This is a genomic window from Variovorax sp. GW823-FHT04B03 (assembly GCF_058796495.1).
In genome coordinates, this window is record NZ_JBXAIT010000003.1 from 56118 (window position 1) to 112085 (window position 55968).

Sequence of the window (55968 nt, forward strand, 5' to 3'; positions counted from 1 at the left end):
CTTGCTGGTGCTCGCTGTAGCCGCCGAGCCATTCATAGACTTCGTAGGTCGCGTGGTCGTGGCCCTTGGGGTCCTGCTGCACGCTCTGCAGCGAGGCGCGCGACTTCCTGAAGTCGAAGTCGTCGAGCATCACGCGGCCCGAGGTGATCTGCTCGGCCACGCGCCAGCGGTCGATGCAGGGCTCCAGCGCATTCACCACGCGGTCGCGCGGGCGGTAGGGAATGCGGGCGTGGCCCGGCAGCTTGGCGTAGCCGCCCGCATCGTCGGCCAGCACCAGCAGGTGCGAGCCGTTGCTGTGCTCGAAGTGGTACGCGATGCCTTCGTGCTCCATGAGGCGGCTCACGAAGGCGAAGTCGCTCTCCTGGTACTGCACGCAGTACTCCCAGGGGCGGTAGCTGCCGGTGAGGCGCTTCTCGAACTGGAAGCCGTACTTGCCCAGCACCGCGTCGAGCACCTCGGGCACGCTCTGGTTCTGGAAGATGCGGCAGTCGGTGGTGCGCGTGAGGTACCACAGCCAGGGCTGCACGAGCGCTCGGTAGATGTAGTGGCGGCCGGTTTCGTTGGCGCGCCCCACCAGCTCGAAGCGCACCACGGTGCCGTTGAGGTAGCGCGGCGTGCCGTCGTCGGCAATGGCCAGCGTGAGCGAGGTGCCGAGCAGGCGCTTCAGGTCGAGGTTGAAGCTGGTGCTGACCATGTCGACCTCGAACTCGAAGAGTTGCGAGAGTCCTTCGTGCCCCCGCATCGCGCGGAACTTGAGCTGCTCGGCGCTCAGGACGGTATGGACTTGGACGGTACGCGGCATTCGACACTTCCCTGACCCCTCGGGCTTTCACGGATGCGAAGCCTCTGCAGATGGGGCCAGGCCAGTATGAAAACGCCGCGTGTCACATCCATGACGCGCCCATGCAAAAGGCCGTCGAAACGGCCTTTTGTGAAAGCGAATGCACGCCTGCGCAGCAGGAGTGACGCAAAGGTTTTACATCGACGCTTCGAGCATCGCCTTGTAGTCGTCGCGCGTGGCCAGCCGCGGGTTGGTCTTGTGGCAGTGGTCGGCCATGGCGCCGTCGATGATCTGTTCGAACATCGCGGGCGTCACGCCCACTTCGGCCAGGCCCTTGGGCAGGCCCAGGCGCGCGTTCATGTCGCGGATCGCGTGGCCGAGGTCGCCGGCCGAGTCCAGGTGCATGGCTTGCGCCATGCGCTGCAGGCGCTGTTCCTTCTGCACCGACTCGGCGCCCGAGTTGAAGTGGATCACCGCCGGCAGGAAGAGGGCGTTGAGCGTGCCGTGGTGCAGGCGCGGATCGACGCCGCCCAGGCTGTGGCTCAGCGAGTGCACGCAGCCCAGGCCCTTCTGGAAGGCCATGGCGCCCTGCATCGACGCGCTCATGAGGTTCAGGCGCGCCTCGCGGTCGCTGCCGTCTTTCGTCGCGCGCTCGATGTGACCCCAGGCGCGCTCCAGGCCGTCGAGGCCGATGCCGTCGGCCGGCGGGTTGAAGGCGGCCGACATGAAGGTTTCCATGCAGTGCGCGATGGCGTCCATGCCGGTGGCGGCCGTGAGCCGGGGCGGCAGGCCGAGCGTGAGCTCGGGGTCGCAGATGGCGGCCTTGGGCATCAGGAACCAGCTGTGGAAGCCCAGCTTGCGGTGGTCGTCGACGATGACAATGGCCCCGCGCGCCACCTCGCTGCCGGTGCCGCTGGTGGTGGGCACGGCAATGAGCGGCACCGCGCGCTCGGTGATCTTGGGCGAGCCGCCTTCGATGGTGGCGTAGGTCTTGAGCGGGCCGTCGTGCGTGGCCGCGATGGCCACGCCCTTGGCGCAGTCGATGGCCGAGCCGCCGCCCACGGCGATGAGGCCGTCGCAGCGGCCGCTGCGGTAGAGCTCGACGGCGGCGCGCACCGCGGCCTCGGTCGGGTTGGAGGGCGTCTGGTCGAACACCGAGACCTCGAGATCGGCGATGGCATCGAGTGCCTTCTGCAGCACGCCGGCCGCGCGCACACCGGCGTCGGTGACGATCAGGGGGCGATTGATGCCGATGCGCGCGCACTCGCTCGACAGGAGCTTGATGGCGCCGAATTCGAACTGGATCTGGGTGAGGTATTGGATGAGGGCCATGAGGGGGAACGCCCGAGGGCAGTACGATTGCTGACCGTTCGAATCTAACAAGAGGGGACATTCTTGCCCATCAACAAAACCCTTGCGTCTGTCGCACTGGGCTCAGCGCTGCTGGCCGCCTCGGTCCAGGCCGCCTGCCTCAGCGACACCCAGGTGGCCGACTTCGCCGCCGCGCAGGCGGCACGCACGCCCGCCGCCGACATCGAGAACCTCAGCGAGGCCGACGCCGCCTGCACGCGCGCCAAGCTCAACGTGCTGCATGCGCGCAACCTCGGTGACGTGATCGGCTACAAGGCGGGCCTGACCAACCCCGCGGTGCAGAAGCGCTTCAACTACGACCAGCCGGTGTGGGGCGTACTCTACCAGCGCATGCTGCTCGACACCGGCGCGGTGGTCGATGCGGCCTTCGGCGCGCGGCCGCTGTTCGAGGCCGACATGCTGGTGCGCGTGAAGAGCGCCGACATCCACAAGGCCAAGACACCGGCCGAGGTGCTGGCCAACATCGACCAGCTCATTCCCTTCATCGAGCTGCCCGACCTCGCGGTGCAGACGCCCTCGAAGCTCAACGGCCCGGGCGTGGCGGCCATCAACGTCGGTGCGCGGCTCGGCGTGCGCGGGCTGCCGGTCGATGTGCCGGCGACGGCCGACGGCCAGTCCTGGATGCTCGAGAGCCTGCGCGACATGCGCGTGGTCATGAAGGACGGGCAGGGCAAGGAGCTGGCGACCGGCAAGGGCTCCGACATCCTCGAACACCCGCTCAATGCGGTGGTGTGGCTGGCCGGCGCGCTGGCCAAGGAAGGCATCACGCTGAAGCCGGGCGATCTGATCAGCCTGGGCTCGTTCTCGCCGCTGCTGCCGCCCAAGGCCGGGCAGACGGTGGTGGTGAGCTACGAGGGGCTGTCGCGCATGCAACCGGTGGTGGTGTCTTTCAAGTGAGCACGACCACGACAGCGAACCGCCTCGCGCAACCCGCACTCACCCCGAAGATGGCCGGCGTGGTCGAGCGCATGGCGCGCGCGGGCCATCCGCCGCTCGACCAGCTCACGCCCGACGAAGCCAAGGCCTCGTACGAAAAAGGCGCGGGCGTGCTCGAGGTGCCCAAGCCCGAACTGGCGCGCATCGAAGACTTCCACATCGCCGCGCGCGACGGCCACGCCATTCCCGCGCGGCTGTACGCGCCGTCGGCCGAGGTGCTGCCGGTGCTCGTGTACTTTCACGGCGGCGGCTTCACGGTCGGCAACATCCGCACGCACGACACGCTGTGCCGCGTGCTCAGCCTCAAGAGCGGCTGCGCAGTGGTGTCGGTCGACTACCGGCTCGCGCCCGCGCACAAGTTTCCGACCGCATCGAACGATGCGTGGGACGCGTTCCAGTTCATCGCCACGCAGGGCGCGAGCCTGGGCCTCGACGGCACGCGCCTGGCGGTGGGCGGCGACAGCGCGGGCGGCACGCTGGCGGCCGTGTGCGCGATCCTGGCGCGCGATGCCGGCCTGCCGGTGGCGCTGCAGCTGCTCATCTACCCCGGCATGGCCGCGCACCAGGACACCGAGTCGCACCGGCGCCATGTGGACGGCCCGCTGCTGACCAAGGCCATGATCGACTTCTTCTTCGCCCAGTACGTGAACACGCCCGCCGACCGCGATGACTGGCGTTTCGCGCCCTTGCTGGCCGACGACGTCGACGATGTGGCGCCGGCCTGGATCGGCCTGGCCGAGGCCGACCCGGTGGTGGACGAAGGCATCGCCTACGCCGACAAGCTGCGCGCCGCGGGCGTGGCGGTCGACCTGGAAATCTACCGTGGCGTGATCCACGAATTCATCAAGATGGGCCGCGCGATTCCCGAAGCGCTGCAGGCGCAGAACGACGCGGCCCGCGCACTGAAAGAGGCATTGAACCCATGAGCGACAACAACAACACCCCGGTCCGCCGCGAGGACTTCCACTACTTCCACCGCCTGCGCGTGCGCTGGGCCGAAGTGGACATGCAGAAGATCGTCTTCAACGCGCACTACCTGATGTACTTCGACACCGCCATCGCCGACTACTGGCGCGCGATGGCACTGCCGTACGAAGAGGCGATGCACTCGCTGGGCGGCGACCTGTACGTGCGCAAGGCGACCATCGACTTCCGCGCCTCGGCCCGCATGGACGACGTGATCGACGTGGGCATGAAGTGCGCGCGCATCGGCAACTCGTCGATCATTTTCCAGGGCGGCCTGTTCCGCCAGGACGAGTTCCTGGTGGGCTGCGAGCTCGTCTACGTGTTCGCCGACCCGGCCACGCAGACCTCGAAGCCGGTGCCCGCGGCCCTGCGCGAGACGCTGACGGCCTTCGAGGCCGGCGAGCCGATGCGCACCGTCGAGACCGGCGACTGGGCCACGCTCGGCGAAGGCGCGAGCGCGCTGCGCCGCGCCGTGTTCATCGAGGAACAGAACATTCCCAAGGAGCTGGAGTGGGATGCGCACGACGCCGTCGTGCTGCACGCGGTGGCGCGCAACCGGCTTGGCCAGGTCATCGGCACCGGCCGGCTGCTGCCCGCCGAGGACGGCGTCTCGCACATCGGCCGCATGGCGGTGCACCGCACCTTGCGCAGCGGCGGCCACGGCGCGGCCGTGGTGCAGGCGCTCGAAGACGCGGCCCGCGCGCGCGGCGACCGCGAGGTGGCGCTCAACGCGCAGCGCAGCGCCGAGCGCTTTTATGCGCGGCTGGGCTACGCCGTGCACGGCCAGCCTTTCGAGGAAGCCGGCATTGCGCACATCGAGATGCGGCGCGCGCTGCGCTGAGCTCAGCAGCGCCTGCGGTCAGTAGCGGGCCGGCGGGTCCGGCACGTAGCCGGGGTCCGAACCCGGGAACGGCGAGGGGCCCGACGGGCGCGGCCAGCGCTGCGGCACCGGAATGACGCCCGCGGCGACCAGGTTCTCGCGGCTGTCGTAGCGGATGCGGATCACCTCGTCGGGCTGCGAGCTGGCGCGCTCGAAGGTCGTCTTGCCGACGTAGGAGGTCTCGCGCCGTCCGTGGGCCGTGCCCAGGCTCGGGCTGGGCGCCGACTGGCGGGCCATGGCGCTGGCGGACGACTCGGCGGCCATGTCGGCATTGCCGGCGCTGCCGGCGGGCGGAGCCGCCTTGGTCCGCGCATCGCCCATCGACGACGGTGCCGGCGGCGCCTCGCTGCGCCGTTCGCGGCTGCTGTTGCTGTACTCGTCGCGCGATGGATAGGGCGTCACGACCGGCGGCGGCGGTTCCGGCCGGCGTTCGCGGAACATCGCGACGCCGATCACGCCCACGTCGTCGGGGCGGCCCGTGCGGCTCGCGTAGGAGTTGCCGGCGGCGGCGAACTCGAAGGCCGCGATCTGCGAATCGCTCTTGCGCCAGCCCGCGATGTCGCTGCGCTCGCGCGGGCCGAACACGTAGCCGTTCTGGCCGACGCCGGCGGTTTCGCCGGTGACGACGTTGACGCCGTCCACCGACATCACGGCCATGATGCGTTCGCCCATCGCGTTGCGCGCCCGGATCGCATAGCGCGCGCCGGGGCGGCCGGCCACCCAGTACTCGCCGCGGTGGCGGTAGATCGGCAGCTCGGCGCCGCTCGTGCGGTCGACGATGCTGATGTTCATCAGCCCGCCGATGCGGCTGGCACCGGAGGGGTACGGCCGCATCGGGCTTTCCGCCCCCGCCGACAGCGCGGTCAGGGCCAGGACGGTGGTGAGGAGAAGTCTGCGCTGCATCATGGTGGCTTCCTTGCCAGGAGTGGATCGATGCAGGCTTCTACGGCGGGGCCTCGCGAACGGGGTTAAGCGTCGCGCAAAAAAAATGGCGCTGTCGGTGAGACAGCGCCAAGCGCCCCCGGAAAGAAGGCAGGGACGCAGGGGAAATCAGATGTCTTCGAGCAGCGGATAGGGCAGCGGCTCGACCGACAGCGCCGGCCCGCCGGGCGCCCCCGCGTGCAGGCCGCCGGCCTCGAGCGCGGCAATCTGGATCGAGATGAGCGCCGACCAGCCGCCATCGGGCGCGGGCGCGGCCTGCGCCACGGTGCCCACGGGCTGTTCGGCGTCGTTGGCCGCAAACACCTCCTGGCCCGCGGCCAGCGGGGCGTCGGTCTGCGCGAGGTAGGTGCGGCGCTTGAGCGTGCCGCGGAACTGGCTGCGGGCCACGATTTCCTGGCCGGGGTAGCAGCCCTTCTTGAAGTTCACGCCGCCCACCGACTCGTAGTTGATCATCTGCGGCACGAAGGCCTCGATCACCGGCGTGGTCAGCGTGACGATGCCGCTGCGCACCTCGCTCCAGGGCCACAGCGCGGCGTCGAGCGTCGGGCCCACGGGCGCCTTCTGGTCGGCCGGCGCGATCCACAGCGCGCGCGGCACGCCGTCGGCCGGGTACAGCGACACCACGCTGATGTCTTCGCCGATGGCCGTGCGGCGACCGGGCGGCAGGGCCGCGTCGAGGCCGTTGGCGGTCAGGGCGGTGCCGGCCACGCCGTGCAGCGCGAACTGCTCGGTGGCGTCGGTCAGCTTGACCTTGGCGCGCAGCACGTACATCGACAGGCGCTTGAGCGTGGCTGCCAGGATGTCGCGGCTGCACACCAGCAGGATGAGTTCGGGTTGTGGCCGGATGCCGATGAAGCTGGCGATCACGCGGCCCTTGGCCGTGCAGAGCGCCGCCAGGCGGGCTTCGGTGGCGCCGAGCAGCGAGAAATCCTGCGTGAGCTGGCCGTGCAGAAAGCTGGCGGCATCGGGGCCTTCGGCGCGGATCACGCCGAGGTGGGGCAGGGTGCTCACCCCGTTGAGAACGACTGTGGTCATCGCTGAATTATCATGGCCGTGCCTGTTCCTTCGGGGCGGCAGGGATTCCCCGTCGCAGCGACGGGGCCGGCCGTTCCCGCGGGTCGGTGTCCATCTGCTTGCCAGCCCTTTTTCTTCCTCCGTCTTTTCCTCGGATTCGTGCGCAGCTTCTTCCTCACGCTCTTCCTGCTCGTGGCCCTGGCCGTCCTGGCGCTCGGCGGCGCCGGTCTCTGGTGGGTGCACCAGCCGCTCAAGTTGCCGACGCCCAGCGTCGACCTGTCGGTGGAGCCCGGCACCACGCCGCGCGGCATCGCGCAGGCCGTGGCCGACACCGGCGTCGACGTGCAGCCGCAGCTGCTGTACCTGTGGTTCCGCGTGTCGGGGCAAGACCGCCAGATGCGCGCCGGCAGTTACGAACTGGAACGCGGTGTCACGCCCAAGCTGCTGCTCAACGTCCTGGTGCGCGGCGAGGAAGCCACGCGCAGCGTGGTGCTGGTCGAAGGCTGGAACATCCGCCAGGTGCGCGCCGCGCTCGCCAAAGCCGAGCAGCTCAAGCCCGAAAGCGTGGGCATGAGCGAAGACGCGCTGATGGCCGCGCTGGGCAAGCCGGGCCTGCACCCCGAAGGCCGCTTCTTCCCGGACACCTACACCTACTCGAAGGGCTCGACCGACATCGCGCTGCTGCAGCGCGCCATGCGGGCCATGGACAAGAAGCTCGAGGCCGCCTGGGCGGCGCGCGCGGCCGATTTGCCGCTCAAGTCGGCCGATGAGGCGCTTATTTTGGCCAGCATTGTCGAAAAGGAGACAGGCAAGGCCAACGACCGCGCGGAGATTGCCGCCGTCTTCACCAACCGGCTGCGCATCGGCATGCCGCTGCAGACCGACCCGACCGTGATCTACGGCATGGGCACCGCCTTCGACGGCAACCTGCGCAAGCGCGACCTGCAGACCGACACGCCCTGGAACACCTACACCCGCGGCGGCCTGCCGCCCACGCCGATCGCCATGCCCGGCAAGGCCGCGCTGCTGGCGGCCGTGCAGCCGGCGCAGAGCAAGTCGCTGTACTTCGTCTCGCGCGGCGACGGCACGAGCCAGTTCAGCAGCTCGCTCGACGACCACAACCGCGCGGTCAACCGCTACCAGCGAGGCGGCGGCAGCAGCTCCCAACCCAAGGCGACCCAATGAGTTCGATCAGCAATGGCGGTCTGTTTCTGACGCTGGAAGGCATCGACGGCGCGGGCAAGTCGAGCCACCTCGACGCGCTGGAAGCCCGCTTCAAGGCACAGGGCCGCACCGTGGTGCGCACGCGCGAACCCGGCGGCACGCCGCTGGCCGAGACGCTGCGCGGGCTGGTGCTCGAACAGCCGATGAACCCGTTGACCGAATCGCTGCTGGTGTTCGCGGCGCGCTGCGACCACATCGCCCAGGTCATCGAACCGGCGCTGGCGCGTGGCGAGGTCGTGCTGTGCGATCGCTTCACCGACGCCACCTTCGCCTACCAAGGCGCGGGGCGCGGCTTCGACACCGCCGTGCTGGCGACCCTCGAACAGTGGGTGCAGGCGGGCCGGGCAGGTTTGCCTGCGTCGCAACTGCTGCAGCCCCAAGTGACTGTGTGGTTCGACCTCGCCCCCGAGATCGCCGCCCAGCGCCTGGCCGGCGCGCGCGTGCCCGACAAGTTCGAGGCCCAGCCCGTCGAGTTCTTCCGCCGCGTGGCGCAAGGCTACGCCGCCCGCGCCGCTGCTGATGCGTCGCGCTTCGTGCGCATCGACGCGAGCCAAACGCGTGACCAAGTCTGGCAACAGATCGACACCGCGCTGGTGGCGCGTGGCGTGCTGTCGCCGGTGCAGGGGGCCGCGCGATGAGCGAGCCGGTGAACACGCTGACCCCGTGGCTGCGCCAGCCCTTGGCCGAACTGCTGCGCCAGCGCGGCCATGCCTGGCTGCTGCAAGGCCCGTCGGGCATCGGCCAGTACGAACTGGCGCTGGCGCTCGCCGCCGCCTGGCTGTGCGAACAGCCGGTGGAGGAGGGCGGAGCCGCCTGCGGCCACTGCGCGAGCTGCCACGCCATCGAGGTCCGCACCCACGCCGACTTGTGCGTGCTGATGCCCGAGGTCGCGATGCAGGAACTGGGTTGGCCGCTCGACGAAAAGGCCCAGTCCGACATCGACGACAAGAAGCGCAAGGCCAGCCGCGAGATCCGGGTCGAAGCCATGCGCGACGCCGTCGGCTTTGCGCAGCGCACCAGCGCGCGCGGCCGCGGCAAGGTCGTGCTCGTGTATCCGGCCGAGCGCATGAACACCATCACGGCCAATGCGCTGCTCAAGACGCTCGAGGAACCCGTCGGCGACGTGCGCTTCGTGCTCGCCAGCGAGGCCGCGTGGCAGCTGCTGCCGACCATCCGCAGCCGCTGCCTGGGCTTCACGCTGCCGTGGCCCGAAACCGCCGAGGCCGAAGCCTGGCTGGTGGCGCAAGACGTGCCGGCCGCCGATGCCGCGCAACTGCTGCGTGCCGCAGGCGGACGGCCCAGCGATGCGTTGCGGCTGGCGCGCTCGGGCCAGTCGCCCAAGGCGTGGTCGTTGCTGCCCAAGGCCGTGTCGCGCGGCGACGTGGGCGCGCTGGCCGACCAGGCGCCGGCCCAGGCCGTCGTCTCGCTGCAAAAGCTCTGCCACGACCTCATGGCCGTGGGCCACGGCGCCGAACCCCGTTTCTTCGACGCGGCCGACCTGCCGCCGGCCCCGCACAAGCTGGCGCTGGCGCGCTGGTCGAAGTCGCTCGCCGCCGCCGCGCGGACCGCCGAGCACCCGTTCAACGCCGGCCTCATGCTCGAAGCGCTTGTGAGCGAGGCGCGAAGCACCCTAAACTCTGCCGCTCGCCGCCCATGAACCAACCTGTCGCTCCCGCCGCCGCTTCGTCTGCCACGCCCGCCCGGCCGAGCGTCATCCAGCTCGCCATCAAGGAAAAGGGCGCGCTCTACGCGGCCTACATCCCGCTGTTTGCCGAGGGCGGCATCTTCATTCCGACCACGCGCGAATACCGGCTGGGCGACGACGTCTACGTGCTGCTCACGCTGCCCGAAGACCCGCAGCGTTACCCGGTCGCCGGCAAGGTTGCCTGGATCACGCCGGCCCGCGCCGCCGGCAACCGGGCGCCGGGCGTCGGCGTGCGCTTTCCCTCGGACGAGAAGTCGCGCCAGCTGAAGGCGCGCATCGAAGCCGCGCTCGGTGGCTCGATGGCCTCCGACCGCCCGACCCAGACCATCTGAGTTCTTTCTCCGCCGCCGTCCCCGTGACGCGGAACTCCGGACACGGCGCGATCTCCCACAGGCGCGCCGCACTTCATCCTTTCCGATGTTCACCGACTCCCACTGCCACCTGACCTTCCCCGAATTCGCGGACCAGATGCCCCAGATCCGCGCCGCCATGGCCGCAGCCAAGGTCGACCGGGCGCTGTGCATCTGCACCAAGCTCGAGGAATTCGACGACGTGCAGGCCCTGGCCGCCAGCTACGACAACTTCTGGGCCAGCGTGGGCGTGCACCCCGACAACGAGGACATCGCCGAGCCCACCGTGGAAGACCTGGTGCGCCTGTCGGCGCGCCCGCGTGTCGTGGCCATCGGCGAAACCGGCCTCGACTACTACCAGATGGAAGAGCGCAAGGGCGGCCGCAGCATCGCCGACATGGAGTGGCAACGCGACCGCTTCCGCGTGCACATCCGCGCCGCACAGCAGACCCGCAAGCCGCTCATCATCCACACCCGCGACGCCTCGGCTGACACGCTGGCCATCCTCAAGGAGGAGGGCGAAGACGGCACGGGCAGGGCGGCCGGCGGCGTGTTCCATTGCTTCACCGAAACCGCCGAGGTGGCGCGCGCCGCACTCGACCTGGGTTTCTACATTTCCTTTTCGGGCATCCTGACTTTCAAGAAGGCTCAGGACCTGCGCGACGTGGCGGCCTTCGTGCCGCTGGACCGCATGCTGATCGAGACCGACAGCCCCTACCTGGCGCCCGTGCCGTACCGAGGCAAGACCAACAACCCGTCGTACGTGCCCTTCGTGGCACAACAGATCGCCGAACTGCGACAAATGCCCGTAGAGGACATCGCCAAGGCGACAAGCGACAACTTCGAAGCTTTGTTCAGGGAAGTCAAATCATGAAAAATTACTTTAAGAAGTCGATATATCTTGTTGTCATGGCTGCATCTTTTGCAGCACATGCCGGTTCGTTCGAAGACTTTTTCCGCGCCGTGCGCGGCGACAACGCCAGCGGTGTGCGCACCCTGCTGAACCGCGGTTTCGACCCGAACACGCGCGACGAACACGGCCAGACCGGCTTGATGCTCGCGCTGCGCGAACCGTCGCCAAAGGTCATCCAGGTGCTGATGGAGTCGCCGCAACTCAACGTCGACCTGGCCAACGCCAAGGACGAAACGCCGCTCATGCTGGCATCGATCAAGGGCCAGCAGGACCTGGTGGTGCAACTGCTCAAGCGCGACGCCGCCGTCAACAAGACCGGCTGGGCACCGCTGCATTACGCCGCCAGCAGCGGGCAGCTGTCGATCATGAAGCTGCTGCTCGAGAACCACGCCTTCATCGACGCCCAGTCGCCCAACGGCACGACGCCGCTGATGATGGCCGCGATGTACGGATCGAACGACGCCGTGAAGCTGCTGCTGGCCGAAGGCGCGGATACGGCGATGAAGAACCAGCTTGGCATGACCGCGGTCGACTTTGCAGTGAAGGCCAATCGGGCTGAGTCTGCGGAGCTGATCAAGGCGGCTGGGGATGCGAAGGCGAATGGGGTGAAGGCGGTGCCGAAGGATGGGAAGTGGTGAGCGGCTGGATGGGTTGAATGCGGCTGGGATGGTCCATCTGAAATCAACACAATGTGCATTATGTAAAATGACTTGTGTGCGTACGGAACGCTTGCCGCGGTGAACCTGAGAACCTGGGCAGTCCTCGACCCGAGCCCAATGCCCTTCCGGCCTTCGCACTTCGCCCAGCCCCTCATTTCAGGCCAGAGCGAAGTAGCCCAGAGTCGGATCAGCTCAGCATGCTCCCATCCGGCAGCTTCGCAATCACCTTGATCTCGAACTGGAAGCCATAGAGCCACGTCACGCCGATCCCGGTCAGCGTCGGGTGCGGCGCTTCGCCCCAGTACTCGGGCACCAGCTTCCAGATCGTTTCGAAGTTCGATTCTGGATCGACGATGAAGACCGTCACGTCGACCACGTCGTCGAAGGTGCAGCCCGCGGCTTTCAGGATGGCGTTCAGGTTGTCGAAGGCGCGCCGGACCTGCGCCTCCAGTTCAGGTTCCGGCGAGCCGTCTTCGCGGCTGCCGACCTGCCCGGACACGAACAGGAAGCCGTTGGATCGGACGGCCGGCGAATAGCGGTTGCGCTCATAGAGCGCCTGGCGCCCAGGTGGAAAAACGACGTCGCGTGAGGCCATAAGGTGCTTTCTTTCTGCGGTGAATGAGGACGATGCAGGGACTTTAGGAAGCCATGCGCCATCGATAAACGGGCAAAGCCAACAATCACTGTTTGCAGATCCCAAACAATCGCCGGCAGGAGCCCTCCCATGGACCGTTTCGATGCAATGCAAGCCTTCACCCGCGTGGTGGAAGCCGGCAGCTTCACCAAGGCCGCCGACACGCTGCACATGAGCAAGACCAGCGTGACGCAGTTGGTGCAGCAGCTGGAGGCGCGGCTGCGTGTGAAGCTGCTCCATCGCACGACGCGCAAGGTGAACGTCACGGCCGATGGCGCGGCGTACTACGAGCGTGCGGTGCGGCTGCTGGCCGACCTGGACGATGCCGAGACCAGCCTGTCGAGCGCCGCCGCCCTGCCCCGCGGCCGCCTGCGGGTCGACGTGCCCAGCCCGCTGGCCCGCATGATCCTGGTGCCCGCGCTGCCGGCCTTCCATGCGCGCTACCCCGACATCCAGCTCGACATGGGCGTGAGCGACCGCATGGTCGATGTGATCGGCGAGAACGTCGATTGCGTCGTGCGCGGCGGCGAGCTCACCGACCCCTCGCTCATGGCCCGCCGCGTGGGCGACCTGCAGCTTGGGGTCTACGCGGCGCCGAGTTACCTGGAACTGGCCGGCACGCCGACGCATCCGCGCGAGCTGGAAGACACACACCACCGCATCGTCGGCTTCCTGTGGTCGCGCCACGGCAAGACCTTTCCGTACGCCATGCGCCGGGGCGGCGAGCGCGTCGACGTGCAGGGCCGCTACGTGCTCTCGGTCGACGATGGCAACGCCTACCTCGCGGCCGGGCTGGCGGGCCTGGGCATCCTCTGGCTGCCGGACTACATGGCCGCGCCGCACCGGGCGCGCGGCGAACTGGTGCCGTTGTTCGAAGACTGGCAGCTCGATCCGATGCCGCTGTACGTGGCGTTCGCGCCGAACCGGCATGTGAGCGCCAAGCTGCGCGCGTTCATCGAGTGGGTCGCGGGGCTCATGGCGCAGCATGCGCCGGTCATCGTTCGCCCTGGGCCGTCGGATTCACGTTGACGTAGCCTCTGCTTCCTGCAGCGCGCGCCACATCACCTTGCCGCTGCCGCTCTTGGGCAGCGCGTCGACGAACTGCACCACGCGCGGCGCCTTGTACGCCGCCATGTTTGCGGCGCACCAGTCGATGATGTCCAGCGCGCTCACCGGCGGCTGCCCGGGCTTCAGCACCACCAGCGCCTTGACCGATTCGCCGCGGTAGGCGTCCCGGGTCGCGATCACGCAGGCCTCCTGGATGGCCGGGTGGCGGAACATCAGCGCCTCCACCTCGGCCGGCCAGACCTTGAAGCCGCTCGCGTTGATCATCCGCTTGAGCCGGTCGGTGACGAAGAAGTAGCCCTCCCCGTCCACATGCCCCATGTCGCCGGAGCGAAAGAACTGCTTGCCGTCGATCTCGACGAAGGCGGCCTCGGTGTCCGCGGGGCGCTTCCAGTAGCCTGCGAAGACCTGCGGCCCGTGGATCACGATCTCGCCCTGCGCACCTGGCGTGACCTCGCGGCCCGTGTCGGGGTCGATCACGCGCGCGTCGGTGCTCATGAACGGGATGCCCAGGCACTGCAGCTTGGGCGCGTCGGGCGGGTTGTAGTGCGAGGGCGCGGCAGTTTCGGTAAGGCCGTAGGCCTCGACATAGCGCAGGCCGTACTGCTCGAACAGCCGCTGCGCCACCGCCTGCGGCATTGCCGCCCCGCCGCCGCCGATGGTGACCAGGCTCGACAGGTCGAAGCGCGCCGCGTTCGGACTGGCCAAGAGGTCGATGACCATGGTCGGGATGTTGGCCCAGTGCGTGACCTGGTGCGTGGCGATCAGCCGGCCGGCCAGTTCGCGGTCCCAGCGCGGCATCAGCACGGCCGTGGCGCCCACCTGCATCGCCGCGTGCATGACACCGACCATGCCCGTGATGTGGAACATCGGTACGGCCACGAGGTGGATGCTCTGCGGCGTCACGTTGCCCCAGGCGTTGATGGCCATCGCGTTGTGCATCGCGTTCGCGTGGCTGAGCAGGCAGCCCTTGGGCAGGCCAGTCGTGCCGCTGGTGTAGGGCAACAGGGCCAGTGCGTCCGCATCGGCGCGGGCCACGGGCGGTGCGGCTTCGCAGGCCAGGCAGTCGGTCCACGCATGCACCGCGCCACCGGCCAGCGTCGGCAGTTGGCGCCGCGGTAGCAGCCACGGCGCCCAGGCTGCCGGCATGTCCTGTTCCGACAGCGCGGCCGGGTCGAAGGCATCGGTGAACTGGGTCACGACGAGGTGGCGCAGCTGCTGCGCCTGCGGCAAGGCATCGCTGGCTTTCGCAAGCTCGACCGCGAGGTCGGCCGTCGCGATCGCCACCTGCGCATCGGGATCGACGATGAAATGCTTCAGCTCCTCGGCGCGGTTCATCGGGTTGACCGGCACCACCACGGCATCGGCGCGCAGGATCGCGAAATGCGCGATCACCAGCTGCGGACAGTTCTGCATCGCCAGCAGCACGCGGTCGCCGGGGCGCACGCCCAGCGCATGCAGGCCGGCCGACAGGCGTTCGACGGCGGCCCACAGCTGTGCATAGCTCATCGTGCGGCCCATGAAGATGAGCGCCGCCTTGTCGGGAAAGCGGCGGGCATTGACCGCGAGGTTGTCCCACAGCGGCGTGCGCGCCGCGTGCAAGGCGCGAGGCAGGCGCCGGGGCCAGAACGTGTGATGCGGGCGGGTTTGCATGGCGTGCTCCTGGAAGGTGGTAACCGTCAGTCGATCGGGCGCGGCAGCGCCCTGCCCGCTTCCAACAAGCCGGAAGCGGGTGCGATGCTTCAAGAACGAGACGGCTACGGCTGGCCGGGCGCGATGCCCGCGCGCGCAAAGGCGGCCTGCGACTGGGCGCCGTTCATGTAGACGTCCTTGCGTGTCACCTCGCCGGCGTCGTTGACGTCGACCACGTCGAGCATCTCGACGCGCGCGGTAAACGGCTGCCCTGCCGTGTCCTTCAGCGGCAGCACCATCACCCACTCCAGCACCCAGTGCCGCGCGCCGAACAGGCTGCGCCGCAGCTCGAAACTGAAGGGATAGCGGGCGAACACGCCGACGCAGTACTGGCGCAGCGCCTCGCGCCCGCGCACCGGCGCGGAGCCGTCGTGCAGCCAGTAGGTCGTGTCTTCGGAATGCAGTGACGCGATGCGGTCGGGGTCGCGCGTTTCCCATCCGACGTGGTACCGCGCGAACAACGCTTCGGTGTCCAGGGCGGGGTCGGCGGGATCGGTCTTGCCAGGAAACGCCATGTCTGTCTCCATCGGATGCGATGGAGAAAATTTACCGACCCAAAGTCGGTTTGTCAATCCGGGGACGAACCCAACCCGTGTTGCTGCAGCCCGCACAGCATGGTTTCGAGCAACCGGCAGTGCAGCTGCACGGCGGCCATCGGGTCTTGCGCCGCCCCGCAGGCCAGCGCCGCTTCGGCCACCGCGCCGGCGATGAGCCGCGTGGCGGCCTCGATCTCTTCGGGCGACGTGCCCGCCGGCATGATCGCCACCAGCCCGGTGCGGATCGAGTCCATGAAGTGGCGGTCGTCGATGCCGCGCCAGCGCTCCCAGCCGAGCACCACGGGCCCGTCGACCAGGATCAGCTGGCGCAGGCCTTCCTGCGTGGCCGCTTCGAGGTAGATGCGCAGGTTGGTCGCGATGGTGTGGGGCGAGCGGTGCCCTTCGATGCGCTGGATGCGTGTGCCAAGTTCTGCGGCGAGCTCGGCTTGCACCGCATCGAGCACGGCTTCGAAGACGTCGTGCTTGGCGCGGAAGTGGTGATACAGGCCGCCCTTGGCGATCCCCGCGCCGGCCGCGATGTCGTCGATGCTGACCGCCGCGAACCCCCGCTCGATGAACAGCTGTCGCGCCGAGGCGAGGATGGCCCCGACGGTGGTTGCGCTGCGCTTGGCCTGCTGGACCATGTGCGTCTTTCTCCTCGATGGCTGCTGCGCCACGTGAACACGCGGGCAGTATGGCACGCAGTGTCAGTCGGTCGGCGCCGCCGACAGCTCCCGCAGGAGCTCCTCCGTGTGCTCGCCGAGCCGGGGCGCCGCCCTGCCCGCCACTGGCTGCGCATGCAGCCAGCGTGCTGCCGGCTCCAGGCCGACGTAGGTGTGGCCGCGCGCGTCGGCGTAGTCCCGCACCGGGCCGCTTTCGCTGTCGCGCAGTTCGCGGATGAGGGCCTCGACACTGGGAATGCGTGCCACCGGAATGTCGGCCGCGAGCAGAACCTCCAGCCAGTGCGCCGTCGGATGCTGCGCGATGTGCTGCTCCACGAAGGCATACACCGCATCGATGTGCTGCGTGCGGCTGGCCATGGTGCGAAAGCATGGGTCGCCGTTCCACAGCGCCTCCTGCCCCACCAGCCGCAGGAAGTTTTCCCAGTGCTTGTCGGTGTACAGCAGTGTGCTCAGCCATCCGTCCTGCGTGCGGTAAGGCTTGCGGTAGCGCGACAGCAGCCTCGGGTTGCCGGGCTGGCCCAGCGCTGGCTCGAAGCTCGCGCCGGCCATGTGATCGAGCAGCACGAAGTTCGCCATGGTCTCGAACATCGGCACTTCGATGAACTGTCCCTGCGCGTGCGCTTCGTCCCGGCTGCGCTGCAGCAGCGCGGCCAGCACGGTCTGCGCGGCGAAGAGGCCCATGGTCTTGTCGGCGATGTTCAGCGGCAGGTACTGCGGCTCGCCGTCGCCGGTGGCGGCCACGAGCGCGGGCAGGCCCACCATGCCCTGGATCAGGTCGTCGTACGCGGGGCGGCCCGCGTACGGGCCGTCCTGCGCGAAGCCCGACAGGAAGACGTAGATCAGCTTCGGGTGGTGCCGCTTCAGATCCTCCCAGCCCAGCCCGAGACGTGCGAGCGCGCCCTGGCGCATGTTGGTGATGAACACGTCGGCCGTGGCCACCGCGCGCAGCAGCGTGTCGGCCGCTTCGGGCGCCTTCAGGTCGAGGCACAGGCTGCGCTTGCCGCGATTCAGATTGAGAAAGACCGGCCCCATGCCCTCTTCGCGCACCGGCCCCATGCCACGCATGATGTCGCCCTCGGGCGGCTCGACCTTGATGACGTCGGCGCCGTACTCCGCGAGCATCTGCGTGGCGTACGGCCCCATGATGACGCTCGTCAGATCGAGGATGCGGACACCCGAGAGAGGCAGTGCCATCGTCGTCACGCCGCCCTCCTTCATTGCGGCTCGATGCGCGCGTCGCGCACGATGGCCTGCCACTTGGCGATCTCGCGCTTCACGTAGGCCGCGAAGGCCACGGCATCCATCGTGCTTGGCGCCGTGCCCTGACTTGCCAGCGTTTCCTTGAATGCCGGCTCGCTCATCGCGCCGATGGCGATGCGGTTGAGCTGCTGCACGATCGCGGGTGGCGTGCCGCGCGGCGCATACAGGCCGATCCAGATCTCGGTCTCGTAGCCGGGCACGCCCTGCTCGGCGATGGTGGGCACGTCGGGCAGCGAGGGGTTGCGCTGCGCGGTCGACACGGCGATCGCGCGCAGTTTCTGGCTCTCGACGTACTTCACCGCCGTGAGCGCATCGACGAAGGCCGCGTGGATCTGTCCGCCCAGCACGTCGTTCACCGCCAGCGCCGTGCCCTTGTACGGAACATGCAGGAACGGAGCGCCCGTGCGGGCCGCCAGGAGTTCGCCCGACAGGTGTGTCGTGCCGCCGGTGCCCGACGAGCCGTAGGACACGCCCCCGCTCTTCTTCGCGAACGCGATCAGCTCCTGCAGGTTCTTCGCGGGCACCGAGGGATGGACCACGAGCACGTTCGGCGTGCGCGCCAGCAGGGCCACGGGCACGAAGTCCTTCTCGGTGTCATACGGCAACTGCTTGGTGATGGCCGGGTTGACGACATGCGCCGTCGTCGTGATGAGCAGCGTGTGGCCGTCGGGGCGCGACTTGGCGACGCGCTCGGCGCCGATGATGCCGCCCGCGCCCACGCGGTTCTCGACCACCGCGGGCTGCTTGAGCTCGTCCTGCATCCTGCGCGACAACTGGCGGGCCAGCACGTCGGTCATGCCGCCGGCCGTGAATGGTACGACCAGCGTCACGGGGCGGTCGGGGTATGTGGACGCGACGGCCGGGGACAGCCCCGAGGCCAGCGCCAGCCCGAGGGAGGCGGCGCGCACGAATTTCGAGATCGTTGTCATGTGTCTGTGTCTCCTTGGAGAGGCTGCTTCAGCCGCGCTTTCTCGCGCGCAGGAAGGCCTCGATGTAGTCCTTGGGTTCGCTCGTGTCGTAGGCGCGCACCAGCGCTTCGACGCCGACGGCGATGGCGTCCTGCGTGGGCATGCGTTCCCAGCTGCGGATCAGCGCCTTCTGGTTGCGCAGGGCCTGCGGCGCACCCGACAGCAGCTCGTGACGCCAGGTGGACACTTCGTCCTCGAGCGATTCGGCGGGCGCCGTCGCGGTGATGAGGCCCCAGCTGCAGGCCGTGTCGGCGTCGATCATGCGGCCCGACAGCAGCAGGTCGCGCGTGCGGCCCCAACCGATCAGGCCGGGCAGCAGCGCGCCATGAATGACCGAGGGCACGCCGAGCTTGACCTCGGGCATGCCGAAGCGCGCGTCCTTCGCGGCGATCTTCAGGTCGCACACGGTCGCGACCTCCATGCCGGCACCCAGGCAGTAGCCCGACACGACCGACATGGTGGGAAACGGCAAGGCGCGCAGCTGCTCGCACAGCGCGAACACGCCCTTGATGTAGGCATCGATGTCGCGGTGCTTCGCGTCCTTGAGGAACTTGATGTCGGCCCCGCCCACGAAGGCCGTGGGACGCCCGCGCAGGATCAAGAGGCGGATGTCGTCGCGCCACTGCAGCTCGTGCAGCGTCTCGGTATAGATGGCGGCGGCCTCGGCGGTCAGCAGGTTGAGGCGGCCGTTGTCGAACTGCACGCTGGCGACGCCTTCGGCATCGACATCGACATGGCAGCAAGGGCGGGATTCGGTGGAGGTTTCCATGGTGCAGGCGGATCGGTGATGGGATTGCGCCTGATCGTAGGCAGCCCTCATTGATGCAACAATGGAATTATTTGAATAAACCAAGTCCTATTTGGAATGAATATCACCATCCGGCAGCTCGAGGTTTTCCTGGCGCTGTTCGACACGCGCAGCTTCACCGCGGCCGCCGCCCAGCGCCACATGACGCAGTCGGCCGTGAGCAAGGTGGTCGCCGAACTCGAGACGCAGCTGGGGTTCGCGCTGTTCGACCGCACCACGCGGCGCGTACAGCCCAATGCGCAGGCCGTGGAGTTCCATCCCTTCGCGGTGGAGATCATCGCGACCATGCGATCGGCGGCGCGCAGCGTGGCCGAACTCGCTGACCTGCAGCGCGGGCGCGTCGGCATCGCCGCCTCGCCCATGATGGTCTACGGCCTGCTGGCTCCGCTGATCGCCGACTACCGCAGGCGTTACCCCGGCGTGCAGTTCGACCTGCACGAACTCTCGACCGACGAGACCGTCGCGAGCGTGCTGGCCGGCCGGGTCGACTTCGGCCTCGGCGCGATCGACCACGAGATTGCCGGCGCCGACACGCAGGTCGCCTTCGAGGATTCGATGTTCGCCGTGGTTCGCGCGGACCACCCGATGGCCGGCAAGAAGAAGGTGCCGTGGAAGGAGCTCGCCCGCTGGGAGCACATCAGCCTGCGCAACGTGTACACGGTGCGGCGCACCATAGACGACATCGTGGCGCGCCAGGGCATCGCGCTGCCCAGCGCGATCGAGGTCGGCACGCTCACCGCCGCGCTCGGGCTGGTGCGTGCGGGTGCGGGAGTGGTCGTGCTGCCCGGCTACGCGGCCCGCATCGCGCAGGAATGGGGGCTCAAGGCCTGCGCCATCGCCGACATCGGCGCCACGGTGCACCGCATCCACGTGATCCGGCGGCAGAAGTCGACGCTGTCGATTGCCGCGCGGCGCTTCCTCGACGAGCTGCGGATGTCGGCCGGGAAGCTCCCCGCCCGCCCCTAGCGTCGGGGGCGGTGCGGGGCTTTCTTGTGGCTCAACCCGCCGGCTGCGCCACCTTGCTCCACGCCTCGTACAGGTCCTCGTCGCTTTCGTCGCGCACCGGCAGCGAATGCAGCTTCATCTCGCGCTGCTCCAGCGGCCGGGCGATCTCCACATAACCGCGCGCGGCCGACAGGTCAAAGGGCTCGCCGTCTTCGTTCGAGTAGGCGTAGAACACCTCCTTCACGCCCGACAGGTACATCGCCGTCAGGCACATCGAGCACGGGTAGCCGCTGGCGTACACGGTGCAGCCCGACAGGTCGGTGCTCTTCAGGGCCTTGGCCGCAGCGCGCACGGCCTGCATCTCGGCGTGGGCCGAAGGGTCGCACAGGGCATCCACTTCATTGACGGCGGTGGCGATGACCTTGCCGTCGCGCGCGATCACGGCGCCGAAGGGCCAGGTCTTGCGTTCGCGGATGTTGCCCATGGCGAGGCGGATGGAGTCGAGCAGGTACGCGCCTGCGTGGGGGTCATGGGATGTGGTCATTCAGCAAAAGCTCCCGCGGTCAGCTGCCGCGATAGGTGGAAAAAAACCAGGGGGCGCACAGCATCGGCACGTGGTAGTGCTGCCCGGCGTCGGCGATGGCGAAGCGCACGGGCACCACGTCGGACAGCGCATCGGCCGCCTTGAAGTGGTCCCCGACGTGGAACTGCAGCTCGAACTGTCCGGTGCGCGCCGAGGCAGCAGCCAGCATGGGCGCGTCGGTGCGGCCGTCGGCGTTGGTGCGCGTGCTGTTCAGGCGTGTGGGCGGCGTGGTCGCCACGTCGTAGAGGTCGACCTTCAGCCCGACGAGCGGGCGGCCGGTGGTGATGTCGAGCACGTGGGTGGTGATGCCGGTCATGTGAAGAAAACTCCTTGCGGACGATGGGAACGAACGGGGCCTGCTTGGTCAGCTGCCGCGCGAGTAGGTGTAGCTCCACGGGCCGAACTGGATCGGCAGGTGGATGCGCTCGGCCACGTTGGCCACGCGGATGCGCACCGGCAGCTTCGACAGGAACGGCGGCGTCGGCAGGCGCGACTGCTTGCGTGCGAAGTACTCGTCCACGTGCAGCAGCAGCTCGTAGTCGCCGGCGCGGTAGCTGTCGCCGATCAAGAGCGGCTCGTCGGCGCGGCCGTTGCCGTTCATGGTTACGGTGCGCAGCAGCTTGAAGCCGTCGCCCTCGCGCACCGAGAGATCGATGCGCAGCCCGGTTGCCGCGGCGCCGTGGAAGGTGTCGAGCGCGTGCACGGTCAGGCGCGGGCTCACGCCGTGCAGCACGATCGGGCCGCTGGCCTGGGCCGGCCCGGCGGGTGCGGCCGTTGTCTGCGCAACAGCACCGTGGGGCGCCAGGGCTGCAGCGCCGAGCGCGAGGCCCGACAGCGCGAAGCGACGGCGTGCGGGCAGGGAAATTTCTTTCTCAGGCATGGACCGCTCCTTGGGAGATGGACGCACCCAGCAGCGTGTCGATGCGACCGCGGGTGATGAGGCCGATCTGCGTCAGCGCCGCGCGGCGCTCGGCTTCGGTGGACTCGGCGGCGCGGCTGCGCAGCGCCTCGAAGATCTGGCCCTTGGTGCTGCGGCGCACCGCGATGATGAAAGGAAAGCCGTGCCGCTCGCGGTACACGCGGTTCAGCCGCTGGATCTCGGCCATCTCTTCGCGGCTCAGCGCATTCAGGCCCGCACTGCCCTGCTCGCCGACCGATTCGGCGGTCATCGTGCCGGCCTGGGCTTCGCGGCCCGCCAGCTCGGGGTGGCCGCAGAGGAACGCCAGCTGCTGGGCGTCGGGTGCGCGGCGCACCACGTCGAGCATGGCTTCGTGCAACGCGTCGATGGTGGCGAAGGGCCGCAGCGACCAGGCCGAGCGTGCGACCCAGGGCGAATTCTCGAAAGTCGGCCCGAGTGCGGCGACGAACGCGTCGCAGTCCATGGCGTTGAGCGCCTGGAGATCGAAACGATGGGCGTGGGAAGGCATGGAGAGCATCTCCTTTGTATTCAGACAGACGGACGAAGGGGTGAAAGGAATCAGCGCGCGGGCGTCTTGTGCAGGCGCGGCACGAACAGCAGGATCAGCACGGTGGCGCAGATCTCGACCGCCGCGACCACATACAGGCCCGGCGCCAGGCTGCCGGTGGCGGTCTTGATGAGGCCCAGCATCCACGGCGCGCCGAAGCCCGCGAGGTTGGCGATCGAGTTGATCAGCGCCACGCCGCCGGCGGCCGCGGTGCCGGCCAGGAAGCGGTTGGGCATCTGCCAGAACACGGGAATCGCGCTCATGGTGCCGACGATGGCCAGCGTGAGGCCGGCCAGCACCAGGGCCGGGCTCTGGCGCAGGAACAGCGCCACCACCAGCAACGCACCCGACCCCAGCGCCGCGGCCAGCGCGCAGTGGTAGCGCGACTCCTGGTGGCGGTCGGAGTGGAAGCCGTTCCAGATCATGCCGGCCGCGCCGCACAGGTAGGCGCCGGCCATGATCCAGCCCACGGTCAGCGGGTTGGTGAAGCCGATCTCTTTCACCAGCGTCGGGCCGTAGAAGGTGAGCGACGAGTTGGCCGCGATGATGCAGAAGAAGATCAGGATCAGCAGCCAGAACTTGCCGTTCTTCAGCGAGGCCAGCATGCTGTGTTCGCGGTGGCCCAGCGTCTTGCGGTCGCGTTCCAGGTCGTCGTGCACCAGCTGGCGTTCACGCGCCGTGAGCCAGTGGGCCTGCTCGGGGCGGTCGGTCAGGTAGAAGTAGGTGGCGATGCCGGCCAGCACCGAGGGAATGCCCTCGAGCAGCAGCACCCACTGCCAGCCGGCCCAGCCGTTCACGCCATGCATGTTGTTCATGATGGTGCCGGCCAGCGGCCCGCCGATCACGCCCGCGAAGGCCGAGGCCGACATGAACATGCCGAAGGCCTTGGCGCGCCGGCTGTCGGGGAACCAGTAGGTCAGGTACAGGATGATGCCGGGGTAGAAGCCCGCCTCGAACACGCCCAGCAGGAAGCGCAGCAGGTAGAACATCTCGGTGCTCTTCACGAACATCGTGGCGATCGAGGTCAGGCCCCAGCCGATCGTGATGCGCATGATGGTCTTCTTGGCGCCGATCTTCTGCAGCAGCAGGTTGCTGGGCACCTCGAAGAAGAAGTAGCCCAGGAAGAAGATGCCCGCGCCCAGCCCGTAGGCCGCTTCGCTCCACTTCAGGTCGTCCAGCATCGTCAGCTTGATGAAGCCGATGTTGACCCGGTCGATCCAGGCCAGCACCCACAGCAGCATCAGGAAGGGAATCAGGCGGAAGATGATCTTGCGGTAGATGCCGTCCAGTTCCGCCGTGGCGGTGTGTTCCCGGACTGGCGCCATCGTGGCGTCCATGCTCATGGTTGTCTCCATTTCTAGGTGTGGACGGGACGCGCCGCCTGGGACCTTCTGTGGGTCCGCTTGCGGCTGCCGTTCCCGCTGGTGGCGAACTGTAGGCAGATATCGCGGCCCCGGATCACGCTCTCTAGAATGTGCGGCATAACGGTTTGCCATGATGGTGCTGCCGCCGGCAACGCCTCTTTTCTCCGCCCTGCCGCCATGTCACGCTCCCACGCTCCCGTCGACACCTACCTGCTGCGCGTGCTGGTCGCCCTGGTGGCCGAACGCAGCGTCTCCCGGGTGGCGGTGCGCATGAACCAGACCCAGCCCGCCATCAGCACCGCGCTGCGCCGGCTGCGCGAGGTGTTCGCCGACCCCATCCTGGTGCGCGAGCGCAGCGGCATGGTGCCCACCGAGCGGGCGCTGCAGCTGCGCGACCGCGCGCGCGGCGCGCTGCTCGAAATCGACCGCATGCTCTCGGGCCCCGAGCAGTTCGAGCCCGCCTCCAGCGCGATGACCTTCCACCTCGCGCTGCCCGACTACCTGGCGATGAGCTTCCTGGCCGACGTGACGACGAGGTTCCGTGCCGAGGCGCCGCATGCGCGGCTGGTGGTGCACCCGCTGAGCGTCACCTACGACTACGAGCGCGCGCTGGCCCAGGGCGAGCTCGACATCGTGATCGGCAACTGGCCGCAGCCGCCCGACCGGCTGCACCTGTCGCTGCTGCTCGAGGACGACCTGATGTGCCTCATGGGCAAGAACAACCCGCTGGCCGCCAAGGGCGCCATGACGATGGAGCGCTACATCGCCGCGCGCCACGTGGTGCCCACGCCGTATGCGGCGTCGCAGCGCGGCGTGGTCGAGACGCACCTGGCCACCTTGCGCCAGACGCGCGAGGCCTGCATTGCCGTGCCCTACTTCACCGTGGCGCCGCACCTGCTGGTGGGCACCGACCTGGTCTTCACCACCGCGCGCCATTTCGCGATGCAGTTCGTGCACACGCTGCCGCTGGTGGCGGTGCCCGCGCCGCAGGGCTTTCCGCGCATGCGCTTCTACCAGCTGTGGCACGACCGCTCGCAGCACGAGCCGGCGCACCGCTGGCTGCGCGGCATCCTGGCGGCGGTGGCGTCGGGGCTGGCGCGGCCCGATGCGGCGGAAGCTGCCGCACCAGCAAGCGCCTAGGCTGATTGCCTTTCGCTCAGGCGGCCGAACCCGGCGCAGCGGCTGCGCTCCCCCACGCGCGTTCCCCTGCCCTTCGGACGGGTTCCCGCTGCCGGCGCCTGTTCTCTTCCGGCGCGCTGGCCGCGGTGCTCAACCGGTAGCCCTGCCCCGGGACGGCCTGCAGTTCCAACCCATGGCGTCCGGCGCCCAGGCCGAGCTTGCGCCGCAGGCCGCACACGTTCGTGGAAAGCACCCCGGAGCCGCAGCGATGGCCACTGTCCCACACCAGCGCGCGCAGCGCGTGGTGGGTCAGGACCTGATCGACGTTCCTGAACAGCACGATGGCCAGGTCGAACTCATTGGGCGTCAATTCGACCCGGATGCCGGCCACCTGCGCGCTGTCCGCGGACAGGTCGAAGCGGAACGCACCCCATTCGACGAACTGGCCCGCCACCCGTGCCCGGTGCCACTGCAGGAAGCACCGCATCAGGAGGTACGCCTCTTCGAACGAAGACGGTGTCACCTCCACGTGGTCGGATTCGCGCGCATGCAGGACCGCCAGCTCGCGCAGACCGCGTTTGCCGCCGCTCAGGACCAGGGGGCACTCCGGGCCCACCTGCTCCCGCACCTGGGCGATCAGTGCGCCCGCCGCGCCGGCGTCCACCGGACAGGCCACGACCACGGCGTCGAAGCGAAGGTGGAGGTAACGGCACGCCTGCATCAGTTCCAGTGCGCTGGTGAAGACCAGCGGCCAATGGCCGAGCCTGCGGATGGCCCGCCCCATCTGCTGTCGGGGCCGGAGTTCCGGGTCGATCACCGCAATGGTGGCGCACACGGGCTCATCCCACAGGATGGGCAGCCGCAGCGTGGAGGGAATGGCGGTGTGGACTGTGCAATGGCTCTGCTTCAAGGGTCGCTCCAGAGGTAGATGGATCGGATGTCGAATCGCCTTGTGGGCGAACCGAAGGGGTGGCCTGTGCGCCGGATGACGGGCTAACGGCTCAGAACTTCGAAACGCCCCGCGCCTTCCCAGGTGCTTTCGGCCGCGACGCGCGTCGCGGCGGTTCCCACGAAGGGCTCGATCTCGAGCTGGACCGTCAGGCGTTGGCCCTGGGCCAGGCCTCCGCCGTCCATGGGCGACATCCGGTCGCCGGGCCGAAGGAACGACGAAGGGGCCGCGCCCGTGGCATCCGCCTGCGATGCGGCCAGGCGAACCGGCTTGCCGTCGAGCTGCGCCTGCACGATCCGCAGGGTGAAGCGGCCGGTCCCGGCAAACCGGAACCCCGTGTCGTCCGCCGCCGCGCCCTGGAACGACAGCGCCATCGCCGTGCGTTCGGCGCACACCGCCGTGAGCGTCACGAGGCGCTTGCCCAGCGAGGCGCGGGCGGGGTCGGGCTGGCGCTCCAGCAGCTGTGCGCGGGTCATCCGTCCGTAGTCGACGAGCGGCTCGCTCAGTTGCGCATCGCAGCGTGCCGAGGCTTGTGCATGCGCCGGCATTGCTGCCAGCGCGACAAGTGCCATGCCGAACGTCGCGCCCATTCGGCGCAGGTTTTTCATCGTGATCATGGGTGTGCTTCCATGGCCGTGCAGGTGGCATTGGCCGATTCAAAGTAGGCAGATGCGTCGGGTGTCTGCGGCAGCGAAAACGCGAGCCTGCAGGTGCCGCCGTTCGACAGCGTGACCCGCAGGTCCGCGCCGTCCCGCACGTCGGGCAGAAAGACCTGCCCGCCGTCGACCACCGAGGTGACGTACTGGTTGTCGCCATCGACCACCGCCCCGCCCTTCTCGAGCGCCTGCCCTGCGGGACCGACCGCTTTCAGCAGCACCCGGCGGGCATTGACCACGCCGAAGCGGATGTGGTTCACCGATCCGCGGCCCGCATCGAGCTCCTGGTAGCCGTTCACCAGGTCGACGTTGCGAGGCAGCGACCGGGTCGCGATCTCCAGCCGGCTCGTGTGGTACGGGAACAGCTGCGGGGCCACCGCGCGCCCCCAGGCGTCGGTCCACACCGGGCCTTGCGGCGTGCCGATTCGGACGCCGGACACGCCCCCCACCGAGACGATGCCGAAGGTGTCCTGCACGGGGTACGGCGAGAACGTGATGCCGTCCTTGTGGGCGACGATGCCACCTTGCAGTTGCCCGCTGTAGGTGGTGCTCGCGCCGTTGCGCGAGAAGCCCAGGTTGGCCTGCGTGTAGCGCGGCAGCAGGCTCAGGCGCCCGGCGAAGTCGTTGCGCCCGTCGCGGCTGTCTCGCTCGGCCGAGACCTGGTAGCTCGTGGTGTCGTTGATGCGCTCGTTGAGCGTGACGCCGGCGCGGGTCCGGTCGTCGTAGCGGTTGACGTACGTCTTCACCGTCTTCGAGCCCAGCGGAATGCTCACCGTGACATAGGCCGCATGCCGGTTGTCGAAGCGCCCGAGGTCGCCCGTGCTGCGTTCCACGTTGAGCGACACCGTGGCGTGCGGGAACGACTTCACCCACGAGCCGATCACGCGCTGGATGTGGCGTCCGTCGAAGCTCGAGGAGGCCGAATACGCCAGCCGAAAACCGCCAAGGCTCGCGTGGGTCCAGCCGACAGAGCCCGTGTACTGGCCCTTGTAGCGCTGGCGCGTCCAGGCGGCGTCGAACAGGTTCGGGTTGATCGTGTCCGCCAGGGCGCGGTAACCCCGGGTCTGTTGCGTGGCGCTCACCGACGCCGACAACGCGGGCGAGATCACGCTGCTCACCGAGGCATCGACCTGCGTGCCGCGCACGCCTTCCCCCGAGGCGTTGGACACGGCCTGGCGAAACCCCGCCATCGTGCCTGGCACCACCATGCGATTCACGGCCCATGCGGCGGCCTGGTAGCGCGTGGCCGCCATGGCGCCCGCCGTCAGGTGCGTGCGCTTGTCGAGCGCCCAGGTGCCGGTGCCTGTCGCCACCCAGGGCTTGTCTTGGCGCTCACCGTGGCCGTACGGGCGGTAGCGGCCGACCGCGAACGAGTAGCCCGCCGTCGTGCGAAGCGCGGTCGCGCCCAGGGCGGCGGCGGGCACGGTGAACGGCCGGCGCGAGCCGTCGGCTTCGATGACCGTGACTTCCAGGTCGCTCGCGCCGCTGAGCAGCGGCAGGCCCGCCAGCGAAAACGGCCCCGGCGGGACCACCGTCGAGTAGATGAGCGCGTGGTTCTGCCGCACCTCAACGCGGGCCTGCGTGTGGGCGATGCCTTCGACCACGGCGCCGTTGTCGCGCGCATCCGCGCGCAGGGCGCCCTCCGGGACGATCTGCACGCCCAGGATCGAATCGCCCGGGAAGATCGAGCTGGCGATGGTGATCTGGCCGCCCTGCACCGTCGAGCCCAGGCCGGTCAGCGTCTTCTGGCTGTAGGCATACAGGTGCTGGATCTTCTCCTTGCCGTTGTGCGAGGTGTAGCTCTGGCGGCTGCGGAAGATCCAGTCGCCGACGTTCAGGCCGGCCTCGGTGCCCAGCGAATGGAAGCTGCTGGTGCCACCGGCATGGCGGCTGTCCATCGTCAGCAGGTCGTAGTTCAGCAGGCCGGCAGCGCCGCCGCTGCTGAAGGTGTCGGCGCGCTCGCGGGCCCGGAACGCGTCGGTCGGCACGATGAGGCGGACCTCGTCCCTGCCGGGGCGCAGCTCGACGATCGTGCTGGGAAACTGGCGCTGGAATTCATCGCAGGCCGTGGCGCCCGCAGCCGCGTCGTCCGCCGCCGTCTCGCTGCCCGCGACGAGGCCGGCCTTGTCCCGCAGCGTCTCGTCGAAGCACAGGCGGCCGTCCGCATCGAAGGTGGCGGGCACCAGCCCGCGCCGCTCGCCGTTGACGAACAGCGTCACCACGCTCGTCCCGGCGCGAAAGCGGGCTTCGTGCCGGAAGTAGTCCGCCAGCTTCGGATCAATGCCGCGCTGCTTGAGCACGTCCTGGTCGAAGCCGGCGACCTGCTTCTCCTTGATGAACTGCTCGAGGGCGTCGGCGTGCTCCTCGCCGGCCAGGGCAAAGGCCGAGGGAGAAGCCAGCAGCACGCAGAGCATCGCCGGCAGGCCGGCCGAAGTGCCTTTCGCGCGCTCGCCCATGGCGGCCGCCGGGGCCACGGTGCGCAAGGACGACAGCCCAGCCATCGTCAGTGCGCCGCGAGCCTGACGTCGTAGCTGGCCACGGTGAAGCCGTACACCGTCGCAGGCACCATCCGCACCGTGGCGGCCCCCTTCGCAGCGGCCGGCAGGGGCACTTCCACCGTCTCGCCGGGCAGCACATGGGGGCGCGGCAAGTCGACCGTCGCGGTCGACGGGAGCAACTGGACCGCGGTGGCCAGGCGCACCACGTACGGGCTGTCGTTCACGACGCGCAGCGTGCCGGTCCCGACCGACCACTTCAGTCGCTTCCATGGCTGGTCGTCCTTCGCCAGGCCCTTGGGGTGGATCAGCACCGGCAGGTTCTGGCGCACGTTCATGGTCACGCGCAGGCCCGGTTCGGTGTTCTTCGGCGGGATGCCTTCGAAGATCACGCGCCGCAGGCGCTGCGTCTTCAGCGGCTCCTTGGTCTGCAGCAGAAAACGCACCAGCTGTGTCTCACCCGGCTCGACCCGGGCGACCGGCGGGGTCACGATCAGCAGGGTGTCGTCGTCCCCGGGAATGCCCGTCAGCGACGTGAACATGAGCGCCGGCTTGGCGTCCGTGTTCTTGACGTTGATACTGGCTTCGCCATCGCTCTCGTTGACGATGACGACCGAGGTTTCCGGCAGCATGCCCGCGGCATGCAGCGGCAGCGGGGCGAGGCCCGCGATCCATGCGGTCGAGGCGGACAGTGCGAAAACAAATCTGGCGGGGATGAAGTTCACGGTTCTCTTTCCTGTGGTCGGACGAGCGCGTCCGCCGTCTCGAAAGGGGCGCTTTCGAGAAGAATCAAAAATGGGGAGGGACCGACGGGCCGTTCGCCAGCCGTGGCACCCCGTCGATCCCGATCGGTCCGGACGCGATGCCGGCCGGTGCTCTATGCCGCAGCGGGCTCGAGAACGGAATGCCCTGGAAAGGGTTGCGCCAGGCGCCCTGCCCGGCACCACCCTGTATCGGGCGGAAGACCCGCCCGATACAGCCGTGTGGCTTACAGGTAGACGAGTTCGAAGGTCGACAGGCCATCCAGCGGGATCGCGTGGGTCAACGGCAGGTTGCTGCTCTTGTCGATGGCGGTCACCACGCCGATCGTGGTCGTGATGGACTTGTGGGGATTCGGCGTCGTGGTCGTGGAGCTGTTGACGGCCCCAATGAGCCTGCTCCCATCAGCAACCAGGGCAGATTTTGAGCCAACTTGGCTCCAGCTGGTGCCGCCGTTATCGCTCTGAACGATATACGCGCCGCCTTCACTGGTGATCAGACCCAGGAGCTTCAACGAATAGGCGCCAATCTTCTTGCCATCCGAAGTGCCCAAGCCGAGCTTCATGTTCGGGGCGGCCCCTTGGATCGTTTCAAGCGAAGTGATCGCGCTCGCGGCGCGTTCGTCAATCACCTTGAAGCCGAACCGCGTAGGCGCATCGCAGGTCATGATCAGTTCGACCGACTTTTCCGCGAGCGTGGTCTGGGCCGTCGGGTTCAGCGAGCTGGCGGGAATGTTGCCGTAGTCGACCACGCCTCCGCCCGTGAAAACGGGCGTGCAAGGGGATGGCGTGATGGTTCCGGCGATCCGAAGCTCGGCACTGTCGGCGCTCGCCTGGCCGGGCACGAACATCACGGCGGCCACGCTGGCGACAGCGGCAAGAGTTGCGATTTTCTTCACGAATAATTTCCTCAAGAACTTCAAAAAAGAGATTTCAACGAAGGATTCATTGACGCCCGCCATGGCCCCGAAACGCTGCCCTTGACGGCAGAAGAAACAAGAGCGGAAAGGGATCGACGGGCTGTTCGTCAGTTGCTGCTTACAGGTAGACGAGTTCGAACGTCGACAGGCCATCCAGCGGGATCTGCTGGGTCAGCGGCAGGTTGCTGCCCTTGTCGATGGCGGTCACCACACGGATGTCGGCCGTGATGGCGGTGTGGGCGCCCGGCACCGTTCCCGTGGCACTGGCGGCGAAGGCAACGAGCGTGCCGCCGTCGCCGGTCATGCCGCCCGCAAAGTCCGACCAGGTGGCTCCGCCGTCCACGCTGTTGATGTGTTTGGTGCTGCCTTGATCGGCAGTCTCTTTCGTGATCTGCAACGAATAGGCGCCGATGTTCTTGCCATCCACAGCGCCCAAGCCGAACTTCGCATTCGTGGCATACCCCGGGATGGTTTCCAACGCGGCGACCGCCGTTGCAGCGCGTTCGTCGATCACCTTGAAGCCGAACAGCACAGGCGCATCGCAGCTCAGCGTCAGTTGGGTCGACTTGTCCGCGAGCGTGGTCTGGGCCGTCGGATTCAGCGAGCTAGCGGGAATGTTGCCGTAGTCGACCACGCCGCCGCCTGTGAAAACGGGCGTGCAGGCGGCCGGCACGATGATGCCGGCGATCCGGAGCTCGGCACTGTCGGCGCTCGCCTGGCCGGGTACGAACATCACGGCAGCCGCGCAGGTGACAGCGGCAAGGGTTGCAATTTTCTTCACTGGTATTTCCTCAAGAACTTCAAAAAAAGGTTCAACGAAGGATTCGTTGAACCCCACCCATGGCCTCGAAACGATGCGTCGGACTGCACCGCAACGAACCCAATCCAACCGCCGATGCATCGGGTTTCGCGTTGCAAGGGCCTTGCGCCTCTTGCGGCGAGCGCCCTTGAAAGTGCGCACGAAAAGCGTGTGAGCGGCGGCGTGTTTTGTTCCGATGAATTGTTCTTTTCGGGTGCTTTTCCCGATATAGAAATACAACGAAAAACCGGGAGGTCGACTTAGGGATCGTTCGAAAATTCGAACCCGGGGCGGCGCGGGCTCGTACGGCGTGCGCTCACGCATCCCCTCGTTGTGATGGTGTCGACGTGGGGGCGAGCCGCCTACGATCCGCCCACTGGGAGGGTCCTCATGGCACACCACCTCGCCGCGCAGCCGCTGCGCCTGATGCTGCTCGACGACCACGCGGTCGTCCGGCATGGCCTGATCGCAAGATTGGCGGACGAGCCCGACCTGTCGGTGGTTGGCAGCCATGCCACCAGCCGCGAACTGCTCGATGCCCTGGCCACCGTGGCGGCGGATGTCGTGCTCGTGGATTTCTCGCTCGGCCCTTCGGACATCGACGGGCTCAACCTCCTGCGGGCACTGAAGGTCCGGCATCCGCGCAGCCGGACGATCGTCATCTCCGCGCACTACAGCGCGGCCACCGTGGCACTGGCGTTGAAAGCCGGCGCGCGCGGCTATGTCGGCAAGAACCAGGAACTGGACGAGCTGGTGGCGGCCGTGCGCACGGTGAGCAAGGGCCGCATCCACCTGCATCCCGACATGGCGGCGGACATCGCCACCCTTTCCGAGGCCGCGTCGCCCCACACCGACGCCGAGGCGCTCACGAAGCATCCCCAGCTGTCCCCGCGCGAGCGCGAGGTGCTGCGCTGCTGCCTGGAGGGCCTGTCGGTCACGCAGATCGCCACGAAGTTCTCCCGCAATGTGAACACCATCAGCACGCAGAAACACGCGGCGTTCCGCAAGCTCGGCATCCGCACGGACAACGAGCTGTTCAAGATCCGCCACCAGCTGGACAAGACATGAATCCCTGGCCCGCTCTCGGGCGAGTGGCCCGGTGGACGATGTGCGGCGCGATGGCCCTCCCCGCAGGCCCTGCCTGGGCGCAGGCGCAGCCCCTCTTCACCGACGAGGAACAGCGCTGGATGAAGGCCAACCCCGTCGTGCGCTATGCCGCCGACACACGGCTGAGCCCGCTGGAGTCCATCGAGCACGGCCGCTACAAGGGTTTGATCGCGGAGTACCTCGACGCGGTCGCCCGCAAGTCGGGCCTGCGCTTCGAGCTGCACGCCACCCCCGACTGGCAGGAAGCCCAGCAGGCCTTTCTCGACGGCAAGGTCGACATGTTCCCGAACGCCAGCGCCCAGCGCACCACGCGCGAGGTCGGCGCCCGGCTGCGCCTGACCGATCCCTTCTTCGTGGCGCAGACGATCATCGTCACGCGCACCGATGCCCCCTTCGTCCTGCACATGAAGGACCTGGACGGCAAGGTGGCGGCCGTGCGCGGCGGAGGCACCTACGCCCATGTCTTCGCCGAGCGCTACCCCGGCGTGCGCGTGCTGCCCACCAGCGAACCGATGGAAAGCCTCGATGCGGTGATCACCGGCGAGGCCTACGCCGCCATCGGCTCCGACGCGGTGTTTCTTCCCATGATGCGCCGCAGGCATGCGCGTCAGCTGAGCATCTCCGGCACGATCGGCGATCTCCTGTACGTGGCCCAGATGGGCGTTCGCGCCGACCTGCCGCTGCTGCATTCCATCGTGGAGAAGTCGCTCGCCAGCCTCTCGGCGGCGGAGACCGGCCAGATGAACGACCGGTGGCTGGAGCAGACCGACTTCGGCGAGCCGTCGCTGCTGTCGATCGTGCGCTACCGCCTGCCGCAGCTGTTGCTGCTGCTCGGCGGGGTCGTGCTGCTCGGCTGGTTCGCCTGGCGCGCCCGCGTGGCGCAGCGCGCCGCGCAGAAGAGCGAGCGCACCAAGTCGAACTTCCTGGCGGTCATGAGCCACGAGATCCGCACGCCCATGAACGCGGTGCTGGCCTCCATCGAGATGCTGGCGCACACGCCGCTGGATGCGCGCCAGACGCGCTTCACGCGCACCGCCTCTGCGGCCGCCGAAGCCCTGCTATCGCTGCTGGACGATGTGCTCGACCTCTCGAAGCTGGACGCCCGGCGCCTCGCGCTGGAACTGGTGCCCACCGACGTCGACGCGCTGGCGCAGAAGGTGGCGCATGTGGCGCGCGTGAACGCGCAGGACAAGCCGCTGGTCATCGCGGTGCGCACGCACAACCCGTCGGGCCGGCAGGTGCTGATCGACCCCACGCGGTTGCGGCAGGTGCTGCTCAACCTGCTGGGCAATGCCGTGAAGTTCACCGAGCGCGGGCACATCGACGTGACGCTGGAGCTTCTGGACGATGGCGACATGAACGGCCTGCTGACCGTCACGGTGAGCGACACCGGCATCGGCATTGCGCCCTCGCAGCAGGCCTCCCTCTTCGATGCGTATTCGCAGGCGGACAATTCCACGACCCGGCGCTTCGGCGGCACAGGCCTGGGGCTGACCATCTGCAAGGAGCTGGTCGAGTTGATGGGCGGCGAGATCCGGTTGACCAGCCGCCTCGGTGCGGGCACCTCGGTCGAGTTCGCCCTGCCGGTGAAGCTTGTATCGCCCTCACAAGAACTGTCCAAGGATGCCGCTGCGACGCATGGCAAACCGTCTTCCAGTCCTGCGGCCACCGTGCTGGTCGTGGAGGACCATCCGGGCAACCAGTTCATCATCGCGGAGCAGTTGCGCATGCTGGGCTACGACGCCCGGATCGAAGCCGACGGCGCGGCGGCGCTGGCCGCACTCGCGCCGCCGCATCCTTTTGCGCTCGTGCTCATGGACTGCCACATGCCGGGGATGAGCGGCTACGAAGCGACGCGCCGCCTCCGGGAGCGCGAGCGCGAGGCCGGCGCCGGCCATCTGCCCGTGATCGCGATCTCGGCGGCGACCGACTCGGCGCACCTCGACGAATGCATGGAAAGCGGGATGGACGGCGTGCTCAAGAAGCCGCTGCGCCTGGACGAGCTGTCGAGCATGCTGCAGCTCTGGCTGGGCGGGACGCCCTCGTCGCAGCAACGCCCCGACACGGCCTTGCCGCCGCAGTTTCACGAGGCCATGGCGGAAGACCTTGCGGCGCTGCGTCGGGCGTTCGCTGCGGGCGATAGCGCGAGCGCGGCGCACCATGCGCACCGGATCAGGGGCGCGGCCTTGATGGTCGACGCCGCGGCCGTGGCCGCTCCCGCCGATGCGTTGGAAGAAATCGCTCGCGGCGAAACCGCTTCGGATCACATGCGCGTGGCGGACCTGCTGGACGAACTCCAGCTTGCGCTGTCGGCACAGGCGGCGTCCTGAGCAGACGGTGCCCTACGCCCCCGCCATCCGTTCCTTCATCAACCGCCGAAGAATCGCCAGCGCCGGCGCCTCGGTGCGCTGGCGCAAGGTCACCAGCCCGAAGCGCGCCGTGCCGCGCATCGGCGGCTCCATCCGCAGCTCGACCAGGTCGGGTGCCGACTCGTGCACCGCGAGCAGCACCGTGTCGCTCTGGCGCACCACGTCGGCGATGCTGGGCAGCTCCTCGCACTGCAGGGTCACGCAGTTGGCAGGATGCGCCTGCGGGCCGTAGGTTTCGACCAACCCGCGCGCCACCTCGTCGCTCAACGGCGTCGAGGCGATCGGGTAGCGTTGCACCGCCTCGAAGCTCACGCCCTTGCGCAGCCGTGTGAGCGGATGGCCGCGGCGGCACAGGAAGGCGCCGCGCAGCTCGTACACGTGGGTCAGCACCAGGTCGGGCGCGGGCTTGAGCGCGCGCGCATCGACCACCAGCGCGTCCAGGCTGCGCTCGCGCAGCGCCTGCGCCAGCAGGTCGGTGCTGCCGCGCGCGATCACGGTGCGCACGGCCGGGTGGTGCGTCGCCATGTGCAGCAAAAAGGGCGTCATCAGCAGCGCGCCCGGCCCCGAGCCCAGCCCGATGCGCACCGTGCCGCCCTCGCCTTCGCGCATCTGCCGGCCGCGGTCGCGCAGCGCCTCGGCCTCCGACACCAAAAGCCGCGCGCGCTCCAGCACCTCGCGCCCGAAGACCGTGAGTTCGTTGCGCCGGCCGATGCGGTCGAACAGCGGCATGCCCAGCTCGTCTTCGAGCGCGCGCACGCTGCGGCTGAGCGCGGGCTGCGTCAGGTGCAGCGCCTGCGCCGACTGGCTGAACGAGCCCGTGTGGGCCAGCGAAATCAGGTGCCTCAGTTGAACCAGCGTCATGGCGAAAACCTCGTTTTCATGAATGCATTGGACTCATGCTAATGCAGCCAACAATGCATTGGACGTTGCGTCGGGCCGCTCCTAGCATTCCCCTGCATCCGGCCCCACGAGCCGGCACCACCCCAGGAGACATGACTTTGACGACGACTTCGCTCTTCCGATCCGCGCTGCTGCTCGGCTGCGGGCTGATGCTGGCGGCCGCGGGCCCCGCCCGTGCCGACGGCTTTCCCGCCAAGCCCGTGAACCTGATGGTTCCCTATCCCGCCGGCGGCCCCTCGGACGCCACCGCGCGCATCTTCACCGTGCCGCTGGGCAAGGCGCTGGGCCAGCAGGTGGTCGTGGAGAACCTGGGCGGCGTGAGCGGCGCCATGGCCGCGCAGAAGGTGCTGGCCGCGCCGGCCGACGGCTACTACCTCTTCCAGGGCTCGCCCAACGAGATCATTCTTGCGCCGCTGGCCAATGCGGCCGTGAAGCTCAAGGCCGAGGACTTCCGCATGGTGCACCCGGTGGCCGAGGCCGTGATGGTCTTCGTTGCCCGCAAGGACCTGCCGGCCAACAGCGTCGACGAGCTCATTGCGCTGGCGCGCAAGTCGCCCGACAAGCCGCTGTCGTACGGCAGCGTGGGCATCGGCTCGCTGTACCACCTGATCCTCGAGAAGGTGCAGCTGGACACCGGCGTGAAGCTCATGCACGCGCCCTACAAGGGCAATGCGCCGCTGCTGCAGGACATCGGCGGCGGCCAGGTCGACTTTGCCGTGCTGGTCTACAGCGCCGCCATGGGCGCGCTGGCCGACCAGGGCCGGCTGAAGATCCTCGGCCAGCTCGGCGGGCAGCGCTCCGAGCTGCTGAAGAACGTGCCCACCGCCAGCGAAGGCAAGGAGCTGAAGAACGTCAACTACAAGACCTGGAGCGGCTTCTTCGTGCGCAAGAACACACCTGAAGACGTGGTGCAGAAGCTGCATCAGGCCGTCGGCGCGGCGCTGAAGGAAACCAGCGTGCGCGAGCAGCTCGCGGCCCAGACGCAGCTGGCCTCGCCGCAGACGACGCTGGCCGAATCGGCGAAGTTCTACGAAGCCGAGACCGCGCGCTACCGCGACATCGCCAAGTCCATCCGACTGGAACCCCAATGAGCACCACCGCCCTCCTGAACGACCTGCACGCCAGCGCCGACACCTTCATCGGCATCCGCCGCGACATCCACCAGCACCCCGAGCTCGGCTTCGACGAGCATCGCACCTCGGCGCTGGTGGCCGAAAAGCTCCAGGCCTGGGGCTACACCGTCGAGCGCCACATCGGCGGCACCGGCGTGGTGGGCCGGCTGGTGCGCGGCAACGGCACGCGCCGCCTCGGCCTGCGCGCCGACATGGACGCCCTGCCCATCGACGAGGCCACGGGCCTGGCCTACGCCAGCGAACACACGGGCGTGATGCACGCCTGCGGCCACGACGGCCACACGGCGATGCTGCTGGCGGCGGCGCAGCACCTGGCCGAGCGCGGGCGCTTCGACGGCACGCTGAACCTGATCTTCCAGCCCGCCGAGGAAGGCGGCGGCGGCGCGGTGCGCATGATCGACGACGGCCTGTTCGAGCGCTACCCCTGCGACGCCATCTTCGCGATGCACAACATGCCCGGTATGGCGCAAGGCCGGCTGGCGATGCGCGAAGGCCCGGCCATGGCCTCGTCCGACTACGCCACCATCACCCTCACCGGCGTGGGCGGCCACGGCGCCATGCCGCACCGCGCGGCCGACCCCATCGTGGCCGCGGCCAGCATCGTGATGGCGCTGCAGAGCGTGGTCTCGCGCAACATCGACCCGCTGCAAATGGCGGTGGTCACGGTGGGCGCCATCCACGCGGGCAAGGCCAACAACGTGATCCCGCAGAGCGCGGTGCTCGAGCTGAGCGTGCGCGCCCTCGACCGCGAGGTGCGCAAGAAGATCGAAACCCGCATCAAGGCGCTGGTGGCCGCGCAGGCCGAGAGCTTCGGCGTGCAGGCGCAGATCGACTGGCGGCCCGGCTACGCGGTGCTGGTCAACACGCCCGAAGAAACCGCCTTCGCGCGCACCGTGGCCGAAGAACTCGTGGGCCCGGCGCAGGTCACCTGGCAGACGCCACCGCTGCCGGGCAGCGAAGACTTCGCCTTCATGCTGGAGCGCGTGCCCGGTTGCTACCTGCTCATCGGCAATGGCGACGGCGACGCGCACGGCGCCTGCATGGTCCACAACCCGGGCTACGACTTCAACGACAGCAACGTTGCCGTGGGCGGCGCCTACTGGGTGCTGCTGACCGAGCGCTTTTTGCGCGCCGCGACCTGAACGTTCAAGAAGACTGCCGCGCGAGCCATTCGCGCGGCGACACGCCCACCTTCTGCGCGAACAGGCGCGACAGCGCCGAAGCGTTCGCGTAGCCGAGGCTGTCGGCAATCGCCTTGACCGACGCGCCCGTGCGCAGCTCGGCCTGCGCGATCGTCAGGCGCCACTGCGCCAGGTAGTCGGCGGGCGTCGCACCCACCACCGCCTTGAAGCGCGCCGCGAACGCGCTGCGCGACATGCCGGCCTCGGTGGCCATCTGTTCGAGCGGCCACGGCTCGCCCGGTCGCTCGTGCAGCGCGACGAGCACGCGCGCCAGTTGCGGATCGCCCAGCCCGGTCAACAAACCTGCGGGCACGCCGCTCTCCTGCGGATGGTCGAGCAGCCAGCGCAGCAGCTGGATCAGCACCACCTCGAACAGCCGGTCGGCCAGCAGCCGGTGCCCGCACAGCACGCGCCCGGTTTCCGCGAACAGCAGCGCCAGCGAAGCTTCGAGGCCGTCGACCGCATGCAGCGGTAGCCGCACCAGGGGCGGCAAGGCGCGCACCAGCGGGTGCGCCTCGCCGCCGTCGAAGTCGACCGTGGCGCAGACGAAATCCGAGCCTTCGGTGGGCGCGTTGTGGAAGTCGTGCGCCAGCGGGCGTGGGTAGAACAGCAGGCTGGGCTCCTTCACGACCAGCTTGCGCGGCACGCCGGCCGAACGCACCGACGGCGCCGAATGCGTGACCACCATCTCGCCGCGCCGCATCACATGCAGGAAGCTGCGCCCCTCTTTCGCCGCGAAGTGCGTCACGCCGCACAGCGGCCCCGTGTGGAACAGGTGGGCCCGGACACGGAAACGCTCGAGCAGGGACGAGAGCCTGTCGATGGGCGGCGGCGGTGTTGCGCTCGGCATTGGACGAAAAGGTATGTTGAATGGATTAAAGCGTTCAAATCATACGGATTTTCGGAAGACACTGCCCCCATCGTCATCACCGAAAGGAAGTCTTCATGCCCCGCGTCAACCTCGTCACCGACACCGCCGCCACCGGCGACGCCCAGTCCTTGCTCTCCCAGATCCACGGTGCCTTCGGCGCCACGCCCAACATGTTCCGCGCCGTCGCCAATTCGCCCGCGGCGCTGCGCAGCCTGTGGGGATCGTTCGGCGCGCTCGGCGGCGGCGTCATTCCCGCGCAGCTCGGCGAGCAGATCGCCGTGGCCGTCGCCGACCGCAACGCCTGCCACTACTGCCTCGCGGCGCACACCGCGCTGGGCCGCAAGGCGGGCGTCTCGGCCGCCGACATGGCGACCGCGCAGGCCGGCGAATCGGCCGACCCGCGCACCGCGGCGGCGCTGCGCTTTGCGCTCAAGCTCGTCGATGCGCGCGGCCAGGTGAGCGACGCCGACGTGCAGGCCCTGCGCGCCGTGGGCTTCGACGACCGGCACATCGTCGAGATCCTGGCCCACGTCGCGCTGAACCTGTTCACCAACTACGTGAACGTGGCGTTCCAGGTGCCGGTGGACTTCCCACAGGTGAAGCTGCGCACCGAGGCGGCCTGACATGGCCTGGCCACGCCCCGAGTCGCCCGAGCTGCAGGTCGCGCAGTGGCTCAACACCGATGCGCCCGTCACGCTCGCGTCGCTGCGCGGCCGGGTCGTGGTGCTGCATGCGTTCCAGATGCTGTGCCCGGCCTGCGTGTCGCACGGCCTGCCGCAGGCGAAGAAGACGCGGCAACTCTTCGCCGAGAAAGACGTCGCGGTGATCGGCCTGCACTCGGTGTTCGAGCACCACGACGTCATGACGCCCGCCGCGCTCGACGCCTTCGTGCGCGAGTACCGGCTGGGCTTTCCCATCGGCATCGACCAGCCCTCGCCCACCGGCGGCATTCCCGCCACGATGCGCGAATACCAGTGGCAGGGCACGCCGAGCACGGTGCTGGTCGACCGGCAGGGGCGCCTGCGCATGAGCCACTTCGGCATGCTCGACGACATGGCGCTGGGCGCCGCCATCGGGCAGCTCGCGGCCGAGGAGGCGTCTGCGCACCTCATTGCCCAACCTGCAGACGATGCATCGCCAGACGGCCCCTGCGACGACACCGCCTGCCGCGCCTGAAAGAAGAAAGGACACTCGCCGCATGCCATGCATCGCCCTGCAACACCTCGCCTTCGAAGACCTCGGGCGCTTCGCGAACGTGCTGACCCAGGCCGGCAACGCCATCGACTACCGGCAGGCGGGCCCGTCCGCGCTCAGCGTCGACGAGTGGCGCCACGCCGACCTCGTGCTGGTGCTCGGCGGCCCCATCGGGGCGTACGACACGGCGACCTACCCCTGGCTCGCCGAGGAGATCGCCGGCCTGCGTGAACGGCTGGCGCTGCAGCGGCCCACGCTGGGCCTGTGCCTGGGCGCGCAGCTCATGGCCCGCGCGCTCGGCGCGCGCGTGTACCCGTCGGGGCACACCGAGATCGGCTGGGCGCCGGTCGACCTGGGCGCGGCGGGCCGAAGCTCGTGCCTCGCGGCGCTGGACGGCGAACCCGTGCTGCATTGGCACGGCGACACCTTCGACCTGCCGCCCGGCGCCGAACTTCTGGCAAGCACCGCGCGCACGCCGCACCAGGCCTTCAGCCACGGCCGCCATGCGCTCGCGCTGCAGTTCCACCCCGAGGCCGACCCCGCGCGCATCGAGCCCTGGCTCATCGGGCACCACCACGAACTGGCCGCGGCCGGCATCGACATCCCCGCGCTGCGCGCCCGCAGCGCCGAGCTGGCCGACGTGCGCTCCGATGCCGCGACGCGCATGCTGACCGCCTGGCTGGCTCAGCTCGCATGACGCAACCCGCCCTGCCCATCGACGCGCTGCTGGTCGGCCCCGTGGCCTTGCTGCCCGACGGCCGCACACGCAGCGGCATCCGCAAGACGCCGACGGCCGATGCACTGTGGCTGTCGCCCACCGGCTTGCAGGGCGACGCGCAGGCCGACCTGCGCATCCACGGCGGTGTCGAGAAGGCCGTGCACCACTACCCGCGCGAGCACTACGCCGGCTGGGCGGCGGGCGGTCACTGCACCGAACAGCTGGCGCACTCGGGCGCCTTCGGCGAGAACATCTCGACCACGGGCTGGGACGAATCGACCGTGTGCATCGGCGACATCGTGCAGCTCGGCGATGCGCGGGTGCAGGTGTCGCAGGGCCGGCAACCCTGCTGGAAGCTCGACGCGCACTTCGGCAGGCCCGGCATGGCGCGCGAGATGCAGGCGCGCGGCTGCACGGGCTGGTACTACCGCGTGCTCGAACCCGGCTGGGTGCGGGCCGGCGCGATGGTCACGCGCGTGGAACGCCCGCACCCGGACTGGCCGCTGTCGCGCCTCATCGCCCTGCTGTTCTCGCGCGACGCGCGGTTCGCCCCCGAATGGGAACAGGCCGTCGCCCTGCCCGCCTTGGCTGAGCGCTGGCGTGCCACGTTTCGCAAGCGCGTGGATGCGGGGCGCGTCGAAGACTGGGAGCCGCGGCTGCGCACACCGCAGGCCTGACGCAGTTCAGAACGCCAGCACGCGCCGGAACGACCGCGCCGCGGCGTCGTTGCCCGCCGACACCGCCAGCAGCAACTCCACCCCGGTGGCCGGTGCGCGCGCCGGCGCCACGCCCGGCAGGCGGCGCCAGCCTAGGCCGGGTTCCCAGGCGCGCAGCTGGAAGGTAGCGACCCCGTCGAGCACCGCCACCCGGTCCGCAGGCTGTGGCGCCTGCAGCGGAAACACGGCCGACACCGGCCCCGCCGCGCGGTAGAGCACATCGCCGCGCACCCACCACTGCACGCGCTGCCACTGCCCGGGCGCGGCCGGTGCGGTGCGCACGATCTCGACCACGAACGGCGCGCCGTTCGGCTGACGCGCCTGCATCGCCACCGGCAGCAGCGGCATAGCGGCCGACGGATTCGCCGATGCCGCCGCCGGTGCCGGCAGCTCGGTGGTCGCGCGCAGGGCCACGTCGCGCTCGAATTGGTCCAGCGCGCGCAGCAGCCGGGCCACGCGCTCGGTGCGGTCTTCGAGCTGGTCGTTCGCACGGCTCACGCTGTCCAGGCCGCGCCAGGCCATCACGGCGAGCACGGCCATGAGCGCGATGGCGATCATCACCTCGACCAGCGTGAAGCCGCGCTGCATCGGCCTCATGGCGGTGCGCTGCGCGTGTGCAGCGTGGCCAGCAGGCGGTCTTCGTCGTCGGCCGCGTAGACCTGCACACGCACGGGCCGCAAGCCATCGACCACGGTTCCCACCTCCAGCCGGCAGACGAAGCGGATGCCGCCCTGCGGGCAGTCGCTGCGCGACACGCCCGGCGCCCCGGGCACACCGCCCAGCTGCAGCTCCGCCAATTGGTTCCCCGCCGACAGCATCGCCAGCGACTGCCGCTCCAGCAGGCCGAGGTTGCCGATGGTGAGGCTCGAGGCGCGCACGATCGCGGCCAACGCAATGCTCACGATGGTCAACGCAATCAAGATTTCGATCAGCGTGAAGCCGCGGTTCTTAGCGCACATGAAACGCCCCGGACGCATCCCGCGTCACCGTCACCGTGGTCGCGCCATGCCGAAGTTCGCGCTGCCAGCTGGCGCCCACAGGCTCCGACGTGAGCACGACCGGCCCCGCCGGCACGACCTCGACCGGCCCCACGCGCCAGCCGCGTGGACGCAGTTCGTCGTCCGCCGCGAAGGTGTCGAGCGCGCCGAGCGTCGTCACCTGCGGGATCGCGCTGCCGCCGCGCTGCACCCAGGTGCCGCGCGCAAAGCGGTAGCCCTCGGCATCGGCCTGCCAGGCGATCGTGCGGCCGTCCACGCGCACCTCGTTCTGCGCCACGGCCAGGTGCCGCACCAGCTCGCGCGCGTCGCGCCGCAGTTCCTGCGCGGGGTCGGGCGCGATGCCCAGGCTGATCGCGGCGGTGGCGATGCCGACGATGACCAGCACGATCATGAGTTCGATCAGCGAGAAGCCGCCCTCCCCGCCCGTGCGTGGTCGCATGCCGCTCGTCATCCCGTCCTGGAAACACGCCATGCGGCCGATGCTAGGCAGGCTGCGTGATGCCGCGATGAAACGCCGTGCTGACACGAAACCCCAACGCCCGCGTGATAGACACAGGGGGTGCCCGCCGCCCTCGCGGCCCGCTGACCGCCCTTCACCATGCGCCCTTTCACACCACCTTCCGCCCGCCTTCTCGTTCATGCCGCGGGCCTGTCGCTGGTCGTGGCCGGTGTCGTGACCTGGGGCCGGCTGCTCACACCTTCTGCCCCGCAAGTGCGAACCGCGCCCGCGCAGGCCGTCGTCGCCGATCCCACGGCCGATGCCCTCGCGGCCTGGTTCGGGCCCGGCGAGGTCCGCGCGAACATCGCGGTCAAGGGGTTGATCAAGGGCGCGGGCCAGGCCGGCGTGGCCGTGCTGTCGGTGAACGACGGCGCGCCGCAGCCCTACCGGGTCGGCGATGCGCTGGGCCGCGCGCTCACGCTCGCGGGCATCGAGGCCGATGCGGTGATGGTCGACAAGGCCGGCACCTCGCTGCGCATCGCCGCGCCGGTGCTGCCCACGGCGCCCGGCATCGTGCGGGCCGGGCCCTGAACCTTCGCGGCGCTCAGGGCGCCGTTTCGCGCGGGCGCGCATCCGGCGCCGAGGCCCAGTTCGACAGCGCGTGCAGCAGCCCGCGGTTGACGCGGAAATCGCCATCGCCCGACTCCGGCAAAAAGGCGCCCGACAGCGCCCGCGTCACCACGCGCACCGCGCGCGGATCGCCGCCGAAGGCTTCGAGCTCGCGCGCAAAGGCCGCGCGCGCGGGCAGCTCGTCGGCAAAGCGCTCGAAGCCCACGAACCAGCGAAAGAGCATGTTGTAGGCCAGGCTCTCGTGCACCTTCTGCGCGTCTTCGAGCGAATAGATGATCTGCAGCATCAGGCTCTTGAACAGCGTCGCGGCATCGACCGTGCCGCCGTGCTGGCGCTCCAGTTCGGCCAGCAGCGTGCGTTCGCAGCGCAGCGTGTCTTCCACCTGGTCGCGCAGTGCCACCAGCGGATGGCTCTGCGGCACCAGCGCGCGCAGGTTGTCGGCCTGCACCCAGGCCTGGTGGCTCACGATCCAGACCCAGGGCGAGCCGTAGCGGTTGACCGCCACCGGGCCTTCGCGCGCGCGCTCGACGATCTTCGAGAGCCGGGCGTCGAGCTCCTGCATGGTGACCCGCAACGGCGACATCCACTTCATCTCGTTCGCTCCCTTCACGTTGCCGCGCCGTCGCGGCGCAATTCGGCCAGCGCCTGCCGCAGCGTGGTGTCGACCCGCCGCGCCGTCGTGCCCTGGCGACGGGCCACGTCCTGGCGCGACATCTCGTGCCAGCGCAGCGCCAGCAGCACCGAACGATGGCGCTGCGGCAGGCGCGCCATGGCGCGGTCGACGGCGGCGACGTCCGAGCGGGCCTGCGCGATCTGCGCCGGGCCGGGGCGCGGGTCGGCCATCGCCTCGAGGTCGGCGCCTTCCGCGCTCACGCCCTGCCAGCGCTTGCGTGCGCGGATGCGGTCCATCGCGAGGTTGGAGGCCACGCGGTACACGTAGGCGTCGGGGTTGGCAGGCACCTCCTGCAGCGTGCATTCGCCCAGCCGCAGCCAGGCCTCGTGCAGGCATTCGCTGGCCAGGTCCGCGCAGCCGAGCTGCCGTTCGAGGCGCCGTTGCAGCGGCGCGTACTGCGCCACGAGGTGCTGCTGCAGCTGCACACCCGGCGTCGGCGCTGGCACCGGGCGCGGGGCCGGGCGCAGTGCAGGCAGCGCAACCCGGTCGTCGATCAGGCGCCAGACCGAAGGCCGCATCGAGGAGAACCGGTCCGGGGCGCGTCGCAAGGCGTGAGGATGGGGAGTCATGGTCGGTTTCGCTGAGCGCCCGCCGCGCCGCACCCGGACTCTCCGGTGGCGGCAACGGCCAGGCCTGGGACAACAAGGGAAGGAACACGGGCGCCCGTCGGCCGGGGCGCGGGCTCGACGGGGCGTTCAGCGTTGCAGGTTGGCGCGCTCCTCGTCCGTCAGTTGCCGGCTCATCGCCGGCGGCAGGCTGCCACCGCCGCCGAGCACGCGGATCACGCTGCGCGGGTTGTAGTTGGCGGCGGTCGTGGCGGCCTTGGCGCTGTCGACCGGCGCCTGTGCGCCGTTGCTTCCGGTTCCACTGACCGGCTCGTTGCCGAAGCCCAGCACGCGCACCGTGAACACCGACGGCAGCGCCTGGCGCGCCGCCGCGCGTTCGCGCTGCATCGCGTCCTGCGCGGCCATGCCGGCCTGTGCGGCGGCGGCGCTGGCGTTGGTCAGCGCGCCCACGTTCACCGAGGCCACCACCGGCAGGCCGGCCGATTCGCCCTTGACCTGGATGTTGGCCGCATTCACCACCTGCAGCGCGGCCACGTTGACGTTGCCCGACACGCGGATGCCCGCCTCGCCCGCGTCGATGGTGCCCAGCGGCGCGATCAGGTCGACGTCGCCCGGCGGCACTTCGGCGATGGGCGCCAGCGTCGCGATGCCCGCGCCCGAGCTCGGGGCCTGCGGCGACACCTCGACGTTGCCGACGTTGTCGTACACGCGCTTGGGCGGCGTGAACACCACCGTGGTCTTGGCGCCGCGCCCGGCGTTGATGTCGCCCTTCTCCGACCACGCGAGGATGTCGCCGCCGAAGGTGGTCATGATGCGCGACAGCCCGAGCAGCAGGCTGCCCTCGCTGAAGAAGCGGATGTTGCCCTGCCCCTGCGTCAGCACGCCCGAGGTGGCCGGCGGCACCGCGCCCTGCACGCCCAGGATGATGCTGCCGCCCGGCGCGAGCATGTCGATGTCGCCGCCGAACTGCGTGCGCACGCCCGAGCCGCCGTACATGGTGATGTCGCCGTCGAGCGCCGCGCGCATCGGGAACAGCGCGGCGATCATCTCGCGCCCACGCAGGTAGCTGCCCTGGCGCGGACCGTCCGCGTCGTTGTACTCGCGCCCGCCTTCGCGCAGCTCGGCGTAGTACACCTCGCGCAGGAAGATGCGCTGCTGCGCCGGGGCCAGTGCGTCGAAGTACGCGAGCGCCTGCGCGGTGGTGCCGGCGTCGAAGCCGTAGCGCGCTTTCAGCCAGGCGGCCAGCTCGGCCTCGTAGGTCTTCGCGGCCTTGCCCGGCTGCTGCGCCAGCGGCGTGCCGGTTTCGGCGCGGTTCGACGGGTCGAGGTAGCGCGCGCGAATCGGCGCCATGTCCAGCCCCTGCGTCGCCGCCTGCGCGCCCACGCCGGCCATGAGCGCCACCGAGGCGCCGGGCCGTGTGTCGCCGGGCACGATGGGGCCGATCGAGGTGATGCCGCCGCGGTCTTCCTGCCGCAGGTGCCGGCCCGCCGAGACTTCGAGCGTGCCGGGGCCGGCGATGTCGACGTTGGCGTAGAGGATGTCGCGGCCCGCGGAGATCACCGAGACGTCGGAGGGCTGCTGGTGGACGATGAGGTTGCCGCGTGAGGCTGTGCTCTGGAGCTCGCTCGGACGCTCCACCCAGAACGTGCCCGGCGCATCGCCGGTGTTGACGATGTCCCGGCCGGCCTTGATCCAGATCGGGCCCGCGGCGTGGTACCAGGTCGCGCTGCCGTCGGGCAGGGTCAGCGTCTCGCCGGTGCGCAGGCCGACGATGTCGCCGCTGGCCGCATAGAAGCGAACGGGCGGCGCAGCGGCGTCACGGGCCAGCGGCTGCGCTGCCGTGTTCGGGCCGAAAGCGAACAGCGAAGGCCCGAAGAACTGGGAGCCGGAAATGGCCGTCCCCGTGGGCGAGGCGTTGGTGACGAACTGCTTAACCCCCTGCGCGTCGAACTCGGCAAAAAACGCCGGATTGAACGGCGTCGGCAGCGGCGTGCCGGTGCCCGACATGCCCATGCCGAGTTGGCCCGCGTAGATCGAACCGCCCGACAGCATCTCGAATTCGCCGCGTGCGGAAGGCGCCAGGGTCAGCCCGTAGCTCAGTGCCACAGGGTAGTACCGTGCTTGCGGCAGCGCCGCATAGCCGGCGTAGATGTTCCCCGTCAACGCGGCGGCGTGAAAGATGCCCGGATAGACGATCCATGCGTCCGGCGAGGTGGTCTTCAGTGTCGAGTCGGCGCTGTCCCGGCGTGCCATCACGGGCGTCAGGTGCCCACCCGCCGACAGCAAGTCGATCGCGCTGCGGTCGCTCCACAGGCTGAACCAGCCCTGCCCGCCTCCGTCGTAGCCGGTGCCGCCGACACTGAACGCGGAGCCGTTGGGCGTGGGCACGCGCCCGGGGTCTGCCGCGGCACCGAGCACGAGGTCGCCGCGCGTGCTCAGGCGCATCGTCGCGTCACCCGGCAGCAGGTTGATGCCGCCGCGCGCATCGGCAAAGGTCGGGTTGAAGGGATCGATGGCGCGTGTGTCGATCGGGTCGCTCAGGTTGAAGTTGCTCGACAGGTACTGCAGGCCCAGGCTGCCGATCGACGCCGCGCGCACGTCGGTGCTGCCGCGCAGGTTGGCGATGGCGCCGGTGAGCACGAGGTTCTCCGCGGCCCCGTTGAGCGCGCGGTGCGGGTTCAGGGCGCCGGCCACGCGCATGTCGATGTCGCCGCCGCCCGTGAGGGTCAGCGCACCGTCCGCGCCGACGCGGCCGGTGCTCGCCACGGCGAGCACGAGCCCGCCGCTGCTGGGTCTGTCCTGCGAGTTCACCAGTGGCTGCGGCGTGCGCGGTGCGATGGCCCCCGCATCACCGCCCACGCGCACGCTCAGGTTGCCGCCGCCCAGCGTGCCGAAGCCGGTGAAGCCGGCCAGCGTCGGCTCCGTGAACGCACCGGGCACGACGGCACCGCCGATGTAGGCGCCGAAGTTGATCCACCATGCGCCCGGGATCGGGCTGTCGATGCCCGCCGTGCCCGAGCCTTGCCGCCAGAGCCAGTTGCCGGCCAGCACGCTCGATCGTTCATTGGAGACGATGTGGCCCACAAGGTCGCCGCCCGCCGCGATCAGCAGGTTGCCGCCCTGGTCGGGGTACCACGCGCGGTAGGCCGAGAGCGCACCGTTGTAGTCGGTCAGCGGCGACTGCGGCCCCAGCAGGCCGTCGGAGCCGCTGCCGCGCGGGCGGTTGTGGTCCGCCTCGGTCGCGGTGGCCGTGCCGGCCGTGTACACGCCGAAGGGCGAACGCATCCGCAGGTCGCCTGCCGCCAGCAGTTCGAGGTCGCCGGTGCCGGTGCGCAGCACGCTGAAGGCGACGGTGGTGCTCGGCGAGCCGATGGCGACCGGATCGCCACCGCCGCCGGGCATGCATTGCTCTGCACTGACGTCGCACCAGAAAAGTTCATCGGGTGATACCGGTGTGCCGGGTGGATGGCCGAACCAGTTGCCCGGCGCCCAGACCATGCCACCGGGCGTTTGGATCGTGAACTTCAGCACGCTGTGCGCGTCGGCCAGTTGCAGCGCCGCGCGCGAATCCGGCCGCGTGGCCCGGCGGTCGGCTGCGCCGAGGTCGGCGCCCGCCACCAGCTGCAGGTCCCACGAAGTGGCGCCTTCGCCGAGCATCGGGGCGATCGCCCAGTTGCGCCCCTGCACGCCGCCGTCGCCCGTGGGCCGCAGCTGCACCGGCGTGTTGCCGGGCAGTTCCAGCGAGGTGTTCGACGGAATCAGCGCGCCGCGCGCGAGCTGCAGCGGGCCGGCCATGGTCATCTCCACCGGCAGCTCCACGCCCTTGGGCCAGGTCAACGCGCCCACCGAGGCCGGCGAGCGCAACGCCGTGCCGGCGCTCAGCCGCGTCTGGGGCGGCAGCGTCACGGCGGTCGCCAGCACCGCGCCGGCGGCATGGGCCAGTGAGCCATCGGGGCCGTAGATGTTGGCCGCGACCACGGTGCCGGCCGGCAGGCTCCACGGCGCTTGCAGCACCGCGTCCACGGGCAGCACCGTGCCGGCGGGCAGCGTGGCGGGGTTCACGGCCACGCTGTAGTTGAGGGTGGCGCCCGCGGGGAAGCGGGTGCCGGTGTCGAGCGTCACGCCGTCGATGGGCACGACGACGTCGCCGCCGGCGTAGCGCCCTTCGGCGAGCATCCAGCCCACGTCGTCCGGCGTGGCCGGCGGCGGCGCGAAGCCGTCGTTGATGCTGCCGTGTACGTTGAGTGCGCCGGCCGCGCGGATCACCAGCTTGCCGGGTTCGCCGAAGCCCCGCCGTGCCGGATCGCTGCGGTCGGCCGAGGGGCCATAGCGGTAGCCCGACAGGTCGAGGTCGCCGTCCACCGTGAGGTCGCCGTTCGGGTTGTTCAGTCGGTCGCTCACGATCTCCACGCCCGGGCGCAGGTGGTAGCTGCCCAGGCCTGCGAGGCGCGCCGACAGCGAGGCGTTGCCCAGCGCCTTGTTGATGAAGTCGACGCTGTGGCGGTCGATCTCGATGAGGAAATCCTGCGTGATCAGTTGCGGCCGGTGGCCCGTCACGTCGGGCGTCGTGGCCAGCGGCGCGTCGTCGTAGGTGCGGAAGGCATTCACCGCGACGGTCTTCGCGCCCGCAATGGCGGGCGTGCCCTCGACCGCCACGGCCACGTCGTCCGCGCCGATGCGTGGTGCATTGAGGTCGAGCGTGCCGCGCGCGCGGCCGTCGTTCTGCCCGGCGCGGGTGCCCATGGCCACGTCGGTGCCGGCGCGCAGGTCGATGCGTGCGCCGTTGCCCAGCGTGAGCGTGCCGTCGCGGCTCGTGAGGTCGACCACGGCGCGGTTCGGGCTGTCGATGATGCGGCCCACACTGTCCACGCGCAGGCCGGTGCCGTGCGCATCGAGCGTGCCGTTCACACGCAGGTCGCCCGCCGCGGCCAGCCGGATGGAACCGACCTGCACGCCGCTCGCGTCGATGCGGCCGTCCACGCGCAGGCTGCCGCCGTCCAGCGCAATGGACACCTCGCGCGCCTTCACGCCGTCGCCCACCACGAGGTCGCCCTGCTTGATCTGGAAACGCCGCGCGCCGAACACGCCGCCTTCGTTGAGCCGCAGGTTCAGGCCCGCGAAGTCGGACAGGGTCCGGGCGCGCACGGTCAACTCGCCCGCGTCGTAGGGCACCAGCGTGCCGCCCGCGTCGTAGCTGCCGCTGGTGGCGCCGCGCAGCGCGCCGTCCAGCGTGACATGGCCGGCGCCCTCGCCCAGCGCCACGGCCTCGATCGTGCCGCCGCGCTGGCGGCGCGCCGACACGTCGATGAGGCCGCCCGCCGCCTGCGTGATGTGGCCGGCCGCGCTGGTCATCAGCAGCTCGCCGCCGGCGCTGTCCTTCGCCACCTCGAACAGCGTCACGGTGCGACCCGACAGGTCGATGCGCGAGGCCGTGCCGAGCGTGACGTTGTCGGTCGCCGCCAGCACCAGCCGGCCGGAGGGCAGCACGATGCTGCCCTCCAGCCCGACGCGCTTCCCCCTGAGTTCCAGTGTCGCGCCCAGCGCGTCGCTCGTGCCCGGTGCCACGCCTTCGGGCACGGCCACGGTGATGTCGCCGCCCGCGGTGATCCGCATCGTCGAGGCCGCCTGCCCCGTGAGCACCGGCGCCACCACCGCGAGGTTGCCGCCTTCGTAGGCATAGCCCTCGCCCGGCGTGTAGGCGCCCTGGCGCTGGTGCACCGCCAGCGTGCCGCGACCGCTCGAAGTGACACGCTCGCTGGCGTTCAGCTTCACGTCGGCAAAGCCCAGCGCCAGACGCGCATCGGTGGCCTGGCCGCTGGGCTGTGCATACGGGCCGTGGCCCAGCACGATGGTGCGGGCGCCGATGTCGAGCGTGCCCGCGCCCAGCAGGTCGGCCATGGCCGCGCCGGGCACGGCATCGGAGCCGGACCAGACGAACTCGCCCGCCCGGATGGCTGCCACGTCGCCCGCCGCGCCATAGCCATGGATGGCCGGCGTGCCGAACACCAGCCGGTCGAGGCCGCTGGCGTCGAGCTTCACGGCGCCGAAGATGTTCACGGCGTCGCGCGCGTTGAAGATCAAAGTCTCGAGCGCCGGCGCGCCGATGGCGGTGTTGCCCGCCAGCAGGCGGTCCAGCCGCGCCTGGTTCAGCGCCAAGCCCAGCGGCAGGCGGCCGTTGGCGCCTGCGGTGGCAATGGCGGCGTCCTCGCCGAGGTTGACCGCCGCCACCGCGAGCGACAGGTTGCGCGTGCCGTAGGACACGTTGTCGGCCAGCGTCAGCGCACCGTTCGTGGCGATGGCCAGCGTGCCCTCGGACACCAGCTGCGTGGTGCCGCTGCACGAGGCTGTCACGCACTGGCCGACATGGAGGCCGACGGAATACGGCACATCGGCCGGCGGCGTACCCAATTGCAGGTTCAACCAGCCGTTCGACAGCGCCAGCACCGACATGCCCGTGAACACATAGCCCGCGCTCGAGTCGAAACCCGACGCCTTCTGGCCCAGGGTGCTGAGCGAGGCGCCTTCCTCGATGACGATCTGCTGCTCACCCACGAAGCCGGGACTGCTCGCCAGCACGATGTCGCCCGCCGACAGGCGCGCGCCGCTGCGCACCACCAGGCTGCCGTCGCCGCCGATCGTGGCCAGTCGTCCTTTCTGGCCGTACTCGACGAAGATGCCTCCATTGAGCACCAACCGTGGTGCATGCAGCTTGCTGAGTTCGTCGGCCCGCACCGACGAACCGGCCAGGCCGGTGGCGGCAGTCTGCCCTTCGGCCAGCACCTCGCCCAGCCCGCGCACGTTCACCGTGCCGCCGAAGCCGTCGGTGCCGGGCGCCGCGTCCAGGCGCACCTGGCCGTCGAAGGTGAAACCCAGGCGGTTCGTGTCGGTGTCGGTGGGCTTGGCCAGGAAGACGTCCAGCGTCTTCGCGTCGACCGTGAGCATGCCGCGCGCAAAACCCTGGCGCGCCGCGTCCGCGCGCATGAACGTGTTGTAGTCGGTCTCGCGGTAGCTCGAATGCGCGCGCACCTGCGTGCCCGGCGTGAGCACCAGGCGGTTCGGCAGCGTCTCGCGAATCGCGGTATGGGCCACGCCCAGGTAGCCGGGCGCGACATACGAGCCGTTGCCCACCCCGGTCACGCCCGCCAGGCCGATGCGGTCGCCCGCGCCGATCTCCACGCGGAAGGCGCCGGGCAGCAACGCATAGGTCGAGGGCATCAGCGTGTAGGTCCCGGCCGGAAGGCCGGGCACGCCGGCCGGAAGGGTGACCTGCTGCCCCACCGCCGGTGTGCCGAAGCCCGCCTCGGGCGCCACCGGCGCATAGCTGGCCGCGCTGCCGGGGACGATGGCGTACACGCCGCTGCTGCGGTCGCTGTAGGCGTTGAAGGGGTTCGCGTTGGCGAGCGGCGTGGCCAGCACGTCGACCGAGCCGCCCCGGCCGGTGGTGAAGCCCGCGCCCGACAGCGTGCCGCCGCCGGACAGGTCGAGCAGCGAGCCGGCCTGCGCGTCGACATGGCGGGCGTTGAAGCCGATGCCGCGCCCGACGATGGCTGCACCGACCATGCCGCCCGCTGCGTCCTGTGTCACGGCCAGCCCGCCGTAGCGATAGATCAGGCCGTCGACCGTGCCGCCATAGGGCATCTGCAGACCCGCACCGCTCACCGAGGTTTCGCTGCCTGCGAGCAGCGTCACCCGCTCGGCCACTTCACCGCTGTTGGTGTTGGAGCCCAGCAGCAGGCGCCCCAGCGGCGCGCGCACGATGCCGCCCTGCTCGATGGTCTCGGCGCCGAGCCTCAGGCTGCCGAACGCCGAGTACGGCATCGCGACCTCGCCATCGCCCTGGCGGCGGATCGCCAGCACACTGCCCTCGGCAAAGCGCGGTGCCTCGCCGGAGGCGGGGTCTCGTGGCATCACGCCGGCCAGGATCTGGGCCCCAACACCTGTCGCCGGATAAACCTGCGCGGCAGTCAGCGTCATCCGGCCGCTGGTCGACAACTCGGTGGTGGACTCGCTCGAGAGCCCCTCGCTCTGGCCGCCGCCCAGCAGGCGGATGTCGCCCCGGCTGCTGATCTCGACGTCGCCGAAGCCGCGCCGATCCACCGTGTAGCGTGCCGTGCCCAGGTTGACGTCGGCGTGAGCGCCGAAGCCGACCCGGTCGCGCACGTCGATCAGGTCGGCAGAGACAGCGAAGGTGCCATCGCCCGCCTGGGTGGAGGGGCCTTGTGCCCAGCCGGCTTCGGGCATGACCGAGCCCTCTGGCATCTCGATGGGGGCGGGGGGTCTGCGCACACCCGCAAGCCGCACATACGGTGCGCTCAGCGACACCGATGTACCCGCTGCGGCCGTCTCGCTGTGGGCATAGGACGCCGCGTAGAAGCGCAGGCTTTGTCCCAGGTTCAGCGTGACGCTGCCGTCGAAGCTCAACGGTCCGTGAACCAGCAGCGACAGGTTGTCGAAGCCCCCGGCCTCGATGCGATCCACGCCGATCCGGCCCGTACCTGTGCGCAGAAGTTGTCGTGCGTCGAACCGCGAGGTCGCCGTCGCGAGCGGGCTGTCGCCTTGCGTCTGGGCCAGCACCATCTCGCGGTGCCGCAGCAGTTCGCCCGTGGTGAGCGCGCCCGGATAGACCGCCGATTCGAGCGCAACGGCCAGCGTGCCACCTGCAGCGCCCGCGCCGCCCGCCGCCGCACGCAGCGTGCCGTCCAGGTAGAGGCCCTGGCTCGACGAGAGGACGATGGTGCCGCCATTGCTCGCCACCGGCACCGGCGAGGTCATGCCGCGCGGCCCGCCCGCGCCGGGATCGAGGTCCGCGCGCGTGCCCGACGCATCGAGCAGCGCGCCCGGTCGAACCACGACGAAGGCTTCGGGCGCCCGGGTCCTGCTGCCCTGCTCCCAATCGAATGCGCCACCGATGCGGATCGTGCCGCCATCGGGCACCTGGCCGTAGGCCCGACCGAAGTTGTCGTGCGCCACCGCGGCCCGCGCCGAGGTGTCGAGCACGGCGCGCTCGCCGATCCACACCAGCCCGGGCTGGCCCGGACTGCCCGTCTGTCCACTGCCGGGCAATCCGCTGCCCTCCACGCTGATAGTGCCGCCCGGCGCGCGCAGCAGGCCGTCGACCGTGATCTCCCGGCCGCGCAGGCTGATGGACTGGGCCGGGTCGACCGTAATTTCGGCCCCCGGGCGCACATCGACCGGCGCCCGCGACACCGTGGCAACACCACTGTCGACGGCCGCATGCAACTGCAGGCTCGCACCGCCGCGCTGCGCGAGCACACCGCGCACCGGGTCTTCGGTCCACAGCGGCGGCATCCACGGCGCCAGCGCGCGATCGGGCTCGCTGCCGCCTGCAACGGTCTTCGCGTCGGGCGCAAAGCGGTAGACCGGCATGCGCACGTCGAGCTTCGCGCCGTCGGCCACGACCATCCCGAGGTGTCCGTTGATGTCGTAGCGCGAGAAGCCCGACTGGAAGATGCCGCTGTCGATACCGATCTGCGCCAGGGCCGTGACGGGTCGGTCGAACACCGTACCGGCCGCCACCCGCGTGCCGCTCGCAACGATGAAGTCGGCAGGGGCCACCTGGCCCGTGGGGACGGTGACCATGCGTCCTTGCACACCGACTCCGTTCGGAAAGATCGCAGCCGAAACGACGTAGTCGATGGGGAAGCCCTCGGGGCCGATCATTCCGACGATCTTCGCCCCTGCAGGCACCGTCTGGGGTTCCCGGGGATCGCCCCCGGAGTACGACCTGAAGCGCTGGATCGAACCGTTCACGATCGCCTGGACGCTGAACGCGACCGCGGCGGCGCTGCGAGGCAGCACCCAGTCCGCGGCGATGGTGACGGCGTTCGTGTCGTTGTCGAGAAAGAGCGGCGCCGACCCCATCGCTTCCCCGGGGCGCGCGCGGGTGCGCTCGTACTGGTAATCAACCGGCAGGATGCTGCCCGCGACCACCTTGTAGTCCTCCAGCAGGATCAGGTCAGTGGCCGCGCGCTCGCCGAGCGCCTCGCCACCGATCACCACGCCCGTGCCTGACGCCATCCGCAAGGTGCCGCCACCGCTCACGCCGTAGCCCCGGATGTCGCCACCCGCATGCAACAGGCCGTGGGTCGCCACCGTGGCATGGCTGTCCGCCAGCAGGTCCACATCGCCGCCGCGCCCGCCGCGTGTCTTGCCGTTGGCCAGCACCGCACCGCCCGACGACACATCGATCAGCGAACCCGCAGCCAGGTCGATCGCGCCCGTCGTGCGGATGCGCACCGCGCCGCCGTCGAGGTACGGCAGGCCGCTGCTGCCCGACGGGTCCATCTGCAGGTTGCTCCACAGCCCGCGCGCATCGAGCGTCACGCCGGGCGCGACGCGCACGCCGATGGCCTCGGGCAGCGTGCCCTCGGCCAGCGGCAGGTTGACATCGCCCGGTCCCCCGACGTTGGTGGCGCTGCGCACCACGTTGCCCAGCATGATCTGGCCGCCGCGCGCCGTCAGGTCGCCGCGCACCGCCACCGTCGTCGCGTGCAGCGCGATGCGCCCGCCCGGTGCCACGCCCAGCGCGCCGTCCACCGCGATCTCCTTGCCGGCCACGGCCACGAGCGCGCCCAGGCCGAAGCCGCTGAGCTGCCGGCTGTCCAGGCGCAGCGCTTCCTTGTCGGCGGCGGGCAGCGGGTCGCCGGCCCCGAGCCTGGCCGTGTCGGCGCCCGCCGCATCGTCCGCGAACACGATGCGATCGAGCGTCGGCACCAGCTGGCGAAAGATGCCCACCGCACCTTTCGCGGGGTCGTCGTTGAAGCCGACGATCTGGTCGTTGCCGAGCGTGAGCTGGCCCGCGCGGGCCGCCGCAGCGTGCGACTGCGCGTAGCCGTCGAGTGCCGCGTCGCTCTTCGTGCCCTGCCCCGGCCCTTGGTAGGCGGTGGCCGTGATGTCGCCGCGCAGCACCGCCGCGCCCGTCGCCACTTCGAGGCGGCCCGCGTCGCGGCCCACCGTGTAGCCGTTCTCGAGCCGTTGCTGCGGGCCGATCAGCGGGTTGTAGAAGTAGCCC

51 protein-coding genes (2 of these 51 running past the window's edge) are annotated in these 55968 nt (G+C 69.7%); 21 read left to right on the forward strand and 30 right to left on the reverse strand.

All coding sequences use genetic code 11. From position 1 onward, the window contains the following. Positions 1–802, reverse strand: the 5' end (the start) of a protein-coding gene (locus AC1RAD_RS13380; RefSeq protein ID WP_492735306.1) for a type VI secretion system Vgr family protein. The gene continues 1541 nt to the left of window position 1, outside the view; 802 of the gene's 2343 nt are visible here — the first part of the coding sequence; its start codon is at positions 800–802; the stop codon falls past the left edge of the window. Positions 803–976: 174 nt separating this feature from the next. Next, the gene (gene gbd, locus AC1RAD_RS13385) at positions 977–2113 is read right to left on the reverse strand and encodes a 4-hydroxybutyrate dehydrogenase (protein WP_095947634.1); all 1137 of its coding nucleotides are present in this window, start codon (positions 2111–2113) and stop codon (positions 977–979) included. Between the two features lie 63 nt (positions 2114–2176). Here gbd and AC1RAD_RS13390 point away from each other — a divergent pair, with 63 nt between their 5' ends. Genes AC1RAD_RS13390 through AC1RAD_RS13400 form a run of 3 tightly spaced genes read left to right on the forward strand, consistent with a single transcriptional unit; the run spans position 2177 to position 4895 of the window. After that, positions 2177–3049: a 2-keto-4-pentenoate hydratase gene (locus tag AC1RAD_RS13390; RefSeq protein ID WP_492735308.1), complete on the forward strand. Its 873-nt coding sequence runs from the start codon at positions 2177–2179 to the stop codon at positions 3047–3049. A gap of 50 nt (positions 3050–3099) precedes the next feature. After that, complete coding sequence (locus AC1RAD_RS13395) at positions 3100–4014, forward strand: alpha/beta hydrolase (protein WP_159278324.1); 915 nt, start codon at positions 3100–3102, stop codon at positions 4012–4014. Further along, positions 4011–4895, forward strand: a complete 885-nt coding sequence (locus AC1RAD_RS13400; protein WP_369647067.1) for a YbgC/FadM family acyl-CoA thioesterase — start codon at positions 4011–4013, stop codon at positions 4893–4895. Before AC1RAD_RS13395 ends, AC1RAD_RS13400 begins: the two co-directional genes overlap by 4 nt. Positions 4896–4913: 18 nt before the next feature. Here the strand turns inward: AC1RAD_RS13400 and AC1RAD_RS13405 are convergent, their stop codons facing one another. Together AC1RAD_RS13405 and ygfZ are read right to left on the reverse strand one after the other, a co-directional pair. After that, positions 4914–5837 (reverse strand): hypothetical protein, encoded by a 924-nt coding sequence (locus AC1RAD_RS13405; RefSeq protein WP_492736198.1) that lies wholly within the window; start codon positions 5835–5837, stop codon positions 4914–4916. A gap of 147 nt (positions 5838–5984) precedes the next feature. After that, complete coding sequence (gene ygfZ / locus AC1RAD_RS13410; RefSeq protein WP_070060618.1) at positions 5985–6911, reverse strand: CAF17-like 4Fe-4S cluster assembly/insertion protein YgfZ; 927 nt, start codon at positions 6909–6911, stop codon at positions 5985–5987. Between the two features lie 138 nt (positions 6912–7049). On the opposite strand from ygfZ, the gene mltG reads away from it, so the two are divergent. The 6 genes from mltG to AC1RAD_RS13440 all read left to right on the forward strand — a co-directional run bounded on the left by mltG (position 7050) and on the right by AC1RAD_RS13440 (position 11720). After that, on the forward strand, positions 7050–8075 hold the full coding sequence (mltG, locus tag AC1RAD_RS13415; RefSeq protein WP_062472898.1) for an endolytic transglycosylase MltG: 1026 nt from the start codon (positions 7050–7052) through the stop codon (positions 8073–8075). A 5-nt stretch (positions 8076–8080) separates the two neighbouring features. Further along, a complete protein-coding gene (gene tmk, locus AC1RAD_RS13420; protein ID WP_492736200.1) occupies positions 8081–8752 on the forward strand; it encodes a dTMP kinase in 672 nt (223 codons plus the stop codon). Next, positions 8749–9771 (forward strand): DNA polymerase III delta subunit-related protein, encoded by a 1023-nt coding sequence (locus AC1RAD_RS13425; protein ID WP_095947640.1) that lies wholly within the window; start codon positions 8749–8751, stop codon positions 9769–9771. Before tmk ends, AC1RAD_RS13425 begins: the two co-directional genes overlap by 4 nt. Then, positions 9768–10151 carry a PilZ domain-containing protein gene (locus AC1RAD_RS13430; protein WP_062472893.1) on the forward strand — a complete coding sequence of 128 codons (384 nt, stop codon included), beginning with the start codon at positions 9768–9770 and terminating at the stop codon, positions 10149–10151. Before AC1RAD_RS13425 ends, AC1RAD_RS13430 begins: the two co-directional genes overlap by 4 nt. Positions 10152–10236: 85 nt before the next feature. Then, complete coding sequence (locus tag AC1RAD_RS13435; RefSeq protein WP_492735310.1) at positions 10237–11043, forward strand: TatD family hydrolase; 807 nt, start codon at positions 10237–10239, stop codon at positions 11041–11043. Next, a complete protein-coding gene (locus AC1RAD_RS13440; RefSeq protein ID WP_095745272.1) occupies positions 11040–11720 on the forward strand; it encodes an ankyrin repeat domain-containing protein in 681 nt (226 codons plus the stop codon). Before AC1RAD_RS13435 ends, AC1RAD_RS13440 begins: the two co-directional genes overlap by 4 nt. Positions 11721–11928: 208 nt before the next feature. Here the strand turns inward: AC1RAD_RS13440 and AC1RAD_RS13445 are convergent, their stop codons facing one another. Continuing rightward, a complete protein-coding gene (locus tag AC1RAD_RS13445) occupies positions 11929–12336 on the reverse strand; it encodes a RidA family protein (protein ID WP_492726684.1) in 408 nt (135 codons plus the stop codon). A gap of 129 nt (positions 12337–12465) precedes the next feature. On the opposite strand from AC1RAD_RS13445, the gene AC1RAD_RS13450 reads away from it, so the two are divergent. Beyond that, a complete protein-coding gene (locus AC1RAD_RS13450) occupies positions 12466–13404 on the forward strand; it encodes a LysR family transcriptional regulator (RefSeq protein ID WP_492735312.1) in 939 nt (312 codons plus the stop codon). Here AC1RAD_RS13450 and AC1RAD_RS13455 read toward each other — a convergent pair. The 6 genes from AC1RAD_RS13455 to AC1RAD_RS13480 form a co-directional block, all read right to left on the reverse strand. Beyond that, complete coding sequence (locus AC1RAD_RS13455; RefSeq protein WP_492735314.1) at positions 13396–15093, reverse strand: long-chain fatty acid--CoA ligase; 1698 nt, start codon at positions 15091–15093, stop codon at positions 13396–13398. The genes AC1RAD_RS13450 and AC1RAD_RS13455 overlap by 9 nt on opposite strands. 104 nt (positions 15094–15197) lie before the next feature. Then, positions 15198–15647 (reverse strand): nuclear transport factor 2 family protein, encoded by a 450-nt coding sequence (locus tag AC1RAD_RS13460; RefSeq protein WP_492735316.1) that lies wholly within the window; start codon positions 15645–15647, stop codon positions 15198–15200. Between the two features lie 53 nt (positions 15648–15700). Further along, a complete protein-coding gene (locus tag AC1RAD_RS13465) occupies positions 15701–16312 on the reverse strand; it encodes a TetR/AcrR family transcriptional regulator (protein ID WP_492735318.1) in 612 nt (203 codons plus the stop codon). A 63-nt stretch (positions 16313–16375) separates the two neighbouring features. Further along, the gene (locus AC1RAD_RS13470) at positions 16376–17545 is read right to left on the reverse strand and encodes a CaiB/BaiF CoA transferase family protein (RefSeq protein WP_492736202.1); all 1170 of its coding nucleotides are present in this window, start codon (positions 17543–17545) and stop codon (positions 16376–16378) included. Between the two features lie 20 nt (positions 17546–17565). Next, positions 17566–18540, reverse strand: a complete 975-nt coding sequence (locus AC1RAD_RS13475) for a Bug family tripartite tricarboxylate transporter substrate binding protein (protein ID WP_492735320.1) — start codon at positions 18538–18540, stop codon at positions 17566–17568. Between the two features lie 28 nt (positions 18541–18568). Continuing rightward, positions 18569–19348: an enoyl-CoA hydratase-related protein gene (locus tag AC1RAD_RS13480; protein ID WP_492735322.1), complete on the reverse strand. Its 780-nt coding sequence runs from the start codon at positions 19346–19348 to the stop codon at positions 18569–18571. 96 nt (positions 19349–19444) lie between these two features. Between AC1RAD_RS13480 and AC1RAD_RS13485 the strand changes: the two genes are divergently transcribed. Then, positions 19445–20353 (forward strand): LysR family transcriptional regulator, encoded by a 909-nt coding sequence (locus tag AC1RAD_RS13485; protein WP_492735324.1) that lies wholly within the window; start codon positions 19445–19447, stop codon positions 20351–20353. A gap of 31 nt (positions 20354–20384) precedes the next feature. Here AC1RAD_RS13485 and AC1RAD_RS13490 read toward each other — a convergent pair whose 3' ends face one another. From AC1RAD_RS13490 to AC1RAD_RS13510, 5 genes are read right to left on the reverse strand one after another with little or no spacing between them, the layout of a single operon-like run. Beyond that, positions 20385–20876 (reverse strand): nucleoside deaminase, encoded by a 492-nt coding sequence (locus AC1RAD_RS13490; RefSeq protein WP_159277014.1) that lies wholly within the window; start codon positions 20874–20876, stop codon positions 20385–20387. A 19-nt stretch (positions 20877–20895) separates the two neighbouring features. Continuing rightward, positions 20896–21231 (reverse strand): hydroxyisourate hydrolase, encoded by a 336-nt coding sequence (gene uraH, locus AC1RAD_RS13495; RefSeq protein ID WP_492735326.1) that lies wholly within the window; start codon positions 21229–21231, stop codon positions 20896–20898. Positions 21232–21279: 48 nt separating this feature from the next. Then, positions 21280–21795: a hydroxyisourate hydrolase gene (locus AC1RAD_RS13500; protein WP_492735327.1), complete on the reverse strand. Its 516-nt coding sequence runs from the start codon at positions 21793–21795 to the stop codon at positions 21280–21282. Then, positions 21788–22342: a 2-oxo-4-hydroxy-4-carboxy-5-ureidoimidazoline decarboxylase gene (uraD, locus tag AC1RAD_RS13505; RefSeq protein ID WP_492735328.1), complete on the reverse strand. Its 555-nt coding sequence runs from the start codon at positions 22340–22342 to the stop codon at positions 21788–21790. Before uraD ends, AC1RAD_RS13500 begins: the two co-directional genes overlap by 8 nt. 50 nt (positions 22343–22392) lie before the next feature. Next, positions 22393–23724 carry an MFS transporter gene (locus tag AC1RAD_RS13510; protein WP_070060608.1) on the reverse strand — a complete coding sequence of 444 codons (1332 nt, stop codon included), beginning with the start codon at positions 23722–23724 and terminating at the stop codon, positions 22393–22395. Between the two features lie 198 nt (positions 23725–23922). On the opposite strand from AC1RAD_RS13510, the gene AC1RAD_RS13515 reads away from it, so the two are divergent. Beyond that, positions 23923–24885, forward strand: coding sequence for a LysR family transcriptional regulator (locus tag AC1RAD_RS13515; RefSeq protein ID WP_062472868.1), 963 nt, complete (start codon positions 23923–23925; stop codon positions 24883–24885). 16 nt (positions 24886–24901) lie between these two features. Here AC1RAD_RS13515 and AC1RAD_RS13520 read toward each other — a convergent pair whose 3' ends face one another. The 6 genes from AC1RAD_RS13520 to AC1RAD_RS13545 all read right to left on the reverse strand — a co-directional run bounded on the left by AC1RAD_RS13520 (position 24902) and on the right by AC1RAD_RS13545 (position 31765). Continuing rightward, the gene (locus AC1RAD_RS13520; RefSeq protein ID WP_492735330.1) at positions 24902–25774 is read right to left on the reverse strand and encodes a winged helix-turn-helix transcriptional regulator; all 873 of its coding nucleotides are present in this window, start codon (positions 25772–25774) and stop codon (positions 24902–24904) included. A gap of 83 nt (positions 25775–25857) precedes the next feature. Beyond that, a complete protein-coding gene (locus tag AC1RAD_RS13525; RefSeq protein ID WP_492735332.1) occupies positions 25858–26430 on the reverse strand; it encodes a DUF1120 domain-containing protein in 573 nt (190 codons plus the stop codon). Further along, positions 26427–28943 carry a fimbria/pilus outer membrane usher protein gene (locus AC1RAD_RS13530; protein ID WP_492736204.1) on the reverse strand — a complete coding sequence of 839 codons (2517 nt, stop codon included), beginning with the start codon at positions 28941–28943 and terminating at the stop codon, positions 26427–26429. Before AC1RAD_RS13530 ends, AC1RAD_RS13525 begins: the two co-directional genes overlap by 4 nt. Positions 28944–28972: 29 nt before the next feature. Then, positions 28973–29689 (reverse strand): fimbria/pilus chaperone family protein, encoded by a 717-nt coding sequence (locus AC1RAD_RS13535; protein WP_492735333.1) that lies wholly within the window; start codon positions 29687–29689, stop codon positions 28973–28975. A 263-nt stretch (positions 29690–29952) separates the two neighbouring features. Beyond that, complete coding sequence (locus tag AC1RAD_RS13540; protein WP_492735335.1) at positions 29953–30684, reverse strand: DUF1120 domain-containing protein; 732 nt, start codon at positions 30682–30684, stop codon at positions 29953–29955. A 76-nt stretch (positions 30685–30760) separates the two neighbouring features. After that, a complete protein-coding gene (locus AC1RAD_RS13545) occupies positions 30761–31765 on the reverse strand; it encodes a DUF1120 domain-containing protein (RefSeq protein WP_492735337.1) in 1005 nt (334 codons plus the stop codon). A gap of 66 nt (positions 31766–31831) precedes the next feature. On the opposite strand from AC1RAD_RS13545, the gene AC1RAD_RS13550 reads away from it, so the two are divergent. Both AC1RAD_RS13550 and AC1RAD_RS13555 read left to right on the forward strand, forming a co-directional pair. Beyond that, a complete protein-coding gene (locus tag AC1RAD_RS13550; protein ID WP_492735339.1) occupies positions 31832–32509 on the forward strand; it encodes a response regulator in 678 nt (225 codons plus the stop codon). Between the two features lie 50 nt (positions 32510–32559). Then, entirely contained in the window at positions 32560–34878 is a 2319-nt protein-coding gene (locus tag AC1RAD_RS13555) for an ATP-binding protein (RefSeq protein ID WP_492735341.1), read from the forward strand. A 12-nt stretch (positions 34879–34890) separates the two neighbouring features. Here the strand turns inward: AC1RAD_RS13555 and AC1RAD_RS13560 are convergent, their stop codons facing one another. Then, complete coding sequence (locus AC1RAD_RS13560) at positions 34891–35778, reverse strand: LysR family transcriptional regulator (RefSeq protein WP_095745258.1); 888 nt, start codon at positions 35776–35778, stop codon at positions 34891–34893. A 131-nt stretch (positions 35779–35909) separates the two neighbouring features. Here AC1RAD_RS13560 and AC1RAD_RS13565 point away from each other — a divergent pair, with 131 nt between their 5' ends. Together AC1RAD_RS13565 and AC1RAD_RS13570 are read left to right on the forward strand one after the other, a co-directional pair. Next, entirely contained in the window at positions 35910–36908 is a 999-nt protein-coding gene (locus AC1RAD_RS13565) for a tripartite tricarboxylate transporter substrate binding protein (RefSeq protein WP_062472854.1), read from the forward strand. Continuing rightward, positions 36905–38092, forward strand: coding sequence for a M20 aminoacylase family protein (locus tag AC1RAD_RS13570; protein ID WP_492735343.1), 1188 nt, complete (start codon positions 36905–36907; stop codon positions 38090–38092). Before AC1RAD_RS13565 ends, AC1RAD_RS13570 begins: the two co-directional genes overlap by 4 nt. A 4-nt stretch (positions 38093–38096) precedes the next feature. On the opposite strand, the gene AC1RAD_RS13575 is transcribed toward AC1RAD_RS13570, so the two are convergent. Beyond that, positions 38097–38981 carry an AraC family transcriptional regulator gene (locus AC1RAD_RS13575; RefSeq protein WP_492735345.1) on the reverse strand — a complete coding sequence of 295 codons (885 nt, stop codon included), beginning with the start codon at positions 38979–38981 and terminating at the stop codon, positions 38097–38099. A gap of 95 nt (positions 38982–39076) precedes the next feature. On the opposite strand from AC1RAD_RS13575, the gene AC1RAD_RS13580 reads away from it, so the two are divergent. The 4 genes from AC1RAD_RS13580 to AC1RAD_RS13595 are packed head-to-tail and all read left to right on the forward strand — an operon-like array spanning position 39077 to position 41591. Beyond that, positions 39077–39625: a carboxymuconolactone decarboxylase family protein gene (locus AC1RAD_RS13580; protein ID WP_492735347.1), complete on the forward strand. Its 549-nt coding sequence runs from the start codon at positions 39077–39079 to the stop codon at positions 39623–39625. A gap of 1 nt (position 39626) precedes the next feature. Then, entirely contained in the window at positions 39627–40178 is a 552-nt protein-coding gene (locus tag AC1RAD_RS13585; RefSeq protein ID WP_492735349.1) for a redoxin family protein, read from the forward strand. Positions 40179–40200: 22 nt separating this feature from the next. After that, on the forward strand, positions 40201–40893 hold the full coding sequence (locus AC1RAD_RS13590; protein ID WP_492735351.1) for a glutamine amidotransferase: 693 nt from the start codon (positions 40201–40203) through the stop codon (positions 40891–40893). Continuing rightward, positions 40890–41591: an MOSC domain-containing protein gene (locus AC1RAD_RS13595; protein WP_492735353.1), complete on the forward strand. Its 702-nt coding sequence runs from the start codon at positions 40890–40892 to the stop codon at positions 41589–41591. Before AC1RAD_RS13590 ends, AC1RAD_RS13595 begins: the two co-directional genes overlap by 4 nt. Positions 41592–41597: 6 nt before the next feature. Here AC1RAD_RS13595 and AC1RAD_RS13600 read toward each other — a convergent pair whose 3' ends face one another. Genes AC1RAD_RS13600 through AC1RAD_RS13610 form a run of 3 tightly spaced genes read right to left on the reverse strand, consistent with a single transcriptional unit; the run spans position 41598 to position 43067 of the window. After that, positions 41598–42227, reverse strand: a complete 630-nt coding sequence (locus AC1RAD_RS13600; protein ID WP_492735355.1) for a type II secretion system protein GspJ — start codon at positions 42225–42227, stop codon at positions 41598–41600. Continuing rightward, positions 42224–42589, reverse strand: coding sequence for a type II secretion system minor pseudopilin GspI (gene gspI / locus AC1RAD_RS13605; RefSeq protein WP_492735357.1), 366 nt, complete (start codon positions 42587–42589; stop codon positions 42224–42226). The genes AC1RAD_RS13600 and gspI overlap by 4 nt, the downstream gene beginning before the upstream one ends. Next, positions 42579–43067 carry a prepilin-type N-terminal cleavage/methylation domain-containing protein gene (locus AC1RAD_RS13610; protein WP_492735359.1) on the reverse strand — a complete coding sequence of 163 codons (489 nt, stop codon included), beginning with the start codon at positions 43065–43067 and terminating at the stop codon, positions 42579–42581. Before AC1RAD_RS13610 ends, gspI begins: the two co-directional genes overlap by 11 nt. A 159-nt stretch (positions 43068–43226) precedes the next feature. Between AC1RAD_RS13610 and AC1RAD_RS13615 the strand changes: the two genes are divergently transcribed. Beyond that, complete coding sequence (locus tag AC1RAD_RS13615; RefSeq protein WP_492735360.1) at positions 43227–43658, forward strand: type II secretion system protein N; 432 nt, start codon at positions 43227–43229, stop codon at positions 43656–43658. Between the two features lie 13 nt (positions 43659–43671). Here AC1RAD_RS13615 and AC1RAD_RS13620 read toward each other — a convergent pair whose 3' ends face one another. The 3 genes from AC1RAD_RS13620 to AC1RAD_RS13630 form a co-directional block, all read right to left on the reverse strand. Continuing rightward, entirely contained in the window at positions 43672–44307 is a 636-nt protein-coding gene (locus AC1RAD_RS13620) for a transposase (protein ID WP_447743976.1), read from the reverse strand. Next, positions 44304–44939: an RNA polymerase sigma factor gene (locus tag AC1RAD_RS13625; protein WP_492735362.1), complete on the reverse strand. Its 636-nt coding sequence runs from the start codon at positions 44937–44939 to the stop codon at positions 44304–44306. The genes AC1RAD_RS13620 and AC1RAD_RS13625 overlap by 4 nt, the downstream gene beginning before the upstream one ends. Before the next feature lie 126 nt (positions 44940–45065). After that, a protein-coding gene (locus AC1RAD_RS13630; RefSeq protein WP_492735364.1) for a filamentous hemagglutinin family protein crosses the window boundary here: on the reverse strand, positions 45066–55968 show its 3' portion. 2066 nt of this gene lie beyond the right edge of the window; 10903 of the gene's 12969 nt are visible here — the last part of the coding sequence; its start codon lies off the right edge, out of view; the stop codon is at positions 45066–45068.

Bases quoted from the DNA above. Each gene is read 5' to 3' on its own strand.
- gbd (WP_095947634.1), bottom strand. From the start codon at position 2,113: ATGGCCCTCATCCAATACCTCACCCAGATCCAGTTCGAATTCGGCGCC.
- AC1RAD_RS13395 (WP_159278324.1), top strand. From the start codon at position 3,100: ATGGCCGGCGTGGTCGAGCGCATGGCGCGCGCGGGCCATCCGCCGCTC.
- AC1RAD_RS13400 (WP_369647067.1), top strand. From the start codon at position 4,011: ATGAGCGACAACAACAACACCCCGGTCCGCCGCGAGGACTTCCACTAC.
- AC1RAD_RS13405 (WP_492736198.1), bottom strand. From the start codon at position 5,837: ATGCAGCGCAGACTTCTCCTCACCACCGTCCTGGCCCTGACCGCGCTG.
- ygfZ (WP_070060618.1), bottom strand. From the start codon at position 6,911: ATGACCACAGTCGTTCTCAACGGGGTGAGCACCCTGCCCCACCTCGGC.
- AC1RAD_RS13425 (WP_095947640.1), top strand. From the start codon at position 8,749: ATGAGCGAGCCGGTGAACACGCTGACCCCGTGGCTGCGCCAGCCCTTG.
- AC1RAD_RS13430 (WP_062472893.1), top strand. From the start codon at position 9,768: ATGAACCAACCTGTCGCTCCCGCCGCCGCTTCGTCTGCCACGCCCGCC.
- AC1RAD_RS13435 (WP_492735310.1), top strand. From the start codon at position 10,237: ATGTTCACCGACTCCCACTGCCACCTGACCTTCCCCGAATTCGCGGAC.
- AC1RAD_RS13440 (WP_095745272.1), top strand. From the start codon at position 11,040: ATGAAAAATTACTTTAAGAAGTCGATATATCTTGTTGTCATGGCTGCA.
- AC1RAD_RS13445 (WP_492726684.1), bottom strand. From the start codon at position 12,336: ATGGCCTCACGCGACGTCGTTTTTCCACCTGGGCGCCAGGCGCTCTAT.
- AC1RAD_RS13450 (WP_492735312.1), top strand. From the start codon at position 12,466: ATGGACCGTTTCGATGCAATGCAAGCCTTCACCCGCGTGGTGGAAGCC.
- AC1RAD_RS13455 (WP_492735314.1), bottom strand. From the start codon at position 15,093: ATGCAAACCCGCCCGCATCACACGTTCTGGCCCCGGCGCCTGCCTCGC.
- AC1RAD_RS13460 (WP_492735316.1), bottom strand. From the start codon at position 15,647: ATGGCGTTTCCTGGCAAGACCGATCCCGCCGACCCCGCCCTGGACACC.
- AC1RAD_RS13465 (WP_492735318.1), bottom strand. From the start codon at position 16,312: ATGGTCCAGCAGGCCAAGCGCAGCGCAACCACCGTCGGGGCCATCCTC.
- AC1RAD_RS13470 (WP_492736202.1), bottom strand. From the start codon at position 17,545: ATGGCACTGCCTCTCTCGGGTGTCCGCATCCTCGATCTGACGAGCGTC.
- AC1RAD_RS13475 (WP_492735320.1), bottom strand. From the start codon at position 18,540: ATGACAACGATCTCGAAATTCGTGCGCGCCGCCTCCCTCGGGCTGGCG.
- AC1RAD_RS13480 (WP_492735322.1), bottom strand. From the start codon at position 19,348: ATGGAAACCTCCACCGAATCCCGCCCTTGCTGCCATGTCGATGTCGAT.
- AC1RAD_RS13485 (WP_492735324.1), top strand. From the start codon at position 19,445: ATGAATATCACCATCCGGCAGCTCGAGGTTTTCCTGGCGCTGTTCGAC.
- AC1RAD_RS13490 (WP_159277014.1), bottom strand. From the start codon at position 20,876: ATGACCACATCCCATGACCCCCACGCAGGCGCGTACCTGCTCGACTCC.
- uraH (WP_492735326.1), bottom strand. From the start codon at position 21,231: ATGACCGGCATCACCACCCACGTGCTCGACATCACCACCGGCCGCCCG.
- AC1RAD_RS13500 (WP_492735327.1), bottom strand. From the start codon at position 21,795: ATGCCTGAGAAAGAAATTTCCCTGCCCGCACGCCGTCGCTTCGCGCTG.
- uraD (WP_492735328.1), bottom strand. From the start codon at position 22,342: ATGCCTTCCCACGCCCATCGTTTCGATCTCCAGGCGCTCAACGCCATG.
- AC1RAD_RS13510 (WP_070060608.1), bottom strand. From the start codon at position 23,724: ATGAGCATGGACGCCACGATGGCGCCAGTCCGGGAACACACCGCCACG.
- AC1RAD_RS13515 (WP_062472868.1), top strand. From the start codon at position 23,923: ATGTCACGCTCCCACGCTCCCGTCGACACCTACCTGCTGCGCGTGCTG.
- AC1RAD_RS13525 (WP_492735332.1), bottom strand. From the start codon at position 26,430: ATGATCACGATGAAAAACCTGCGCCGAATGGGCGCGACGTTCGGCATG.
- AC1RAD_RS13540 (WP_492735335.1), bottom strand. From the start codon at position 30,684: ATGGCGGGCGTCAATGAATCCTTCGTTGAAATCTCTTTTTTGAAGTTC.
- AC1RAD_RS13545 (WP_492735337.1), bottom strand. From the start codon at position 31,765: ATGCGTGAGCGCACGCCGTACGAGCCCGCGCCGCCCCGGGTTCGAATT.
- AC1RAD_RS13550 (WP_492735339.1), top strand. From the start codon at position 31,832: ATGGCACACCACCTCGCCGCGCAGCCGCTGCGCCTGATGCTGCTCGAC.
- AC1RAD_RS13555 (WP_492735341.1), top strand. From the start codon at position 32,560: ATGGCCCTCCCCGCAGGCCCTGCCTGGGCGCAGGCGCAGCCCCTCTTC.
- AC1RAD_RS13560 (WP_095745258.1), bottom strand. From the start codon at position 35,778: ATGACGCTGGTTCAACTGAGGCACCTGATTTCGCTGGCCCACACGGGC.
- AC1RAD_RS13565 (WP_062472854.1), top strand. From the start codon at position 35,910: ATGACTTTGACGACGACTTCGCTCTTCCGATCCGCGCTGCTGCTCGGC.
- AC1RAD_RS13570 (WP_492735343.1), top strand. From the start codon at position 36,905: ATGAGCACCACCGCCCTCCTGAACGACCTGCACGCCAGCGCCGACACC.
- AC1RAD_RS13575 (WP_492735345.1), bottom strand. From the start codon at position 38,981: ATGCCGAGCGCAACACCGCCGCCGCCCATCGACAGGCTCTCGTCCCTG.
- AC1RAD_RS13580 (WP_492735347.1), top strand. From the start codon at position 39,077: ATGCCCCGCGTCAACCTCGTCACCGACACCGCCGCCACCGGCGACGCC.
- AC1RAD_RS13585 (WP_492735349.1), top strand. From the start codon at position 39,627: ATGGCCTGGCCACGCCCCGAGTCGCCCGAGCTGCAGGTCGCGCAGTGG.
- AC1RAD_RS13590 (WP_492735351.1), top strand. From the start codon at position 40,201: ATGCCATGCATCGCCCTGCAACACCTCGCCTTCGAAGACCTCGGGCGC.
- AC1RAD_RS13595 (WP_492735353.1), top strand. From the start codon at position 40,890: ATGACGCAACCCGCCCTGCCCATCGACGCGCTGCTGGTCGGCCCCGTG.
- AC1RAD_RS13600 (WP_492735355.1), bottom strand. From the start codon at position 42,227: ATGAGGCCGATGCAGCGCGGCTTCACGCTGGTCGAGGTGATGATCGCC.
- gspI (WP_492735357.1), bottom strand. From the start codon at position 42,589: ATGTGCGCTAAGAACCGCGGCTTCACGCTGATCGAAATCTTGATTGCG.
- AC1RAD_RS13610 (WP_492735359.1), bottom strand. From the start codon at position 43,067: ATGCGACCACGCACGGGCGGGGAGGGCGGCTTCTCGCTGATCGAACTC.
- AC1RAD_RS13615 (WP_492735360.1), top strand. From the start codon at position 43,227: ATGCGCCCTTTCACACCACCTTCCGCCCGCCTTCTCGTTCATGCCGCG.
- AC1RAD_RS13625 (WP_492735362.1), bottom strand. From the start codon at position 44,939: ATGACTCCCCATCCTCACGCCTTGCGACGCGCCCCGGACCGGTTCTCC.